Below are 43,225 nucleotides of genomic sequence, written 5' to 3'. Positions count from 1 at the left end.
TGCGCGCGATTGCGGAGAGCAAGACCGTATTGGTGGCATGTCCGGCGACGATCGCCTATTTGGATCTGAGCAAACGGGCACCGGTGCGCGCGTTGCTCGATCGTGGAGGCATCGTCGCGCTGGCGAGCGATTTCAATCCCGGAACCTCGCCCTGTTTCAATCTGCAAACCGTCGCGTATTTCGGGCGCAAGCTCTTCGGACTGACCGCCGCCGAAGCGCTCTATGCGGTAACGCGCGCCGCCGCTCGTTCGCTGCGCGTAGATGCAGGTTCTTTGCGAGTCGGAGGGCAGGCCGACTTCGTCGCGCTGCAACTCGACGCGCCGGATGAATTCGGTTGGCTGCACGGCGGAAATCTCGCCGCATGCGTCGTGCGCGGCGGACGGGTGGCCGCGTGAACGAACTCGTGCGCTGCGCGCGGGCGCTGGTCGGCGGGGCCTTGCGCGAAGACTACGCATTCGTGGTTCGGGACGGGTCGATCGCGGCGGCGGGAGATTTCGGTGAGGTGCGCTCGTGGGCGGGCGACCTTCCCGCGCGGTCGTATCCGGCCAATCGCTTAGTGGTTCCGGGATTCGTCAACGGCCATAGCCACGCATATCAGATTCTTCTGCGCGGCTGGGCGGACGATTGGACGTTCGCGAAGTGGCGCAGCGAAGCGCTCTATCGCGTCGTGCCGCACCTCACGCCCGACGACGTGCACTGGATTTTCGTGGTGGCGTTCTCCGAAATGCTCGCGGCCGGCATTACCACGGTGGCGGAATTTTTCTACCTCAACGGCGCAGGCAACGCTCACGCCGAGGCGGCGTTGCTGGCCGCCCAGGAGACCGGTATCCGCATCGTGTTCGCCCGCACGTGGATGGACGCGGAGTACGCTCCGCCGCAGTTTCGCGAGAGCATCGATCTGGCCGCGGAACGAACGCTCGATTTGCAGGAGCGCTATCCGTGGGCGAACGTGTGCGTGGCGCCTCATTCGCTGCACGCCGCCTCGCCCGGCATGATTCGAGCCGCCGCCGCTTTCGCGCGGTCGCAGAACTGCACGATGCACGTACACGTCGCCGAAGCATCGTACGAAGGCGAGCAGACGATGCAGGCGCATGGCGTCACCCCGATCGGGTTGCTCGATCGTCTCGATGCGCTCGACGAGCGGACGATTGCGATCCACGCGATCTACATCAGCGAAGACGAACGGCGACTGCTCGGGGAGCGCGGCGCGGCCGTGATTCATAACCCGATGACCAATCAGTATTTGGGTGACGGTATCTGCGACGTCACGGCGCTGCGCTCGTACGGCGTACGCGTCGGGTTGGGGACGGATGCCGACGTCAAGCCTTCGCTCATCGATGAGATGCGCGCGGCATCGTATCTACAGAAGATTCTGCGCACCGACGGGAGCGCACTCGGCGCCGTGGACGCCTACGCGATGGGTACGCGCGAAGGTGCCGCAGCGCTGGGCGTAACCTGCGGTGACCTCATTGCCGGATGTGCGGCCGATTACGTGGTGCTCAACGCGAATGCCATCGATCCGTGGACGCCGCCGGTGAATGCGCTGGTCTATCGCGCGCAGGATGCGTGGGTGCAAGCCGCGTTCGTCGGCGGGGTCCGGGTTTTTACCGGCGAACCTTCACCGCTGTCCGTGCGGGCTCGAGCCGAACTCACGCGCATCGCGCAAAGGGTGCTTCCGTAAAATTCCGCACGATCGAATTGGAGCGACCGATGAAACTGCGTCCCATAGCGAGCGCGTTGCTCGCGAGCCTGTTGTTAGCCGGTTTGGCGGCCTGCGGAGGCGGCAAGACGTCGCAGACCACGCAGGCTGCCGGGCCGATGTCCGCAGCCACGACCGAAGCTCAGCGCGAGGTTGCCGCCCTTCCCCAGAGCGCCGCAATGCCCGTACCCGCGACGCTCGGTTGCGGAGCGGTTAAGCCGGTCTGGGTCAATCTCCGGAGCAAGGCGTACCACGAGCCGGGCGATCCGTACTACGGCCGCACGAAGAACGGCAAGTACCTCTGCCCGGCCCAGGCCCAGGCGCAGGGTTATCACGCGGCCGGCTCGATGCATCAGCGCAAGCGCCGCGCGAAGAACCAATCGAACGGCATGAACGGCATGAACGGCATGAACGGAAGCGCACCCGAGCAGAGCCCGGACGGCAATAACTAGGCCGCTACGGCGCGAGCGCCGGGCGCAGGCGACGCATGAACGCGGCGAGCCGAGCGCTCTGCTCGTCCGTGCTCGGCGCGCCCGTATAGAGGACGACGACCACTTCCAGGCCGGAAGCCGTGGTGAGAATCCCGCCGTCGTGACAGACCGAGTCGGTCTCGCCGGTCTTGTGCTCGAAGCGATCGCCCGCCGACAGGCCGGCGCTGAGCTTGTCGTTCCATATTTGGGCGCCTAGGGCGCTTCGGAGCCGGGCCGAGCCGGGAACCTCGGCGCGTGAGATCGCGCTCAGCAGGCGCGCAGCATCGGCCGCAGGGTGCGTATTGAGATCGAGGCCGTTCCAGAGTGGATCGTGGATGAGCGGGTCGCTTCCCGAGAGCTTGCGTCGGAACGACGTGTGGGGGAGGCGTAGCCGCTCTCGAGCGATGCTGGTGGCCCGGTCGCGCCCGACTACGTCGAAGAGGGTGTTCGTGGCGACGTTGTCCGAGTAGGCAATGGCCCGGTGAATCAGCTCGTCCAAGGTCGCGAAATAGCCGGGATCCAGGGGAGAGGGCGCATCGTTCGCCGTCATGTTCCCAGGCTGGATCCGGATATGCTGGTCTAGGTGCAGGCGGCCGGCTTCCACCTCGCACAGGATGGCCGCCGCCAGGGGGAGCTTGATCATGCTGGCCGGATAGAGCGGGCGTTCGGCATCGATGCGCCGCGACTCGTCGCCGGTTTGAAGGACCAGCGCGAGGTCGTCGAGCTGCGAGGCCGCCGCCCAGGAGCGGAGCATCTCTGCGGAAGGGAGCATCGTCGGCATCGGCACGAGGCTCGGTTTACCCGCATCCCCGGTGCTATCCCTGGCTGCAAGTGGGTACTTGCACGCACAAAAAGGGTGTGGTATGCTCTGCGTGCAAGTACCTACTTGCATATAAAAATGATGCTATTTCATACAATGAGGCCAATGGAACTTCGTCCCATCGCCTACCACCCGCAAGCGCTTCCCGAGATGGAGGCCGCCATCGTCGCATCCTTCGAGGATGGGCTGCCCCAGGCCGTACTCGATCTCGACGTACTCGACACCCTCGATAGTGAAGGCGTGCGCGGGCTGATCGTGCTCTTGCGCCGCGCTCGCACCCTCGGCATCGAGCTCGCGCTCCATGCTACCAAACCGGAAATCCGCCGAACGCTCGGCGTGATGGCGCTCGACCGCCTCTTTCCCATGACGACGAAGGAGGCGGTAGCATGATGCGCGGCTTCTTTGCGGCTGTTGTCTTCGCAAGCCTAACGCTGGCGAGCGTATCGGTACGTGCCGGAACGCCGGAACCCCTAACCGCGACGACGATCATCGAACGGATGCTCTCGCTCAACCCATCGTTGGAGTCGTACCGGGCGCGCGTGCACGTGGACATTCGCATGCAGAATTTCCCGTTCTTGGCTCCCAAGCTCGACGGAACGTCCTATTTCAAACGCCCGGATAATTACGAAGTCGTTTTCGACCGCGTCCCGAGCTATGCGAAGGGCTTCTCCAAGCTGTTCAACGACGTCGGCGATCCGGCGGCTTGGCAGAAGGATCAATACGTCACCTACTCGGGCACGACCGTGCTCGGCGGACGGCCCATGCTGGTGCTGACGATGACCAAGAAAATTCACAGCTCGATTCTCGATCACACCACCGCATTCGTCGATCCCTCGAATTACGAACTGGTGCGTATGGAGTGGCACTACACCAGCGGCGGCGTCATCGCCATGTCGCAAGCCTATCGTAAGGAAGGCGGTTACGATGTGATCTCGGCACAACACGCAACGATCGACATCCCGCACGTTCGTGCCGTAGCCGACTCGTATTTCGCCACGTACCGCACCAATATCGCGGTCAGCGGCGCGGTGTTCGCGCAGCCATGATCGACGAACACGGCATCGATTCGGGCAAGACCGCACCGGAGGAGACGCGCGAGCGGATTCTCGCCGCGGCGCGCGAGGTTATGGCGCGCAAGGGTAAACGAGGCGCGACCACGCGCGAAATCGCCGAGACGGCGGGCGTGAACGAAGCCACGCTCTTCCGGCATTTCGGGAACAAGGAAGCGTTGATCGTCGCTACCGCCCAACACTACTGTGGCGCGCTCGAACTGCGCGGCGTACTCTCGCAGCTTCCCGGCGATCTCGAGGGCGATCTCTTTGCCATCGGCAGCCTCATGCTCGAACGCATGACCCGGCTGCGCGATATGATCCGCTGGTCGCTGGTTGAGGACGATTACGAACAGAGCATCTTTTCCAAAGCGACGTGGCGGCCGCAAGAAGCGATTCACACGCTGTTAAACGAGTATATGCAGGGCCGCGTCGCATCCGGCGATCTGGTCGGCAACCCCGGCGAATTGGCGCTACTTTATATGGGAATGATCTTCGCGCACGTGATGTCGCGGAAAAAATTTCCGGAGATGGCGTTGTATGCCGATCCGGATCGAGCCATCAAGTATTTCATCGATGTATTTCTCAACGGCGTAAGGAGCAAGTAAACGCACATGGACACGCGCGAGGCAAATCAAGAGCATACCAGTTCGCCCACGCAAGCCAACGGCAGGGGTGTGGCTTCCAGCGATTCCACGGAGCGCACCGGACCGCGCAAACGCGTCATCTTCGGGATCGTCGGGGGCATCCTGGGCATCCTGCTCATCATATGGGGCGTCAAATGGTTCATGTACGCGCGCTTGCACGAGGGCACCGACGACGCTCGCGTGGATAGCGATGCGTACGCCGTTACCAGCAAAATTAACGAGAAAATCGACGCGATCAACGTCGATACCAACGATAGCGTCAAGAAGGGGCAAGTTCTGATCGTTCTCGACAATCAGATCGAGCAGGCCCAACTCGAGCAAGCGCAAGCGAACTACGATCTCGCGACGGCCAATCAGCGCACGAACACGACGCAGGGCCAGGGTGGCGTCGCCCAAGCGCAAGGCAACGTCGCCAGCGCCCAAGCGCAGGTCCCCGTCGTGCAGGCCGGCGTCGCGCAGGCCGAGGCGCAACTCCGTGCCTCGCAGTCTCAGTTGCCCGCAGCGCAGGCCGCCTACGCGCAAGCCCTCGCTAATTACAATCGCACCAAATCGTTGGTGGCAACCGGCGATATGGCCAGGGCGCAACTCGATGCCGCGACCTCGCAAGAGGCCGCAGCGGCGGCGCAATTACGGAGCGCCCGCGACAACATCAGCGTCGCGCAGGCAAATCTCAACGCCGCACAGCAACGCGTCGGCGCAACCGTCGCGCAAGTCGGCGCAGCCCAGGGCGGTGCCACGACCGCGCAAGGCAAGCTGCTCCAAGCCTCCGACCCGAGCCAGGTCGAAGCCGCGAAGGCGCAACTCGATATTGCCAAGCGCAATCTCGGCTACACGCGGATCGTTTCTCCGATCGACGGTTTTGTCGGCGAGAAGAGTGCCGACGTCGGCCAGACGGTTAGCGCCGGCATGACCTTGATGACGCTGATCCCCGCGAATAAGATTTTCGTCACGGCGAATTTCAAAGAAACGCAGATGGGTGACATGCGCGTCGGACAGCCTGCCGATATTACGGTCGACGCTTATAAGGGAACGACGTTCCACGGCCACGTGCTTTCGATCAATCCGGCCTCGCAAAATACCTACGCGCTCGTACCCGCACAGAATGCGACCGGCAACTTCGTGAAGGTTACGCAACGCATCCCCGTGCGCATTTCGATCGACGATCCGAAGGCGAGCATGCCGTTGCGGCCCGGCATGAGCGTCGAAGCCAACGTGAAAGTTCGCTCGTAGCGATACCGTCAGGATATCGTAATGATGGAACAACGAAGCGTGGTCGAGTTCGGCTGGCGCAGGATCATTGTGAGCCTCGCCGTGATCTCGGCGACGCTCTTGGAGATTATCGACACCACGATCGTCAACGTCGCCTTGCCGAACATTCAAGGCAATTACGGGGTCGCGGTCGATCAGGGCGCTTGGGTGGTAACCGGGTACATCATCGCCAACGTTATCGTTATTCCGCTCACGCCATGGCTGGCGGCGCGTTTTGGCCGGCGGCAGTATTTCTTCGCATCGATCGTCATCTTTACCATCGCCTCGCTCATGTGCGGACTCTCCGGAACGTTCGAGCAGTTGGTGTTTTGGCGCATCGTGCAAGGACTCGGCGGCGGCGGGCTGATTTCGACGGCTCAGGCGATCTTGCGCGACACCTACACCATCAAGGAACAAGGTAAGGCGCAGGGCATCTTCGCGATGGGCGTTATCGTCGGGCCGGCGTTGGGGCCGGTTCTAGGCGGATGGATTACGGATAATCTCACCTGGCGGTGGGCGTTTTACATCAATATTCCGGTTGGCATCGCGGCCGCGTTACTGGTCTGGTTCTACCTGCGCAATCCGCTCAAGCCGACGTATCGGAGACTCGATTGGATCGGTTTGGGATTGCTGGCGGCGGGCTTGGGCTCGATGCAGTACGTGTTGGATCAAGGGCAGACCTACGATTGGTTGAGCGATCCGAACATCCGGCTCTTCACCGCGCTCGCGGCCATCGCGCTGGTCGGATTCGTCGTGTGGACCCTGCGCTCGAAAATCCCGGTGGTGGATCTGCGCGTGCTGCGTCTGCGACAGGTGGCGGCGGGCAGCATCCTGGGCGGAGTGCTCGGCGTGAGCCTCTACGGCTCGATCTTGGTCTTACCGCAATATCTGCAAGGATCGCTGGGGTTTACGGCAACGCTCTCCGGCCTGACGATTCTCGTACGCGCGGCGGCGGTGATGATTTTTACGCCGATCACCGCCGCACTCGCGGGGCGGGGCGTGATCGATCCACGCATCTCCACGGCCATCGGCTTCGTGCTGTTGGCGGTCTCGAATTGGATGCTCGCGAACGTGACGACGCCGCAATCGGACTTCGGCACGTTCATCGCATCGCTGGTCATCAGCGGTATAGGCCTCTCGCAGATCTTCGTCCCGCTTTCGATCGCGGTCATCGGCGGCGTTCCGGATAAAGACGTAGCCGCAACCTCGGCGTTCTTCAACCTTTCGCGTCAAGTCGGCGGCAGCATCGCTACGGCGGTGCTGGTGACGCTCCTGGTACGCGGCGTCTCGGTCCATCAAACGGAACTGGCTGCTTCGATCAATCTCGCCAGCCCCGCGACGGCATCGTATCTTGCGGCAAACGGGGGTGCTCACTCGACCTCCGCGCTCGCCAATCTCGAAGGCATGATCGCCGGTCAAGCGCAGGTGCAATCGTACGCCGACACCTCGCGCATTACCGCGATCATCACCATCCTTCTCGCTCCACTCGTCTTGCTACTCAATAAGCCGCGATTGGGCGGTTCCATTCCGGCTGAATAGGAGTTACTGTGAACACTCGAATCGTATCGCTGGTCGTCGCATCCGCTGCCACTATGGCCGCGAGCATGCCGTTCGGTGCGGCGGCCGCGCAGGGCACGCACCCGCCGCTACCGGCGCGCGCGGCAGTCCCGACGCCGCAGCCGACGGCCGTGTTCCCGCGTATTCCGAGCGTGGCTCGCGGCTATCGCCCCCCTGCAGCGCAACCGAGCGCGGCGAACATCGTCGGCGTGGCCCAAGAACCGTTCGTCGGTTTGACGCTCTCCGATGCGATCGGAATGGCGTTGCTCAAGAATCCGGATCTCTCGATTGCCGCCTCGAACACGCGGATCGCGTCCTACCAGATTCAGGCTGCCAAAGGCGCCTTCGACGTCCACTTCTTGCTCGAACCGTCCGTCAAGCACTCCACCTCGGCCGCGACCAATGCGTTTTTCGCCGGCGGAAACGATTTTCAGCCGATCGTGCAAAACGTGCAAACGGTCGAAGGCGGTTTGAAAGGCCAGATGCCGAGCGGCCAACAGTATAGCGTGAGCCTTTCGCAATCGAAAGTGAACGACAACACCTATATCAACGCGTTCAATCCATACTATCCGACATCGTTGAACGTCTCGCTGACGCAGCCGTTGCTCAAGAACGCCGGGATCAATCCGGCGAAGCGAGCGCTCCTGCTATCGGTGGTCAATGCCGACGTATCGGAATCGCAGACCCTCGCCGACGCCTCGACCACCATCGCGAACGTCGAGAACGAATACTGGAGTTTGGTCGCAGCGTGGCGTACGGTTGCGATCGACGAACAGGCGCTTCATCAGGCTGTCGCCCAACAAGCGAGCAACGTACGATTGGCCAAGCAAGGCCAAGCCGCTCCGATCGACGCGGTCGAGTCGTCGACGCAAGTTTCGACCTACCAAGACCGGGTATTCGAAGATCTCCAGCAGGTCTCAACCGTGCAGAACACCCTCAAGGGGCTGCTCGTCGACGATCCGGCGAATCCGATCTGGCGGGCCAATCTCGTGCCGACGTCGCCCGTGCTGCAAACGCCGCAGATCCCGAGCTTCGATGCGCTCCTGGCTTCAGCACTCAAGAATCGCCCGGAAGTTCGACAGATCGCCGACGCGCAGCGCCAAGCCGACATCAATCTGCGCTATGCAAAGAATCAAGCTCTCCCGCAAGCAGACCTGCAAATGAACTATCAGTCGAACGGCTATGCCGGTAACGCGCTTTCGCCGCTCGGTGGCACCTTCGGAACCGCGACGCCCCCGCCGTATATGGTCGGATCCGCCGCGCAATCGTATAGCAATCTCTGGAGCGGGAAATTCCCGACGTACTCCGTGGGCGTTGTGATCGATCTCCCCATCGGCAATACGACGGCCCGCGCGAATCTGGCGGCTGCGCGCGAACAAGAACTCCAAGCGCAACTGCAAGGCCGCGGCATCCAGCAGCGGGTCGTCTTCGAGGTCCGCAACGCATACCAAGCGTATCAAACGGCGGTCGCGCGTTTGAATGCCGCAACCCAAGCGCGCACGACCGCGGCCGAAGTCTACGCGAGCGAGCAACGCAAATTCCGAAACGGAGCGTCCACGACGTTCCTTGTGTTGCAGCGGCAAATCGAACTCGTGCAAGCACAAGGTCGCGAACTCGCGGCGCAGACCGCCCTCAATAAAGCCGTCGTCGAACTGCAGCGAGTCGATGGATCGATCCTGGGCGCGAACGATGTACATCTCTCCACGCTCGGAGGAGGGGCTCCAAAATGAACGTTCCATCACCGCGGCGGACGATGCGCATCTCGCCGGAGACGTATCTGAAATTGCAGCAACGAAGTGCGACGCTCTACGCGCGCGAACTCGAACGCTGGAACGATCGCCGGGCCCGGGGGTAGCGCGTCGCGGGAGCGGGCTAGCGGGCTGAGGACTCGTTTAACGCGACGGCCTCGCGGATGAGCGCTTCGAACGGTCGGCTAACCCTTGGGCGGCTGTCGTAATCCCACGATCGTGCCGTTGGGATCCTTCACGCTGGCGACCAGCATTCCGTAGCCGACGTCCGTGATCTCTTGCACGACCGTGCCGCCCGCCTCCACGAGCGCTTTTACGCTTGCCGCGATGTCGCTCTCCGTCCAGTAGGCGAGCGCACCCGGTTCGCGTTTGCCTCCGTTCGGAACGAGTCCGATTTCCATGTCTCCGCTCTTGTATCCGACGTACCCGGGTCCATCGACATAGGGGTCGGCACCGATGAGCTCGCAAAAGAATCGCTTGGCTTTTTCCAGTTCGGCAACGGTATAGACGATAAGGGAGACGTCCTTCAAGATTGTATACTCCTTCCAACTCTATGACGGATCGAGCGCGGTGAAACGTGACGGCTGCCCCAAGGGAGACGATTCATGAAGGACGTGGAGCGGCTCGCGGAGCGCTTTGAGGCGGCTCGGCCGCGCTTGCGGCGGATCGCGCTGCGAATGCTGGGATCGGCCGTAGAATCCGACGACGCGCTGCAGGAAAGCTGGCTGCGCATAAGCCGCGCGGACGTTACGCGCGTTGCGAATCTCGACGGCTGGCTCACGACCGTTGTTGCGCGCGTCTGCCTCGACGCGCTGAAACGTCGCGTCGGCCGGCGCGAGCAATTGATGCCGGATGATCCGCGTCGCGACATCGCCGCAATCGCTCCCGGCGAACGGCCTGAGGAAGAAGCGATGCTCGCCGATTCGATCGGCTTGGCCCTGCTGATCCTGCTCGATGCGCTGCCGCCGGCAGAACGCGTTGCATTGGTGTTGCACGACATGTTCGACGTGCCATACGACGACGTCGCCGCGATCGTGGGAAGGACGCCGGAAGCGGCGCGGCAACTCGCAAGCCGCGCGCGCCGCCGCGTACGCGGCGCATCCGCCGGCCGTGATGCCGCGACGCAGCGGCACGACGAACTCGTGCGCGCGTTTCTCCAAGCCTCGCGCTCGGGAAATTTCTCCGCACTGCTCGCGCTACTCGATCCCGGAGCGACGCTTAGGGCGGATGCGGCGGTGATGGCGATGGGCGGAGCGGCGTATTGGCAGAACGATCGTTTAGAGGCTGGTATCGAAGGCGCGGATGCCGTTGCACGGACGTTCTCCGCACGCGCGCGTGCCGCGCAGCCCGTACTAATCGACGGCGAACCGGGAGCGGTTTGGATGCATGCGGGGGAGCTGCGCGTGGCGTTCCGCTTCAAGATAACGGGCGATCGAATCGCTGCGATCGATCTCATCGCAGATCGCGCCGCGCTCGCGCAATCGGTCATCGAGCGTTAGGGAGTCCGTGCGGCGGCGGCTGCGTCGGCGAGCCAGATGAGCCGGCCGTCCGTTGGGGCGATGATTTGCGCGGGATACGTCGACGGATCGTCGGCACCGTTGCGAACGGCGGCGAGTGCGGCGCTCTTTGCGGAGCCTTCCACCGCGAACGTGACGCAACGAGCCGCATTCAGCACGCTCGGCGTCAGCGTGATCCGCCACATCTGGACCGAGGCCGAATAGACCGCGCGTACGAGCCGGTCGGAATCGGTCGTCGGATCGGTGCCGGGGAAGAGCGATGCGGTGTGGCCGTCGGCCCCCATGCCCAAGAGCACGAGATCGAAGCGCGGCCGATCGCCGAGAACGCGCTTGAGATCGGCCGCATACGAAGCGGCGGCTTGTTCGGGCGGATCCTCGCCGCGTATGCGATAGACGTTGCGCTCCGGAATGTTTACAGCATTCAGAAACGCTTCGCGGGCCATGCGGTAGTTGGACTGCGCGTCTTCGGGCGGCACGCAGCGTTCGTCGCCGAAGAAGGCGAGGACGTCTTCCCACGGCAGCGCCGAACGATAGGGTTCGGCTGCGAGCCGCTCGTACGCCGCGCGCGGCGTCGTTCCGCCGGCCAACGATATCGCGAAGCGTCCGCGTTGCGCGATCGCCGAATGTGCGGACTCTGCGACGAGTTCCGCCAGCGCGTCCGCGACCGCGGTCGCATCGGGCAGGACGCGTAATTCGCCCGGGGACCTCACGAGCGCGCCGCTCCGTAGGTGAGCAATTCGGTTGCGACGGCGAGCGTGTCGCGAAAGACGCGGTCGCCCTCGCCTTCTAAGATCGCGCGTTCGACGAGCGAGGCGATATCGACGCCGCCGAGCGGCCCGCACCGATGGCGCTGCGTCTTGCCGATGCTACTTTCAAGAATGATGGCATCCGGATCGTCGTGGCCGACTTCGGCGACAAAACGGCCGTTTTTCGAACGCAGCGTCACGCGCTGCATGCGCCGGGCGGCGCCGGAGCGTTCGATGGATAGCGCAACGTGCCCACCGCGTTCGGACGAGAAGGTGCGAGGACCCGCGATGCTCCATCCGAGGCGGCTTGCAAGCCAGCACGCGAAATAGTAGCTCTCGGCGTCGGAGCCGCAGGCGATATCGATTTCTTCTAGCCGCGCGAGTTCTGCGGCTTGGCCGGGATCGTCGAAGAATCCGGCGATGCATTCTTGCCACGGGGCTAGCCGAAGGTACGCGAGATCGGCGATCGTGACGTTCGGTTGACGTTCTACGAATAAGCCGAGATCGCGCAGTGCGGCCGCGTCCGTCTCGATCATCGACGTGCTGCAGATGGTGGTTCGAGCCAGGCGCGCGAGCGGCTCGAAGCGTTGATCGGAGGCGGTCTGCCTGCCTCCCCACATCAGCAGCATCGGCGCTTCCGGCAGCGATCCCGTTTCGAGCATCGACACGAGATGATCGGGCGTAGTGCCGGCGACGCCGAGTTCCAGCCAGTCGCCGTGCGCGCTCGCCCGACCGATGTGATAGGTTCCCTCCGAGATCGTTGCGTCAAGAAGGATGACGCGGGATGGGTGCTTGTCGGCCACCGCTCGGACGCGCTCGCGCGCCCACGTCGCCACGGTCGCGTCGTCTACGAATACGGCAAGCGTCATCGTCGCGGTATTCGGCTCACCGCTGCTGCTTCGCGCCGCCCGCAACTCTTCGAGGACTGCAGGAAGATCGAGCGCGCTCAAAGCGCGCGCCACTCCGGAAAGAGCTTCGCGGCCGATTCGGGCCCCTGGCCACCGGCGGGGTAGTTCGGAAACGTGAAGTCTTTGGTGTGCTCCCAAACGTCGAGGATGGGCGTAACGATCTCCCAGGCGCGTTCGACGGCATCCCATCGCGTAAAGAGCGTCTGGTCGCCGCGAATCGCATCGCCGATGAGCCGTTCGTATGCGGGCGGAGATTGCACGCCGAAGCCGGACCCGTAATTGAAGTCCATGAACACGCTGCGAATGTGGCTCTTGGGGCCCGGAACTTTGGCTTCGAAGCGCATCGTGACGCCCTCTTCGGGCTGGATCTTGATGACGAGTACGTTCGGTTCGATCGTATCGGTGGATTCGCCGTAGAGGCGGTGCGGAATCGGCTTGAACGTTACCGCGATCTCGGAGACCTTACGCGCGAGCCGTTTACCGGAACGCAGATAGAACGGCACGCCGGCCCATCGCCAGCTATCGACGTGCAACCGTACGGCCGCAAAGGTTTCGGTATTCGATTCCGGGTCGACGTCTTGCTCGGAACGGTAGGCGATGACCGGTTTTCCGTTGATGTTTCCGGCCCCGTACTGGCCGCGCGCGGACATCGACGCTACGTCCTCGTGCGTCGGCGGGGCGATGGCGGAGAGTACCTTGAATTTTTCGTTACGGATCGCATCGGCATCCGAACTTGCGGGCGGCTCCATCGCGACCAAGGCCAACAGATTCATGACGTGGTTTTGAATCATGTCGCGAAGCGCGCCCGCGTTATCGTAGTAGCCCCCGCGCAATTCGACGCCGAGCTGTTCGGCGGCGGTAATCTGTACCGATTGCACGTAATTCCGATTCCATACCGGCTCGAAAATCGTATTGGCGAACCGCAGTGCCATGATGTCTTGCACCGGTTCTTTGCCGAGGTAGTGATCGATGCGATAGACGCTGCGCTCGTCAAAAGCACGCTCCACCGTCTGTTGTAGCGCCCGTGCCGAGAGCAGATCGGTACCGAACGGCTTCTCCACGACGATCCGCGTCCAGCCCTTGACGTGCGTGCGCGGGTCGATACCGGCAGCCTTAATGTGCGTGATAATTTCCGGAAAGACCGACGGCGGCGTGGACAGATAGAAGAGCCGATTGTGCGCGGTCCCGAGTTGGGCGTCATTTTCGTCGAGACGTTTTTTGAGTGCTTCGTAGCACTTCACGTCGTCGAAATCGGCGCTCATGTAGCTGATGCGGCGCTCGAAATCGTCCCAGATCGCCCCTTTTGGTTTTTGATCCGCGGGAGCGAACTCGTCGAGCTGTTGTTTGCAGTATTCGCGAAAGCTCTCGTCGGTGTAATTGCTGCGCGAATATCCCACTAAAGCGAAATCGTTGGAGAGCGTGCCGTTGAGGCGCAAGGCGTATACTGCCGGCAGCAGCATGCGTTTGAACAGGTCGCCGCTGGCGCCGAAGAAGACGATCGAGCAAGGATCGGTGACGCGGTCGCGGTGTAACCCGTCGCGCAGCGGGTTGCCGTCGTGCTGCGGATCGACGGTAACCGTCGCGGTCGCTTTAGCCATGCGTCTCGCTCTTGACGGCATGCCCGCCGAATTGATTGCGTAGCGCGGCGATGACTTTCGCGCTGAACGATTCGTCCTGTCGCGAAGCGAAACGAGCCATGAGCGACATGGTGATGATCGGCGCCGGGACGTTTTCATCGATGGCGGCCTGCACCGTCCAGCGGCCCTCGCCGGTGTCGTCGACATATCCGCGAATGTTCGCTAGACCCGGATCGTCTTTGAAGGCGAGTACGGCGAGTTCGAGGAGCCACGATCGCACGACGCTCCCGTAACACCACACGTTCGCGACCTGCTCGAGGTCGAAATCGAACGGCGACTTTTCGAGAATCTCGAATCCTTCGCCGTACGCTTGCAACATGCCGTACTCGACCCCGTTGTGGACCATTTTAGAGAAGTGGCCGGCCCCCGCCCGCCCGACGTGTGCGTAGCCGTTGGCGGGCGCAAGCGTGGTGAAGATCGGTTCGCAGGATTTGACGGCCGGATCGTCGCCACCGACCATCAAGCAGTAGCCTTCCTTCAAACCCCATACGCCGCCGCTCGTGCCGGCATCGACGAGGCTCACGCCCTTTGCCTTACAGCGTTCGTATGCGAGAAGACCCTCTTTGTAGTTGGTATTGCCGCCGTCGACGATGATGTCGCCCGGCCCGAGCAGCGCAGCCAGCGCATCGATGGTTTCGTCGGTCGGGGCACCGGAGGGGACCATCACCCACACGACCTTCGGCGAGCCCTTCAGCGCGCCGACGAGTTCCGCCAAGCTCTGCGCACCGGTGGCTCCGCCCGCTACGGACTGCGCCACGGCTTGTGCGCTGCGGTCGTAGACGGCGACCGAGTGGCCGCCCTCGAGAAGGCGTGTCGTCATATTCGCGCCCATTTTTCCGAGCCCGACCATTCCTAGTTGCATCGATGTTCCTTACGCTGTAGCCGTGAGTGCTGAATCGACCGAGGCGATCAGGGCGCGCAATGCGTCCTCGATGTTGCCTTTGAGATGGACGCGCATGCCGCGGCGATGGCGCTTATCGAGGGACTGCCAGTCGCCCAATGCCTGCGCGGCGAGCAGCGTGCGGAAACCGACGTTCATGCCCGGAATCATCGGATCGTTGGGCTCGTCGGCCGTGATCTGCAACATCACCGCCGTATCGGGGCCGCCTTTGTGCAGTTGGCCGGTCGAATGTAGGAACCGAGGCCCGAAGCCGACCGTGGTTGCGACGCGACGGGCGTCGCGAATCTTCAAGCGCAGCTCGTCAAGCAGCGTTTCGTGTCGCTCGTTACGCGCAACGTACGCACAGATCGCCTCGTAGTCTCCAGCCCGCAGGGAAGAGAGCACCGCGGAGAGCGTTGCGGTTGCTCCCGCGGTCGTGATGCCCTTGCTCCCGGAGAGCAGGGTGATGTCGAAGGCCGGAGCTTCCACATCCGTCGTCGGCTCGTCGATGGATCCGGTTTGCAAGTATTGCGCGAGCAACGCCTTCGTATTGTCTTTGGATTCTTGGACGTTAGGTTGATCGAAAGCGTTGATGCGTAAAATCGATCCGGCTGCGGCGACGGCGATCTCCCACAAATAGAATTGCTCGCCCAAATCGTACTCGTCGTTGAGGGCTAAGCGAATCACCGGATGCCCGGCGGATTCGAGTTCGGTCAGGGCTTCGGCTGTTCCAGGATGCGGGTCGGGCAGATTGGCGCCCACATAGACGAACAGGCGATCCGAACCGTAAACGTCGGGGCGGCCGAGTTCCTCGCCGGCGATCGGGATGATGCCCTTGCCGAGTTTGCCGGTCGATTCCGCGATCAACTGTTCGGCCCACGCGCCGAACGCGGCGACGTCGGGATGCGTCACGATCGTGAGCTTGTCGCGTCCGTTTACCGCTAAGCCGCCGATCGCCGCGCCGAAGCGCACGCCCGGTGCCATCTTCGGATCGACGATGGGTTCGTTCGCGTGCATCGCCCCGAGCCCGCGATCGAGCAAGAGTTTGATGTCGTATCCGGCCAGCGCCGATGGAACGATGCCGACGAACGAAAGCGCCGAATAGCGTCCGCCGATATTCGGGTCGTTTTCGAAACACGCCGCGAAGTTGTTGGCTTTGGCCTCGTCGACCGTGACGGTGCCGGGGTCGGTGATTGCCACGAAGTGGCTGCCGGCGTTTGCCGCGCCCACGGCCTTGACGACCTTATCGTGAAAGTATGCGTAGAAAGCGTTGGGCTCGGTGGTCGTCCCGCTTTTGCTCGCGATGACGAACAGCGTTTGCGCGACGTCGATGCGCTCTTCGAGTTCTGCGATTTGCTGCGGATCCGTCGAATCCAACACGAACATGCGCGGATATCCGTCGAAATCGCCGAGCGTATCGTGCAACACGTCGGGCGCGAGCGAACTGCCGCCCATTCCCATGACCACGACGCTGTCGAACGCTTGTTTGATATCGTCCGAAAGCGAGCGAAGGTTGGGCACGGACTCCATCAGGCGTTGCGCGATGTCGAGCCATCCGAGCGAGTGTTTGACGATCTCGCCCGCGGCGGCATCGTCCGTCCATGGCGAGGGATCCTTGGCCCACAATTTTTTGAGAAAACCGCCGTTCGCGAGCTGCGTGAGGGCCGCTTCGTAATGAGCTTGCGTATCCCCCAGATGCATCGCGATGCGCTCGCCGCCGCTGGCAAGCTGATTTTGCTTGTAGGTGATCGCTCCCAGCAATGCCGCGAAGGAGTCGGAAAATGACGCAACGCCCTCGATCTGGAGCTGATGGGTCACTTCGAAGAGCGATATGCCGGCGTCTTGCAGCGCTTTGAGCGTTGCTCGCGCGCCATCCAGATCGTTTTCGATCGTATTCGGAACGATCGTGCCATGATCGAGGAGCGCGGCCAGCGTGTTGGGCGGCATGGTGTTGACGGTGTCGGGGCCGATCACCGTATCGACGTACATCAAATCCGAGTAGCTCGGGTTCTTGGTAGAGGTGCTCGCCCAGAGCGGCCTCTGTGGGTGAGCACCGGCTGCGGCCGCTTTCGCGAACGTCTCACCCTGGAAGAGTTCTTTGAATTTCTGATACGTGAGCTTGAGGTTGGCAATGCCCGTCTTGCCGAGCAGCGCGCCGTATCCGGTTTCGCCTTTGGCGATTTTTGCATCCAGCAGTCTATCGACGGCCGTATCGATGCGGCTGACGAAGACCGAATTGACCGAACGGATCGTATCGACCGGCTTGCCCTCCCGAATGCGGCGCTCGAGGCCCTTGATGTAGGCTCGGGCCGTCTTTTCGTACATTTCGATCGAGAAGATCAACGTGACGTTGATGTTGAGGCCTTCGTAAATGCAGGTCTCGATGGCCTCGACGCCTTCGTTGGTTCCGGGGATTTTCACCATGAGATTCGGCCGATCGACGCGATTCCACAACTGCTTGGCCATCGCGATCGTACCCTGTGTATCGTGCGCCAGTAGCGGTGAGACTTCGAGGCTTACGAAGCCGTCGTTCCCTTTTGACGAGGAGTATACGCCGCCGAATGCATCGCACGCGCTCTGGATGTCCTGGACGGCGAGATCCCAAAAAAGCGCGTCCGGATCTTTCTCGCGGTCGATGAGCGAACGCAATTGCGCATCGTAGTCGTCACCCGTGCCGATCGCTTTCTCGAAGATCGTCGGATTGCTGGTCATGCCGCGCAAGCCGCGCTCGATGAGGTGCGCGAGTTCGCCGGATGCGAACATGCTGCGCCGTAGATTGTCGAGCCACACGCTCTGCCCGGCATCGAGTAATTGTTCGAGTTGATTCTTCACGGGATTCTCCTAGTACCTCAGTTACGTGTGAGTTGCGAAAGCGAACGAGTCGAGCGCGACCTCGGTAATATGCTCGGCGGTTAACCCGAGCGTGCGGGCGATGTCGGCTGCGGGAGCGGAGCGCCCGTACTGATCGATGCCGATCGAAACTCCTCGCTGTCCCACGTATGCCGACCAACCGAAGGTTGACGCAGCTTCGATCGAGATGCGGGCGGTGACGGCCGGCGGAAGCACGTCGTCGCGATAGGATTGTGGCTGCTCGTCGAAGAGCGACCAACACGGCATCGAGACGACCCGGGTACGCACGCCTTTTCGTTCGAGCAGCCCTTTGGCCGCAATCGCCAACTCGACTTCGGAACCGGTTGCAAGAAGTAGGAGATCGGGCGTTCCGTCTGCGTCTGCGATCACATAAGCTCCGCGGTCCACGCGCGCGTTTCGCTCGCCCAGGAATGTGAGTTTTTGGCGCGTGAGCACGAGGGCCCACGGGCAGCCGCTCTGCGGATCGATAGCGAGTCTCCATGCTTCCATCGTTTCGAGTGCGTCCGCAGGGCGCACGACGCGCACGTTCGGCATGGCGCGGAGCATGGCGAGTTGTTCGATCGGCTGATGGGTGGGCCCGTCCTCGCCGAGAAAGACCGAGTCGTGGGTGAACACGTAGATCGCATGAAGCCGGCTCAGCGCGCTCAAGCGCAGACTCGGCTTGAGATAGTCGACGAAATTGAAGAACGTCGCGGCAAACGGCATCAAACCGCCGTGCAGGGCGATGCCGTTCGTCGCGGCCGCCATCACGTGCTCGCGTACGCCGTAATGGATATTGCGGCCGAGATAATCGTCGGGCTGAAAATCGCCTTGACCGTTGAGATACGTCTTGGTCGACGGGTCGAGATCGGCGGAACCGCCGACCAACTCCGGTAACGCGGACGCGATGGCGTTCATCACGATACCGCCGGCATCGCGGCTTGCGATACTGCCGTTCTCTTTGGTAAACGTCGGCCAGGGAAGGTTCGCCGGAAGCTTGCCCTCCAGCGCGCGCTCGAGCGGCGCGGCCAGATCCGGGTGCGCCGCTTTCCATTCCGCAAACGTCGCGTTCCATTGGGCTTGCAGGCCGGCGCCTTTGCTCCCGCATTCGCGATAGAACGCCAAGGCCTCGTCGGGAACGTAGAAGGCGGGTTCGAGCGGCCAGCCGAGTTCGGTTTTCGTTTTGGCGACATTCTCCGCGCCGAGCGGCTCGCCGTGGGCCTTGGATGTATCTTGCTGCGGCGATCCGTACCCGATATGGGTGCGCACGGCGATCAGCGACGGCCGGTCCGTAACGTTTTTAGCGATGGCGATTGCGCGATCGATCGCATCGGCATCGTTGCAATGGGCGGCATCGACGGTTTGCGTATGCCAGCCCGACGCGTCGAATCGCGCGATCGCGTCTTCGGTATACGTCACGTCGGTCGGTCCGGCGAGCGAGACGCGGTTGTCGTCGTAAAGCACGATCAATTTCCCGAGTTTGAGGTGCCCCGCAAGGGAGAGCGCTTCTTGGCTGATCCCTTCCATCAAATCGCCGTCGCCGCAGAGTGCGTAGGTGAAGTGGTCGCAGATCCGTGCATCGTCGCGATTATTCACCGCACCGAGATGCGCTTGGGCGATCGCAAGGCCCACCGCATTCCCGATACCCTGCCCGAGCGGACCGGTGGTGGCCTCGACGCCCGGCGTGTGCCCGACTTCGGGATGGCCTGGAGTCTTACTGCCGAGTTGGCGGAAATGCTTGAGATCGTCGAGCGAGAGATCATAGCCGGTCAGGTAGAGCATCGCGTAGAGGAGCATCGAACCGTGGCCCGCCGAGAGAATAAAGCGGTCGCGATCGAACCAGTGCGGATCCTGCGGGTTGAAGCGTAGATGCCGCGTCCAGAGCGTATAGGCGATCGCGGCCGCGCCGAGCGGCAACCCGGGGTGACCGGAGTTTGCTTTCTGTATCGCATCGACCGCGAGAAAGCGAATGGCGTTGATGCGTTGCTCATCGAGCGACGAATTCGGCACGGAACCTCCTTCAAAAGATACAGGGCGCGGATGCGAGCCTCTGCCGCAAAACGTGGGATGGGGCGTATTCGCGGCTGGCTTCCTATCTCTTACCCTGATCTACGCCGAAAGATCGCTGCTCGGATCGCGTTAGCCGTTCGGAAGGATGACCGCCCGCCCTTCGAACGTACCCGCTTCCATCTGCGCGTATGCTTCGTGCGCGCGCTCGAGCGGAAAGCGACTGACGTGCGCGTGGATGTAGCCCCGCCGCGCCAAGGCGATCACCTCGCGAAGCTCGGCGATCGAGCCGTAGAGCGGCATCGAGACGCGTGCCCCCCACGATACTTTACCCTGCGAGACCGGCAGGGTTCCGCCCCCGAGCCCGACGATGGTGCAATCGCCGTTGGGCCGTACCAGCTTGCGAGCGAGATCGACGGTCGCCTGAACGCCGACGAAATCGAGCACGACGTCAGCTTGGCCGCGCAAGAGTTCCAGCACGGTCGCGAGCGCGTCCTCGTTGGAAACAACGATGTCGTCGGCGCCGAGAGAGCGCGCCAGCGCCAAGCGTTCGAGCGAGATGTCGACCGCGATAATGCGGACGCTGGTCATCGCTCGCAGGATCTGGACCGCCATGTGGCCGAGCCCGCCGACGCCGATGACCACCGCGGTCGCATCCGGCGCAAGCAGAAGGAGCGAACGTTGGATCGCGTGATAGGGGGTGAGGCCCGCGTCCGATAGGGGCGCGGCATCGCGCGGCTCCAGATCGCCCAACGGCACGAGGTAGCGGGCCGCCGGAACGATCATGTACTCGGCCATTCCGCCGTCCTCTCCCAGGCCGCATCCGCGCATGTCGCGCTGGTTGAGGCAATAATTCTCGGCCGATACCGCGCAAGCGGCGCACCGCCCGCAAGCCCAAGCAGCGTACACGGCATAGGCTTCGCCTTCGCTCACACCTTTCACGCCGGCGCCGATTGCGGCGACCCATCCGGTGTTCTCATGCCCCAGGGTAAACGGCGGCGCCCACGGCGACTTTCCAGCGGCCACGCCAGCGACGACGTGGAGATCGGAGTGGCAGGCCCCGGCTCCCGCGATCTTGAGCAGCACCTCTCCGTTGCCCGGCTCCGGAGTTGGAACGTCTTCGATTCGCGGGCCGTCCGCGAGCAGCCGATACGCCTTCATCCTACAAACTACGACGGGACCGCCTGGGAACCATGCGCCGCCGCGGCAATCGGCCGCGTTAAGATGAAGAGCGAGACGGTGCGCCGTAACGATAGCCTCGTTATGGATTTTGAGCAATTGCGCGGGCAGATCGAAGCGTTGGCTGCGGGGAACGGCGATCCGCGTGGCCGCGAAGGGCGTGCCATCGACGATGCGATCGAAGCGCTCGACGAAGGCCTGCTTCGCGCGTGCGAGCCCGACGCCGACGGCGTATGGCAGACGAACGTCTGGGTGAAGCAAGCAATCTTGCTCTATTTTGCGCGGTGCGAATCGCATTGGATCGGCGACCGCGACCGCGACGGGCTCGTCTATTTCGATAAGTTGCCGGTCAAGAAAAATTACAAAAAGCTCGGCGTGCGTTGCGTTCCACCCGGCGTCGCACGGTACGGAAGTTTCCTCGGGAACGGCACGATTTTGATGCCGGGCTACGTGAACATCGGTGCGTACGTCGACGAAGGCAGCATGATCGACACGTGGGCAACCGTTGGATCGTGCGCGCAGATCGGCAAGGGCGTGCACCTTTCGGGCGGCGTCGGCATCGGCGGCGTGCTCGAACCGCCGCAGGCCTCACCGGTCATCATCGAAGACGGCGCCTTCGTCGGCTCGCGCTGCATCGTCGTTGAAGGCGTGCATGTCGAGCGCGAAGCGGTACTCGGTGCCGGCGTCGTGCTTACCGCGAGCACGCCGATCGTCGACGTGCGTGCGACGGAAGCGGTAACCTCGAAAGGCCGCATCCCGGCGCGCGCCGTCGTGATCCCGGGAACGCTGCCCAAACGCTTCCCCGCCGGCGAATACGGCGTTCCGTGTGCCCTGATCATCGGCACGCGTACGGAAGCGACCGACCGAAAGACGTCGCTGAACGCTGCGCTCCGCGAATACGAGGTAGCGGTCTAGTGTTCAATCCACGCGTCTTAGAGATTCCGGGTTCGCTCATCCGCAGCATCGCGGCCAAACGTCAACCGAGTTCGATCGACCTCGGCTTAGGAGAGCCCTCGCTCAGGCCCAACATGGCGCACTTCGAACACGCCATGGCGTACGTTCGCGAGCATGGCGTGAAGTACACGCAGAACGCTGGCGAGCACGCGCTGCGGGAAGCGATCGCCCGGCACTACCACTACCCGCAAATGCACCGCGTCGAAAATGTCTGCGTGACGACCGGCTCGCAAGAAGCGATGTTCGTGACGATCAAGACCTTGCTCGATCCGTCGTGCGATGAACTGCTCATCGTCGAGCCGGCCTTTCCGGCCTACGCAAAGATGGCCGCTCTCGAAGGCATCACCGCGCGCGGCGTGGCTATGGACGAAGCGCACGATTTCGCGTTCGACGCCGAACGTATCATCGCGGCGATCGGCGAACGCACGCGCGCCATCGTGATCTGCTCCCCGAATAATCCCAGCGGCCGCGTGATCTCACGCGACCAAGCCGACATCCTGGTGCGAGCGCTCGAACGGCGCTCGGGCGATCCTATCTGGATCATCCACGACGAAATCTATCGCGAGCAAACCTATATCGAAAACGAAGCCTACCTTGCAGACAGCTATCCCTATACGATCGTTACGAATTCGCTGAGCAAGAGTAATGCGCTCACCGGGTTGCGCCTGGGATGGATCCTCGCTCCCCACGAGTTTATCGAACAGGCGATCAAGGCGCATGCATGGGTGACGTCGTGCACGGATACATTCGCCCAACAGGTCGGCTTGCACGTCTTCACGACGCTCGGCGGCGTGGGAGAGCACGTGGAGTGGTATCGGCGCCAGCAAGCGGCGGTCGTCAACGCACTGCGCAAGAGCGAGTTGCGCTTCATCGAACCCGAGGGGAGTTTCTACGCGTGCGTACGCTTACCCGACGGCGTGCCGTCGCTGGATGCCGCGATCGCATTGGTGGAAGAGTACGACGTCGTTGCCATCCCGGGCATCGCATTCGGAGCGATGTTCGATGCATGGCTGCGCCTGAGTTGGGTCGCGCCGATCGAGCGCGTCACCGAAGGCATCGACCGCATCGCCGAATACTGCCGCAGCAACGCACTCGTTTCGTAATTTCGCGGTGCGTCCAAAGGCCGTCGCGCGGGGTCCTGCAAAACGACTGATCGAGCGCAAACGACCGTCCTATTATGGTTTTCGGCATATTCGCTGATGCAAGGCCGATTCGGGATGCGTGGAGTACTCCAAATACACATCTTACGGGTGGTGTGGGGCAATTTTGTTTAAGTTGCTAAGCGGAGTCGCCCGGCGATCGACCGAGCCTGCCTCGGAAAAAGAAGTTAGAGCAAACACTTAGGCGCCCGCCGGCGTCTTTTACAGTATGAAGGATGGCGAAGGGCTCTTGGGTTTGGTGAGGGCGGCCTCGAACGGGCATGAAGAGGCCTACGACGGGCTTGTTCGCTCCCTGTGGCCGAACGCATACCGAATTGCCCTGTCGATCCTCGGCGAGAGCTGCGCTGCAGAAGACGCCGCGCAAGATGCCTGCGCTGCGATCTGCGCAAAGCTTCAGAACCTTTCCGACGTGCGCTCTTTCGCCGGTTGGTCCTACCGGATCATCGTGTCGCACGCACGCGATCACGCTCGCGCAGATCTCGTTTACGGCGACGAGAGACGCTCGGCTACGAAACGGCGAGCGGCGTCTCGACGCGCGACGACCCTAGCGCTCGGCTTGACCTCGAAGCCGCGATCGGCATGCTGCCCGAGTCCCTGCGGCTCGCGCTCGAACTCCACTATTTCGTCGGTTTGACAAGCAATGAGGTCGGCGTCGCACTTGGGATACCCGCAGCGAGCGTGCGCTTCCGCCTGATGATTGCCCGCCACCGCCTACGACCTCTTCTCGGCGACTCGACCGTGCCGCCAACGGCACAGGAGACTGTATCATGAATGAACCCAAGATCATTGAAATGGCGCTGCAGCGGCGATTTGCGCGCGCGGCAGTACCCGAATGCCCTCAGGGCCCGTGGGCCCCGACGACGGCCGCGCCCCTCCCGCCGCGTCCTCGGTCGCGTGGCTTCGCATACGCATGCGCAGTGCTCGTTATTCTGCTAAGTGCCGGCATCGCTACTCAGGCCGCCGGCGTGCTACGCGCCGGCTACGCGCATCTCTTCAACCAGGGTTCCTCGAAACCGTTACCACCACTCATTCATCGCGCCGATCGGCTTACCATCGCGCAGGCGCAGCAGCACATGCCATTTAGGGTCGTCGTGCCGGTTGGGCTGCCGACGCACACGATTTTTCAATATGCGCACGTGGTCAGCGAACAGCCGATTGCGCGCGTTGCGCTGGTCTACCAAACGCAAATCGCCGGACGGTATTACCGGATCCTCATCAAGGAGACGACTGCAATCAGCGGCCCTCCCGTCACTCACTTTGAGGCGATTAGTCAGGGAAAGGATGGGCGGACGCATCGTGAGACGTGGACGCTTGCGCTGCGCCGCTGGAAGCACGGGAACGTCATCATGGAGATGCTCCCACAGGGACTACCGGCCACGGTGACCGATCGGATCGTTCGCGAAAACACGCTTTGAGCTGACCGGCCCCGGCGCGCCGCCTACCCCAACTATTGTTGGGGTAGGGCTACTTGCACCCTGGACGAGATTACAACGCGCGTCCCAGTGCCGAGGATGCGGAATGCGAGTTTCGGCCCGAAAACGCGAGCAGGCCGGCGATCGTCCAGGACTGCGCGATTAATATTAGCACTCGCGCGACGGCCTTTGGCGCGTGCTAGCGGTCGACCTGATTCGCCGGAATGCCCGGGTTGACCGCGCAGTCGCGTGGCGCGTTGAACGAAGGATTGATGGGCAGCACGGGACGGAACGCCGAGTTCGACGGACGGAAATCGAAATAGGGTGCGAGATCCGGCGCGTTGGCGTCGAGTTGATTGAGCGGCTGCATGCCGTACAAGTCTTCGACGAATTTTAACACCGATGCGTACGTTGCCGTCGAATGGATCACCGTTCCGTTCGCGCGATTGTATGGGGAAATCACCAAGAACGGCTCGCGCATGCCGGGCGTTATGGTGCCGGGCATGGCGCTTGGCGGCGTCACGTGATCGTAGAAGCCGCCCCAATCGTCCCACACGACGAAGATAACGGTGTGCGGCCACAGCGTCGGATTCTCGCCGATCCAATCGATGACGGAGCTGACCCAGTCTTGCCCGCCGACGGGACTCTGCGACGTGCCGGGGTGATCGGAGAAGTAGATGCACGGAGGTTTGACCCACGTGAATTGCGGCAGGTCGTTACCCCGGATATCCGTTTCGAGATCCGTCCGCGCGATGCGGAAGGGAGAACCGGGAACGATTTTGGTGAGCGGATACCACGCGCGGAAGTTGATGAAGCCGTCGAAGACGCCCGTCGTCGAGTCGGTGCTGTAGTGCCGCCAACTAACGCCGCGCGCGTTCAAGCGGTCGGCGAACGTCACGCCGCTCCAGCAAATGCCGGTCTCACCCTCGAGTTGCCAATCGGTAAAGCCGGTAACGAGATCGAGAACCGGCGTCGCGACGCTGTCGACGGGCACCGTCGAGCCGCAGTTGGGTGGCGGGGCGCTCGCCGCTCCGGGAGAAGGCGATGGGCTGGGGACATCGTCGATCTGCTGCGCGAGGTCGTTCTGCGAATTAAGCGCCACGATATACTGATGCCCCGGAAACGAATTGGAACTCTGTACCGCAAAAAACTCGTCACCCAGTTCGTACGCCCGTGCGATGCCCCAGTATCCGAGCCTGTCGCTTTGCCGGATAATGGTGAGTGCGTCGCGATCCGGGCGAAACGGCGTATCCGGATTGCTTGCGGGCGCCGATGTGGGACACGGTGCGGGGCCGCCTGGTGGTGCCGTCGGCCAAGCGCCGTTGACCAGTGCTTCCCAGGTTGGTGCGTCGAAATTGTGGACTTGCAGGCAACGGAACGGGTCTTGGCCGTTATCCGGAACGGCGGTATCGAAACCGGCTTGGCGCAGATCGTTCACGATCGGTCCGGAGATCGTGCTGTCGGCCCCGGCAAAGGGCGTCGGGCCGCCCGGATAGCCGCCGAAGATATCGTCGAAGGTGCGATTCTCTTGCACGATTACGACCACGTGATCGACATAGCCGCGCGCGGCGACGCCTGCGGGAACGTTTACCGGAACGGCACCCGGAGGGCCGGGGCTAACCGCTCCGGCGCACGATGACGCGCAGATCAGCAGGCCCAAGCTGGCGATAACGACGGCTTTCCCCGGCACGATTACAGGCTCTGCGACTCCCACACGCCGGGCGGTCCTGCGTAGACTTGAATCAATCGATTGGGATCGAGGTACGTTCTCGCAACGCGTTGCACGTCGGCTGCCGTGATCTGCGCAAAGCGTTCGTTCAACGTGCGGTAATAGTCCAGCGGTAAGTCGTTGGTGGCGATATCCATCAGTTGCTCGACTTGTCCGTCGGCCGATGCTTCGGAGAGCAGTGCGCCGCTTACCAATCGCCCCTTGGCCTCGGTGAGTTCCGTTTGGGTTACGGGCTGCGTCTGCAGCAGCCGCAGTTGCTCGCGAATGAAGCGGACCGCTTCGACCACATGATCGGGTGGTGCGCTCAACTCGATGCGGAAATCGCCGCGATCCGCATCGGTGGAGAGCGAACTGCCTACGCTGTAGACGAGCCCGCGTTTCTGGCGCAGTCCCTGCCAGAGTCGCGATTCAAACGCACCGTTTGCGCCGAGTATCTGATTGAGCACCAGGAACGTATCGTAGTCCTTACTCGTACGCGAGAGTGCGGCTTGGCCCAAGCGCACGTAGACCTGATTTGTGTCGGTCCCCACGTAGTCGTGTCCGGCTTGCGCGGGCGGCAGCGGTTTGCTGTGTACGTTCGGCGTGGGGCCTTGCGCGTGCCAGCCGGCGAACGCCGCGCCGAGCACCGCTCGAACTCGCTCCGGAGTAATGTCTCCGACCACCGCAATCGTGGTGAGGTCCGGGCGCCAGTACGTTTTGGTGAATGAAAGGAGATCGTCGCGCGTGATGGAGTTGACGGATGCGGGCGTCGCTTCGCGCAGGCTCGGATCGTCGGGTGCTTCCAGAAGCCGCGCGTACGAGCGATCGATCATCACCCCGGAGATCGACGCTTCGCTTTGCAGGCTGTTCGCGAGTTGTTCGCGCTCGAGCGAGAACCAGGGCTCCGCAAAGGTCGGGTGCTCCTCGCCATCGGCGATGACGCGCGCGATCGTATCGAAATCGCCGGCCAGCCCACGAGCGCTGAAGCTCTGGCCGGTGGTCACGAATGCGCCCAAGTCGTCGGTGGTTTTGTGGCGCAATGCAAAGGGGTAGGCTTGGCTCCCGTAATCGGCTACCGCCGATGCGAGGCGAATGATCCCGACCTTTCCAGCCGGCGCAAACGCGGGCGATGCGGCTATTTCGCCGCTGAGCGTGAACGTCTGGCGGTCGGCTTTTTGCTGCACGATGACATGGATGCCGTTGGGCAGCGTGAACGCCGTGGGCATCAGATGGCTTTGCGCGGTCGTAGGTTTGCGCACGGCGGCGCGCACCCAGGCGGGTTCGATGATCGGCCCGTTGGGAACGCGTTTTGAGAAATCGTCGGTCGCCGCCGAAGTACTCTTTTGCGAACCCGAGGGCTGGCCGGTGTTGGAAAGGAGATGGCCTACGACGGTGGGGGTACTCAAGTACTTCTTTGCCGCGGCGAGAATCGTCGCGGGCGTGAGCGCCGCGAGGCGCTCGTCCTCATCGTGGATTTTTTCGCCTACGATGCCATAGGTATATCCGGCTAAATCGCCCATGCCGTCGACGGAGTCGGCCGAAAAGAGACGCTCGGCGATGGTGAGGCGCTGCGCGGCTTTGACGATATCCGGACTAAACCCGTCGCGCAACTGCGCGTCCATCGTATTCTGAAATATGCGCTGCGCTTCGTCACCGTGGTGCCCTGGGTTGAGAACGATGAAGACGTCGAGCAGGCCGCCCTTGAGCTGCGTGTCGGAGTTGGCTTGCACGGCGAGGGCGACGTTCGTCTGGACGAGCGCCTGGTAGAACGGGCCGCGCTGATTTTCGATCAGCGTCGCCAGAGTGCTGATCGCCGGCTCGCCGGGCTCGGTGTCCCCGGGTACGGCGTATGCGAGATCGAGAACTTCGAACGGGAATGGGAGCGTCGATTGCACCACCGCCCCGTGGCTTGGCACCGGCCGCGCGTCTTCGTGTTTCGGCAGCGCGCGGGAAGGAATCGCTCCGAAATATTGGCGAGCTTTAGCGAAAACGGCTTCGTGTTTGACGTCGCCCGCTACGACGAGCGTGGCGTTATTCGGCGCGTACCACTCGTGATAATAGGTTGCAATGTCGCTCGCGGTGGCCCGTTCCACGTCGGCTTTGTGCCCGATCGGCACGCGCCCGGCCGGCTGGTTAGGGAATGCGGCGGCGCGTACGCGCTTGAGCAAATCGAAAAACGGCGAACCGGAATCGCCTTCGAGTTCGTTGAGCACCGCCCCGCGCTCGATGCGCCAATCGGATTCTCGCAGGAGCAGGTGCTGCATGCGGTCGGACTCGATGTAGAGGGCGACGTCGAGCTTGTCGGCCGGCATTTCGAAGTAAAACTGTGTGTAATCGTAATTGGTCTCGCCGTTCATCTGCGCGCCCATGCGCGTGACGATATCGTCGAGACCGCCCGACGAAATGTGGCTCGTTCCCCGAAACATCATGTGTTCGAGCGCGTGGGCGAGGCCGGTTTTCCCCGGCGTTTCCTCGAGCGAGCCGAAGCGATACCAGACCCCCGTTTGCACCACCGGAGCGATCGGATCTTCGACGACCACCACCTTGAGCCCATTGGCGAGCGTCGTTTGGAAAATGCCGGCGTCGCCGGGGCCGCCGGTCGCGGCGGACGCAGCGCCCTGGAGCGTGAGGATGCAGAGTGCGGCGAGGAGGACGAAAATGCGTTTCACGAGTTGCTGATACTCTCCGGTTTCGGCGGGGATACGCCGAGGTAGTAATGTGCGGCCGCGGCCGCGGCCTCTCGGGGCATGAGTCCGATCAATTCGCTCCGTACGACGCGCGTACCGTGGGCGCGTGCGAGTCCTCGAACCAGTTCGACGATGCGGTGGAGCGGCGTGGCGTGGTAATCGGTGACGTTGAGCGATATTTGGACCAAGTCGTCCCGCAGCCGGAGGCCCAGCGCCCGCAGCGTGCGCAGGCCGCCGTCTCGTTCGCGCAGCTGCTTCGCGATCGCGCGCGCGATGCTCAGATCGCCGCCGGCCAATTCGATATTGAACGCGATCAGGATCGGGCGCGCTCCGATGGCGATCGCTCCCGCGCTCGGGTGGGCTGCGATATCGCCGCGATCGGGAAGCCAAGCCGGGTCGGCAAAGCGCGCTTCGAGGCCTTCGAATTCGCCGCGCCGCACGCTTGCCAGTAACGTGCGCTCCGGCGAGCGCGCGGCACGCGCATAGAAGAAGCTGGGAATACGATAACGCTCCCAGATTCGGGTTCCGGCCGCGTGCGCGAGCGAGACCGCCTCTTCCATCGATCCGCCTTGCAGCGGAACGAACGGCAACACGTCGAGCGCGCCGATGCGCGGGTGCACGCCGCGATGTTCGCGCAGATCGATGCGCTCCGCCGCTACGCCCGCCAACGCGACCGCCGCCTCGAGTACCGCCGGTGCGGATCCGGCGATCGTGAGAACGCTGCGATGATGCACGGGGTCGCTCGTGCGGTGCAACACCCGCGCTCCCGCGTGTTCGACGGCGTGAATCGCCGCGTCGATCGTTGCGGCATCGCGCCCTTCGGAGAGATTTGGAACGATCTCGTACGTGGCCAAGACGGTGGGCTATCCGAGCGCGCTGCGAATAGCGCCGGAGACATCGCGAGCGTTCGCGGGCGAGAAGACCGTCGTGTACCCGAGTTTGCGAGCCTCGGCTTCGCGGCGGTCCGCAGCGTTCACGGCGCGGACTTCTCCGGATAAGCCGAGTTCGCCGAACGCCACCGCATCGGCCGGGAGCGGAATGTTGCGAAACGAGGACGCGATCGCTAAAGCGATGCCCAGGTCTGCCGCCGGCTCGCTTACGCGCAATCCGCCTGCCACCGATGCGTAGACGTCGTGCGTGCCGAGATGCAGGCCGACGCGCCGTTCCAGAACGGCGAGAATCATCGCGAGCCGCTGTTGATCGAGATTGTTGGCCAGGCGCCGAGGCGTCCCGTAACTGGCTTCGCCGACCAATGCTTGCACCTCGATTAGCACCGGCCGCGAGCCGACGATCGATGCAACGACGCACGAACCGCTCGGGCGGGCGTCTCGTCCGGCAAGAAAGAGTTCCGACGGGTTGGCAACCTCCTGCAATCCGCTATCGTGCATCGAGAGCACGCAGATCTCGTCGATCGAGCCGAAGCGGTTCTTGTAGGCGCGCAGGATCCGATACTCTCCGGTCGATTCGCCTTCGAAGTACAGGACGGTGTCGACCAAGTGCTCGAGCAGGCGCGGGCCGGCGATCGCGCCGTCTTTGGTGACGTGTCCGACGATAAAACTCGCACATCCGGTGCGCTTCGAAAACTCCATGAGCGCCTGCGTGCAGTCGCGAACCTGGGTGATGCTGCCCGCATAGGCCTCCGACTCCGGCAACCAGACGGTCTGAATCGAGTCGACGATGACCGCGATCGGGTCGATACGTTCGAGTTGGTCGAGGACCGACCGCAGATTGGTCTCGGCATGCACCAGCAAACGGTCGGCTCCGGCGGCTTCGCCTTGGGCTACGCCGAGTCGCTGGGCTCGGAGCTTGACCTGGCCGGCGGATTCTTCGCCGCAGACGTAAACGACGGTCCCCGCCTGCGCGAGCCGCCCGGCGATCTGCAGGAGCAGGGTGGACTTTCCGGCGCCCGGCGGCCCACCTACCAGGGTCAGGCTTCCGGGGACGATTCCGCCGCCGACGACTGCATCGAACTCCGGCATACCGGTATGAATGCGGGCGATTTTCCCACCGTCGATTCGGTGAAGCGGAATGGGGCCAACCGCTGCTTGCCGCGGTGCGGCAGCCGCGCGGCCCGCTCGCGGCGCCGCGACCGAAAAGGCTCGTTCGTCGAAGGAGTTCCAAGCTTCGCACTGCGGGCAACGCCCGAGCCAGCGCGGCGCTTCGAAACCGCAGGCATTGCAAAAATATACCGCGCGCGTTTTGGCCACACCGACGCTAGTTAGGCGTCGAGGGTTTAGGCGCCTCGATTCTGCATGCGGTGCCTCCAATAATCTGGAGGCGGCGCATTTTATCGCATCGGGATGCTACGATAGGTGCCTCGCTTCGCGCCCTAGGGTCGATGCGTGAGAAAAGGCGTATGCATGTCTACCTTCGACTACGGCTTGGCGTATCTGCGCGGCGAGTTTGACCTCGCCGATCAGGATCGGCTCGATGCGGCTCTGACCACGATTGCGGGGGCGCGGACGGCCATCCTCGACCTGCGCTACATGACGTACATGGATTCAACCGTGTTGCGCTGCTTCACGCGCTTTCACAGCGACCGCGCGCGGACGAGCGACGCCGCGCCGCGCCTGTTGTTCGAGCCGACGCAGGCGATTGCCCGGATATTGCACATCACCGGCCTGGACACGATCTTTCCGCCGGCGCAGCCCGACGAATTGCTGGATCGGCCGGTCGGGCCGCCTGCTGGCTTGGACGCCGAGTCCGCATCCTCGGCGATTGCGATCTACCGGGAGGAAGGGCCCGAAGGCGGACGCTGGGTGTTTTTCTAGCGCCGATGCGACCGCCGCGGGACGGTTGCGCCGCGTGGCGGGGCAGCGAGCTTCCCTAAGCGAAAGCGCGGCGGCGATGAGCATCCCGGCCCACCTCCAGATCGCGATCGACGGCCCCGCCGCATCGGGCAAGACCACGGTCGCGCGTCGCCTTGCATCCCAGCTTCGCATCCTCTATCTCGACACGGGTGCGATGTATCGCGCGCTCGCGTATTTAGCGCTGCAGACGCGCAATGAAGCGGACAACGAGGGGGCGTTGTTGCGGCTGCTCGAGCAACACGAGATTCGCGTAAGCTCCGACGCAGCCGCGCCGTTAGGATTTCGCATTTTCGCGGGCGATCGCGAACTCGGCGAGGCGGTCTTGCAGTCGAACGAAGTGACGGCTATCGTTTCGACGATCGCCGCGCATCCGAAGATCCGCGAAGCGATGGTCCACGCGCAGCGGCGCATCGCGCAAGAAGGTCCGGTCGTGATGGCGGGGCGAGACATCGGAACGGTGGTACTGCCGCTCGCGCAGGTGAAAATTTTCTTGACCGCGTCGGTCGGCGCGCGTGTCGAGCGACGCCGCGTGCAGTTGGAGGCAGCGGGCGTGGACGTCAACGAGCACCGGTTGGCCGAGGAGATCGAGGAACGCGATCGGCTCGATCGTAGTCGCGCGGTTTCGCCGCTAGTCCCGGCGCCCGACGCGCACATCGTCGATTCGAGTGCGATTGGGATCGAGCGCGTCCTCGAAGAGATTGCCGCAATCGTCGAGCGGTCGCGGTGAGTCTGTACTGGGGCGCGAGCCATACGATTCGGGCCATCAGTCGGATCCTCTGGCGAGCGCAGGCGACCGGCGTCGAGCACGTTCCGCTCGACGGCCCGCTGATCGTCGCATGCAATCACGTTTCGTACCTAGACCCGCCCGTGATGGGCTCGTTCTGCCCGCGCCAGATCCATTTCATGGCGAAGAAGCAACTCTTCGATATTCCCGTGTTGGGAGCCGCGATCCGCGCGGTAGGAGCCTATCCGGTCGACCGCGAGGGGACCCCGACCGCCGCGATCAAGCGCTCGGTGGAGGTGCTGCGGACGGGTGGCTGCATCGGCATCTTTCCGGAGGGCACGCGCAATCTGGAGGGCGACGTCGAGGCCCGTCAGGGCGTTGCCTTGCTCGCGTCGCTCGGCAAAGCGCCCGTCGTACCGGCCTGCATCGTCGGTAGCAATCACGCGCGGTCGCTCGGTAAGATCAAAGTCGCTTTTGGAACGCCTTTACGGCTGCCATCGGACCGGAAAGCAACTCGTGATGATTTGGCGAAGTTCACAGACGACGTCATGAGCGCCATTCGCGCGCTCGCGGAGAACATCGGTGGAAATTCGTAAGGCCAAAGTTCAAGGATTCTGTTTCGGCGTTGCCATCACGGTCAAGAAGGCCGAAGAGGCGATCGGGTCGCGCAACGACGTGACGACGCTCGGCCACGTGGTGCACAACCCGCAAATGGTCGACTCGCTCGGGCGTCGCGGCTTGAAAAATGCGAATTCGGTCGACGAAGTGGAGGGCGGCGCGCTCTTCGTGCGCGCTCACGGATTGCCGGTCGAGGTCTTCGAAAAAGCGCAAGCCAAAGGCCTGGACGTGATCGACGCGACCTGCCCGATGGTCACCAAGATTCACGTGCAAGCCGAGAAACTCAAAGCGGACGGCTGCAAAATCATCGTCGTCGGCGACCCGAATCACCCCGAAGTCAAAGGGACCTTGAGCCACGTTCCCGGCGCTTGGTGCATCGAGACGGTCGAAGACGTCGCCACCCTTCCTCGCGGAAGCCGGGTGGGCGTGGTCGTCCAGTCGACGTACTCTCGCGCGCGCTTTACGGAGATCGTCAAAGCGCTCACCGAGAAATACTACGAAGTGCGGGCAGTCAATACGATTTGTACCGATACGAATAATCGGCAGAGCGAGGCTTCGCGTCTCGCGCAGGAAGTGGACGTGATGATCGTGGTCGGCGGCAAAACCTCCGCGAACACCAAGCATCTTGCCGAACTCTCCGAATCGCACGGCGCCCGGTCGTTCCACATCGAAGGCCCCTCGGAATTGCAGCCGCAGTGGTTCGACGGGGTGAAAGTCGCAGGCCTGATGTCGGGCGCTTCAACGCCGGGATGGCTGGTGGACGAAGTGCAGGCGCGCATGGAGGAACTCAGCCGTCAACCCGCCTGACGCGCTCGATCGGTTCGAGCGACATCTCGAAGCCTGCGTGACCGAGTATCGGGGATCGGACGTGATCTCCGATATGCTTTTGTACCACTTCGGCTACGGTTCGTATGGCCCGGCGCGGCGCGGCAAACGCCTGCGCCCGCAGATGGTATTGCGCGTGGCCCTCGCCCTGGGCGCCAAGCTCGAAGCGGCGCTCGATGCCGCGAGCGCGGTGGAGATTCTGCACAACTATTCGCTGGTTCACGACGACATCGAAGATCGCGATGAGTTGCGCCACGGGCGGCGGACGCTATGGGCTCGCGACGGGATCGCGCAGGCGATCAATACCGGCGATGCGATGTGCGCCCTGAGTTTTCTCACCCTCGCCCGTGCGGCCAGGCTTCACGAGGCGGGGCGCGTGCTCGCGATGATCGAGCATTTGCATGGAGCGCACGGCATCATGTGCGACGGCCAATCGCTCGATTTACGGTTCGAATCGGCGACCCACGTCGACATCGGCGAATACCATCGCATGATCGCTTGCAAGACCGCGGCGTTATTCGAGGCTTCCTGCGCGCTCGGCGCGCACACGGCCGGCGCGCAACCGGATGCGATCGCCGCCTATCGGCGGCTCGGGCATGCCTACGGCATCGCCTTTCAGATTCAGGACGACATCCAGGGAATATGGGGATCGGCCGATGCGACCGGCAAGACCGCCGGCAACGACATCGCGCGGCGCAAATGGACGTTCCCCGTCGTCTGGGCGCTGGCCCAGCCCGCATCGCCGGCTCGTGACGCCATTGCATCCGCCTACGCGGCCGGCCGCGCGCTGGACGCCTCCGAGGTCGAACGCGTCGTCGGCGCGCTCGACGATCTGGGGGCCAGAGAGGCCGCGCGGCGGGCGGTCGCAGAACCTATGGCGGTCGTGGAGCGCCACCCGGAGCAAGGCCTGCGCGCGTATCTGTTGGGGACGCTCGTCCCCGCGTAAGAGTAGGAGGGCCCCATCCAGGTGAAAGCCACGGCGAACGTTCGCATGTCCGTCCCAGAGCGGGCGCTTCCGAGGCCGGCGATGGCGATCTTGCTGCTCGCGGGCCTTGCGATCCGACTGATCTACATCCAAAATCAGGGATTTCGAAACGATGTCGTCACGTTTGAAGCGTGGGCGATTTCGCTCGTCGATCACGGATATGCCGCGTTTTACTCCAAGACCAGCTTTGCCGATTATCCGCCGGGTTATTTTTACGTGCTCGGGATCGTCGGATCGATTTGGAACGCGCTCTTCCGCGCGCACGACGGGGGCTATGCGGTGCTGGCCGCGATGGTCAAGTTGCCCGCGATCCTGGCGGATCTTGGGGTGGGTTGGCTCGTCTACGCAATAGGCTGCCGATTTGCGCCGCAGAGATGGGCCTTTGCAGCCGCCGCGATCTACGTTCTCAATCCGGTGACGATCTTTATCTCCGCGCTGTGGGGGCAGATCGATTCGCTGGCCGGCGGGCTGGCGCTCTTGGCCGCGTATTTTCTGCTCAAGAGTGAGGACGGCGAATCGAATCGCCCGTCGCTCTGGATCGTGGGCGCATGGCTGGTCTTCGCCTATTCGCTATTGATCAAGCCCCAGTCGGCGGTCCTGATCCCGATCTTTATCGCGTTCGCGTTTGTGAATCCGGCGCGCCGAAAGGCGCGCGTCACAGCGACCGCCATCGGCATCGGCGCTGCGTTCGTGTTGACGTACGCGCTCAGCGTGCCGTTCCATTCCGGAAACCCGATAGCGGTCTTTAGCTGGCTGCTCCATCAATACGAATTCGGTTCGAGCGTCTATTCCTATAACTCGGTCAACGCGTTCAATTTGTGGGCGATCAAGGGCACGTTTTGGGTCCCGGACAGCCGGTTGATTCTCGGATTGCCCCAGGTTATTTGGGGAACCGGATTGGTGCTCGCGGCGCTGGGACTGATCGTGTGGCGCTACATCTACGATCGCACTCCTCAGGCGATGCTGGAGTCCTGTGCGATCTCGCTGCTCGCGTTCTTTATCCTGGCGACGCGCATGCACGAGCGTTATATGTTTGACGGCTTGCTCTTTGCGATCGCTTGCATCCCGCTTGCGAGGCGCTACCTATGGGGGGTCGTCCTGCTCTCCGTCGTGCTTTACGCGAACCTCAAATACTCGTTGGACTACCTCACCGTGATGAACGCGCATACGCCGGGCATCGACCCCCACAACGTGTGGGGAGCGATCACGTCGGTGTACTCGTTGCTTGCGGTTGGGACGTTTTTCGTGCTGGGCTATCTCTTTCTCGGTGGCCCCGCGCGCGAGGGTATGGGGATGCCGCACGGGCAAAGCGCCGCGTACGGAAGAATGTGGCCGTCTTGGTTGAGGCCCGCTGACTGGTTCGATCCCAGTGAGGGATTGCGGGCGATGCGCGCTCCGCTCGATTACATCGTGATGGGTGCGATCGGCGTGGGAACGTTCATCCTGTCGTTCGTAAACTACGCGTACCCGAGCGGAAAGATTTTCGACGAAATTTACTTTGCTCGGGCGGCCGAAGAGTACTTGCAGAACCTGCGTATCTACGAAAATACGCACCCGCCGTTTTCCAAGTTACTGGTGACGCTTTCGGTGATGCTCTTCGGCGGTATGCCGCACGGCCACGGGCTCGGCGGCTGGACCGGGCTGAACGCGATCATCGGGCACATGCCCAACGGCGATAACTCCTACGGCTGGCGTTTTCTGGACGTCGTCTTCGGAGCGTTGGTCGTCATGCTGCTCTACGCGTTCGCCAAACGGATCACGGGGTCCACGGTTTTCGCGGCAATCGCAGCGGTGCTGCTAAGCCTGGACGGCATGCACTTCGTGCAATCGCGTATTGCGACGCCGGAAGGCTTCGTCGTATTTTTCTCGTTGCTCGCCGTCTACGCATTCTATCGGTTCTGGATCGCCTCGCAGACAAACGAGCGCGTCCACGTCGAGGTACCGCCATACGCCTTTGCGCTAGGCGCGATCGCTTCGCTCGTTTTCGGCGGGCTCTTTCTCGGAGCGTGGAAGCTCCTGGTTCCACCGCCGAACGTCGCGTCACCCGATTTTGCGACTTCGATCATCACGATTTGCTACGTGAGCTTGGGCGCGTACTTGCTGGTCCGTTACGTCGTATTCCCGCGGCTTTTCAGTGACGGAAAAATCGAGTCGACGTTCGGTGAGGGCTCGTATGCGTTGGGCGACGAGCGAACGCTGACGATGTACGCGGCCGACGGCGGCGTGCTGGATACCGCGACGAAGAGCGCGCAGCGCGGAGAACGCTCGCAGGTACGAAACGGCGAGCTCGCTTACGGGTCCGGCGACCTTTCCATTGAGTACCATCGCGACGGCAGCGTCGGGTATCGCTCGCCGTTCGGAGAAGCGACCTACGCGAAAAATCGTTCGACGTCGGCGGTGGGAAGCGAGAGCGGCCGTTCGGCCAGGCTCTGGCTGGTGCTATTCACCATCGCGCTCGGCCTGCTCGTGAGCGCAAAATGGTACGGCGTCATGGGCTTTGGGGTCAGCTTCTTGGTGTTGATCGGCATTTGGCTGCAACGCACCGTATTTAAGGGGCGTCCGACGCTCTGGGGTAACCCGCGCGGATTTCGTCTCGACGGCGCGCTGATCGCGATTCTCTTCGTCAGCGCGAGCGTCTACGCGCTGGTCTGGACGCCGGATCTCATGCGTCACGCGCCCGGCGACATCCAAAATTTCAACGACGTCGTCTACCGTCAGTACTCGATGTTCGAGTATCACGACACGCTCAAAGCGACTCATCCCTACTCCTCGAAGTGGTGGGAGTGGCCGTTGGATTACGTGCCGATCGCCTACTACTATCAGGACCATCGCGTGAACCAGCAGGACCCGAAGGCCTGTTGCGTGACCGAGATTACCTCGATGCCCAACCCGCTCAATATGTGGTTCGGGCTACTCTGCGTACCGCTGGTCGGGTATCTGGCATGGCGAGAGCGCAATAAGGGGTACGCGCTGATCGTCGTCACCTACCTCTTACAGTGGCTGCCGTGGATGAAATCTCCGCGCATCACGTTCGCCTATCATTTTTATGTCGACATACCGCTGATCTGTCTCTGTAACGCGATCGTTTTACAGCGCGTATGGCAGTATGGCGCCAGCCGGGGCAAAAACGGCCGATTGTGGGGCGGTATCGCGGTCGGCGGCTACGTCGCGCTGATCGCCGGGGCATTCGTCTTTTTCTACCCCATCCTCGCGGCCTCGCCGATCACCTGGAACGCCTGGCACGCGCGGATGTGGTTCAGCAAGTGGATCGTCGGGCCCGGGTAGCGAAGAGGGTACAACCATGTCTGGACATTCGAAGTGGCACAACATCAAGCTGCGCAAGGGCAAAGTCGATGCGCAGCGTGGCGCCCGTTTTACCAAACTGAGCAAAGAAATCATTCTCGCGGCAAAATCCGGGTCGCCCGACCCGGAGGCCAACTACCGCCTTAAAATGGCGGTCGAAAAGGCCAAAGAGAACAATATGCCGGCCGATAACATCAAGCGCGCGATCGCGCGCGGGGCGGGCGGTAGCGGCGAGAAAGAGATCGAGGAACTTCGCTACGAGGGATATGGCCCGGACGGCTTGGCCGTCGTCGTCGACGCCGCCACCGACAATCGCAATCGGACCGCGGGCGAATTGCGTTTTCTCTTTATGAAGAACGGCGGAACTCTGGGTGAAACCGGGAGCGTCGGCTGGATGTTCGACGCCGTTGGCATTATCGAAGTCGACGCGCGCGGACGCTCCGAAGATCGCCTCACCGAAGATGCGCTGGTCGAGGGAGTGATCGATCTCGAATACGGCGAGCCGATCGCCTCGATCTACGCGGAATCCGCGTCGCTAACGTCCACGCGCGATGCATTGCGCGAGCGCGGCTTTAAAATCTCGGCGGCGTATTTAGGCATGCGCGCGAAGCAGCGCGTGAGCCCGCAGGGCCCCGAGCTCGAGGCGGCGCTGGCATTTCTGGATGCGATTGAAGACAACGACGACGTCCAGCGGGTGTTCAGCAATCTCGATGTCAGCGACGCTGCGATGGAGGCACTCGCCTGAGCCTGCAACGGCGGGATTGGCGCGCGACGCTGCACGAGTACGTGCCGCGCGACTGGGTGTTCCCCATCGTTCTCGCCTGCTTTGTCGGCGTGCTCGTGTGGTTCGGTCACGCCATCGCCGACTTCTTGTTGCCGCCGGCTAACACCGTTACCGTGCCGTCGTTTGTGGGCCAAACGCAGGGCGATGCAGATGCCGAGGCGCGCCGGCTCAAGCTCGGAGCGCGCGTCATCGATCGCGCGATCAGCGATCGCTATCCCAAGGGCGTCATCATCAATCAACGTCCGGACGCCGGTACGCAAGTGCGTCCGGGGCGTCAGATGTCGTTCGTCGTCAGCGACGGCGTCTTTTCTCGTTTAATGCCGGATCTGCGTTATCAGTCGATGCGTGAGGTCTCCCTCGACCTTTCGCGCTCGCGCGTGCAACTCGGCAAAGTGACCTACGAAAAGAACGACGTGATTCCGCAGGGGCACGTGATTTCACAGGACCCCGCGCCGCTCACCAACGTCATCGAAGGCGATACGGTCAATCTCGTCGTGAGCAAGGGCGGCGCGAGCAGTCTGCCCGTCCCGAATTTCGTGGGGATGTCGATCGAGCAAGCGCGAGCGCTTGCCGGGAAGAACGGCATCAAGCTTGGGCAGATCGTTTGGACGCCGCTCGGCGTGCACGGGCCCGCGCATGGAAAGGTTGCGCGGCAAACGCCTGCGGCGGGAAGCAAGATCGGCTCGTTCCAACCGGTTTCGCTGCAGGTGAGCGCGGGCCCGAACGAATCCGGGTACATCATCCGTCAGGTGCACGTGCTCGCGTCGGTTCCGGTACCGGAAAACTTGGCGCCGGGCGCATCGGTAAACGTCCGATTGATGGTGCGCGATGCGACGGGGTCGTACGACGCCTATCGGGCATACGCGCAGCCCGGGCAGAAGCTCGACTTCACGGTTACCGCCGTCGGCACGTCGGTCGTCGATTTGTTCGTCGACGGCGCGCTGGTGGGCGAGACGCGGCTCGGCAACGAGCCTGCGGTGATCTACCATCAAAAACCGCATCCTACGCCGTCGCCCGGAGGACCCTGATGCTACGCATAGCGCCATCGCTACTGTCGGCCGATTTTGCCGACATCCGCGCGCAGATCCAGGCCGTCCAGTCCGCCGGCGCGGATCAACTGCACCTGGACGTGATGGACGGCCGATTCGTTCCCAACCTTACCTGGGGTCCAAAAATCATCGGTGACTTGCGCAAGCTCTCGCCGCTGCCGTTCGACTGTCACCTCATGATCGTCGAGCCGGAACGGTACGTCGACGCGTTTCGCAAAGCCGGCGCCGACATCATCACTTTTCATTACGAAGCGACCGACCACGCCCAGCGACTGCTCGCACATCTGCGTTCGATCGGTGCGAAGGCCGGCATCTCGCTCTGTCCGCAGACGCCCGTCGCCATGCTCGAGGATATCATCGAAGATTGCGACCTGGTGTTGATCATGAGCGTCAATCCGGGCTTCGGCGGCCAGAGCTTCATCCCGCGATCGTACGAGAAAATTCGCCAAGCTCGCGCGCTGATCGACGCGCGCAATCCGGGCTGCATGCTGGAAGTAGACGGCGGCATCGGTGCCTCCAATTTGCGCGACGTCGTCGCGGCCGGAGCCGATACGTTCGTGATCGGTTCGAGCATTTTCGATACGCCCGATCCCGGCGCGGCGCTCGAGGCGATGCGGACGATTCTTGCGCAGGCCTGAGCCCGGCGTGAGCGGCCTGCGCGGCCTGCGCGAAGACGACCTGGTTGCCGCGATCGAATCGATCGTCGCATCGAATGCGGACGCGCGGCTACTGGTCGGCATCGGGGATGACGCAGCGGTGTGGCAGCCGTCGCGCTCGCATCGCAGCGTTATCACAAGTGACGCGTGCATCGAAGGCGTGCACTTTACGCGGGCAACGATGACGTTGGAGGATGCCGGCTGGCGCTCGATGGCGGCAAACGCGAGCGACCTTGCGGCAATGGGAGCGCGCCCGGTGCTCGCGACGGTTTCGCTAGGGGTCAGTCCTCAGAGCACGCGAGACGATATCCTGGCTCTGTACCGCGGCATGGCGGACTGCGCGCGCGCAAGCGGCATGGCGATCGCCGGCGGCGACCTCGTACGGACGCCGATGCTGACGATCGCGATCACGGCGGTCGGCGAGGTGCGCGCGAGCAATCTGAAGCTACGCTCCGGCGGATATGCCGGCGACGTCCTCGCCGTAACCGGCGAGCTCGGCGCAAGCTCGGCCGGTTTGCAGGTCGCGCTAGGATCGGTAACGCTGCCGCACGATGTGGCGCAGGCCGCATTGCTCGCGCACCGTCACCCGCTACCGCGACTGCGCGAGGGCGCCTGGCTTGCGGCCAGCCGTCACGTGCACGCGATGATGGACTGCTCGGACGGACTCTCGACCGACCTCGATCGCCTCTGTGCGGCCAGCCGCGTGGGCGCTATCGTGGACGCGGTGCCGGTCGCGCCGTCCGCGCTCGCGCTTGCGACGATGCAGGGCGAAGACCCGATCGATGCCGCCGTGCGTGGCGGGGAAGATTTCGAACTGCTCGTGGCGATCGCACCGCGGGCATTCCCACATTTGGCCATGCGGTTCGCGGCACATTTCGGGCGACCGCTCCGCCGCATCGGTACGCTGACCAAGGCAATGGGGCTGGTGGTGCTGAAGGGCGCAGAGCACGTACCACTCGTTCGCTCCGGTTGGGATCACTTCGAAGCATGAATGACGACGTTCCAAATTATCCGCTAGTCGGCAGCATTCAAAATAGCGTTGCGATGGGCTTTTTAGGCAATCAAGCAGTTTTTGCGGTTGCCAACGCCTTGGGCGCGCGCGTCGTTCACGCGCAGTCGATGTTCGCAAGCGCGCGCGGAGGCATTGCGGGCCGCACCAGCGCGATCGCCGACCCGCAGCAATTTCGTCGAGACGTCGCATTCGTCGTAAGCCAGCGCCCGGGCGTGATCGTGATCGGCTATCTTCCCAAGCCGATGCACGTCGATATCGTCGCAGCCGAGCTGCGCGAATACAAAGGCGTGGTCTTGCTGGACCCGGTGATCGGCGATTATCAGAAAGGGCTCTACGTCAGCGAAGAGACCGCTCGTTCGATCCGTGAATTGCTGTTGCCGATCTCACAGATCGTCACGCCGAATCGCTTCGAGGCCGAGGTACTCCTCGGAACGGGCGATCGCGCGATGTCCGAGCACGCCTACCTCAACGGCATTTTCGATCTCGGTCCGCAAGCCGTCATCATCACCTCATTCGAGCGCGATGCCGAACGCCATCGGATGAAGACGCTCTTCACCAACGGTTATAGCTATTACCGTATTTGGGGCCCATACTTTCCGGTCTATCAGGCCCACGGCGCGGGCGACGTGTTTGCGGCCGGCATCGGCGCGTTCTGTGCGCTCGGCGGCTCGCCGTTTGCGGCTACGCTCTTGACCACCGCGCTCTGTTCGCGAGCCGTCGCCAACACGACGCCGTACGGCGGCTCGACGGTCGATCCGATCGGCGCGCTCGCGAAGTGGAATCCGCTGGGTTACCAGGTCGACGACGACCGAACCATGCGCTTCTGCGAGCGCTCGAACGTGGAGAGCGAAGCGCTCAAGGCCACCGCCGAGGATGGTCCGCGGTTGAAGTTCGCGCCGCCAAAACATAAGATCATTTACGGCTAGCCCCATGAGCTCCGCATCGTTCGATGTACTCCTAGGAAGCGACGAGCGCAAACCGCATCTTCGGCTCGAAGTGGTGGATTACGAGCATCCGGATGTCGCCGAGCCGGACGGCCTCGATCTGCTCGCCTGCCGCGTCCATGCGAGCGCGCCGCCCGTGCATGCGACCTTCGGCTATTCCATTCGCGTGGGCGAGCTGGCCGAGTTGCGCGCATACCTGGCCGAGATCAATTCAGGCAACGGGCCGCCCGGGGCGTTTTCGATTGCGGGCGGATTGCTGGAGCTCTCCTTTGCACCGAGCCGCCGCGGCCCCGTTCTTTGCGCGGTGCTCCTCAAGAGCATCGGCACATCGCACGTCCGCCTCGAATTTTTGATTACGCTCGAGCCGGAGTCGCTCTCGCGTGCCCTCGCGGATCTTTCGCATTTAGATCGGCTGCGGACGTAGGGCGTTCGTCGTCCGTGCGGTGACGGAACGCTGCAGTAGTCCCCTCTGTGGAGAAACGTTCGTCGACGCGCATCCTCATATGATGTGAAGTGGAGGGCGTAGAACGCCCCCCACACGGTGTCGGCACGCTGTGCGCATCCTTGGGCCCGAAAGCCCGCCACGCAGATCAGCGGCCGCACCAACTTTGACGAGCCGATCGAACGGTATC

General features: G+C 62.9%; 40 protein-coding genes. 26 read left to right on the top strand and 14 right to left on the bottom strand.

Annotation, left to right across the window (positions count from 1 at the left end; all coding sequences use genetic code 11):
• From VMW12_06155 to VMW12_06145, 3 genes are all read left to right on the top strand, one after another.
• A partial coding sequence (locus VMW12_06155) for an amidohydrolase family protein (protein ID HUZ49312.1) occupies positions 1-395 on the top strand: 395 nt, incomplete at its 5' end.
• Positions 362-1,681, top strand: coding sequence for an amidohydrolase family protein (locus VMW12_06150; GenBank protein ID HUZ49311.1), 1,320 nt, complete (start codon positions 362-364; stop codon positions 1,679-1,681). The genes VMW12_06155 and VMW12_06150, both read left to right, overlap by 34 nt.
• A 29-nt stretch (positions 1,682-1,710) precedes the next feature.
• A complete protein-coding gene (locus VMW12_06145; GenBank protein HUZ49310.1) occupies positions 1,711-2,151 on the top strand; it encodes a hypothetical protein in 441 nt (146 codons plus the stop codon).
• Between the two features lie 4 nt (positions 2,152-2,155).
• Here VMW12_06145 and VMW12_06140 read toward each other — a convergent pair whose 3' ends face one another.
• Complete coding sequence (locus tag VMW12_06140; GenBank protein HUZ49309.1) at positions 2,156-2,950, bottom strand: serine hydrolase; 795 nt, start codon at positions 2,948-2,950, stop codon at positions 2,156-2,158.
• A 144-nt stretch (positions 2,951-3,094) separates the two neighbouring features.
• On the opposite strand from VMW12_06140, the gene VMW12_06135 reads away from it, so the two are divergent.
• The 7 genes from VMW12_06135 to VMW12_06105 are packed head-to-tail and all read left to right on the top strand — an operon-like array spanning position 3,095 to position 9,345.
• Complete coding sequence (locus VMW12_06135; GenBank protein HUZ49308.1) at positions 3,095-3,379, top strand: STAS domain-containing protein; 285 nt, start codon at positions 3,095-3,097, stop codon at positions 3,377-3,379.
• On the top strand, positions 3,376-4,035 hold the full coding sequence (locus VMW12_06130; protein HUZ49307.1) for a hypothetical protein: 660 nt from the start codon (positions 3,376-3,378) through the stop codon (positions 4,033-4,035). Before VMW12_06135 ends, VMW12_06130 begins: the two co-directional genes overlap by 4 nt.
• Positions 4,032-4,646 (top strand): helix-turn-helix domain-containing protein, encoded by a 615-nt coding sequence (locus tag VMW12_06125; GenBank protein HUZ49306.1) that lies wholly within the window; start codon positions 4,032-4,034, stop codon positions 4,644-4,646. Before VMW12_06130 ends, VMW12_06125 begins: the two co-directional genes overlap by 4 nt.
• A 6-nt stretch (positions 4,647-4,652) precedes the next feature.
• On the top strand, positions 4,653-5,915 hold the full coding sequence (locus VMW12_06120; GenBank protein ID HUZ49305.1) for an HlyD family secretion protein: 1,263 nt from the start codon (positions 4,653-4,655) through the stop codon (positions 5,913-5,915).
• A gap of 21 nt (positions 5,916-5,936) precedes the next feature.
• The gene (locus tag VMW12_06115) at positions 5,937-7,472 is read left to right on the top strand and encodes a DHA2 family efflux MFS transporter permease subunit (GenBank protein ID HUZ49304.1); all 1,536 of its coding nucleotides are present in this window, start codon (positions 5,937-5,939) and stop codon (positions 7,470-7,472) included.
• An 8-nt stretch (positions 7,473-7,480) separates the two neighbouring features.
• On the top strand, positions 7,481-9,220 hold the full coding sequence (locus VMW12_06110; protein HUZ49303.1) for a TolC family protein: 1,740 nt from the start codon (positions 7,481-7,483) through the stop codon (positions 9,218-9,220).
• Complete coding sequence (locus VMW12_06105) at positions 9,217-9,345, top strand: hypothetical protein (protein HUZ49302.1); 129 nt, start codon at positions 9,217-9,219, stop codon at positions 9,343-9,345. Before VMW12_06110 ends, VMW12_06105 begins: the two co-directional genes overlap by 4 nt.
• A 78-nt stretch (positions 9,346-9,423) precedes the next feature.
• On the opposite strand, the gene VMW12_06100 is transcribed toward VMW12_06105, so the two are convergent.
• Positions 9,424-9,768: a VOC family protein gene (locus VMW12_06100; GenBank protein HUZ49301.1), complete on the bottom strand. Its 345-nt coding sequence runs from the start codon at positions 9,766-9,768 to the stop codon at positions 9,424-9,426.
• A gap of 75 nt (positions 9,769-9,843) precedes the next feature.
• Here VMW12_06100 and VMW12_06095 point away from each other — a divergent pair, with 75 nt between their 5' ends.
• On the top strand, positions 9,844-10,737 hold the full coding sequence (locus tag VMW12_06095) for a sigma-70 family RNA polymerase sigma factor (protein ID HUZ49300.1): 894 nt from the start codon (positions 9,844-9,846) through the stop codon (positions 10,735-10,737).
• On the opposite strand, the gene pgl is transcribed toward VMW12_06095, so the two are convergent.
• From pgl to VMW12_06060, 7 genes are all read right to left on the bottom strand, one after another.
• A complete protein-coding gene (gene pgl, locus VMW12_06090) occupies positions 10,734-11,465 on the bottom strand; it encodes a 6-phosphogluconolactonase (GenBank protein HUZ49299.1) in 732 nt (243 codons plus the stop codon). The two genes, VMW12_06095 and pgl, sit on opposite strands and share 4 nt — an antisense overlap.
• On the bottom strand, positions 11,462-12,451 hold the full coding sequence (locus VMW12_06085) for an OpcA/G6PD domain-containing protein (protein ID HUZ49298.1): 990 nt from the start codon (positions 12,449-12,451) through the stop codon (positions 11,462-11,464). Before VMW12_06085 ends, pgl begins: the two co-directional genes overlap by 4 nt.
• The gene (gene zwf, locus VMW12_06080) at positions 12,448-14,007 is read right to left on the bottom strand and encodes a glucose-6-phosphate dehydrogenase (protein HUZ49297.1); all 1,560 of its coding nucleotides are present in this window, start codon (positions 14,005-14,007) and stop codon (positions 12,448-12,450) included. The genes VMW12_06085 and zwf overlap by 4 nt, the downstream gene beginning before the upstream one ends.
• Positions 14,000-14,908, bottom strand: coding sequence for a decarboxylating 6-phosphogluconate dehydrogenase (gene gnd, locus VMW12_06075; GenBank protein ID HUZ49296.1), 909 nt, complete (start codon positions 14,906-14,908; stop codon positions 14,000-14,002). The genes zwf and gnd overlap by 8 nt, the downstream gene beginning before the upstream one ends.
• Positions 14,909-14,917: 9 nt before the next feature.
• Complete coding sequence (locus VMW12_06070; GenBank protein ID HUZ49295.1) at positions 14,918-17,758, bottom strand: bifunctional transaldolase/phosoglucose isomerase; 2,841 nt, start codon at positions 17,756-17,758, stop codon at positions 14,918-14,920.
• Between the two features lie 21 nt (positions 17,759-17,779).
• Positions 17,780-19,786 (bottom strand): transketolase, encoded by a 2,007-nt coding sequence (tkt, locus tag VMW12_06065; GenBank protein HUZ49294.1) that lies wholly within the window; start codon positions 19,784-19,786, stop codon positions 17,780-17,782.
• Between the two features lie 129 nt (positions 19,787-19,915).
• The gene (locus tag VMW12_06060) at positions 19,916-20,944 is read right to left on the bottom strand and encodes an NAD(P)-dependent alcohol dehydrogenase (GenBank protein ID HUZ49293.1); all 1,029 of its coding nucleotides are present in this window, start codon (positions 20,942-20,944) and stop codon (positions 19,916-19,918) included.
• 78 nt (positions 20,945-21,022) lie between these two features.
• Here VMW12_06060 and VMW12_06055 point away from each other — a divergent pair, with 78 nt between their 5' ends.
• Both VMW12_06055 and VMW12_06050 read left to right on the top strand, forming a co-directional pair.
• On the top strand, positions 21,023-21,877 hold the full coding sequence (locus VMW12_06055; GenBank protein ID HUZ49292.1) for a 2,3,4,5-tetrahydropyridine-2,6-dicarboxylate N-succinyltransferase: 855 nt from the start codon (positions 21,023-21,025) through the stop codon (positions 21,875-21,877).
• Complete coding sequence (locus tag VMW12_06050; protein HUZ49291.1) at positions 21,877-23,019, top strand: pyridoxal phosphate-dependent aminotransferase; 1,143 nt, start codon at positions 21,877-21,879, stop codon at positions 23,017-23,019. The genes VMW12_06055 and VMW12_06050 overlap by 1 nt, the downstream gene beginning before the upstream one ends.
• Before the next feature lie 540 nt (positions 23,020-23,559).
• Here VMW12_06050 and VMW12_06045 read toward each other — a convergent pair.
• A complete protein-coding gene (locus tag VMW12_06045) occupies positions 23,560-23,784 on the bottom strand; it encodes a hypothetical protein (protein ID HUZ49290.1) in 225 nt (74 codons plus the stop codon).
• Between the two features lie 59 nt (positions 23,785-23,843).
• Here VMW12_06045 and VMW12_06040 point away from each other — a divergent pair, with 59 nt between their 5' ends.
• Positions 23,844-24,491 (top strand): hypothetical protein, encoded by a 648-nt coding sequence (locus VMW12_06040; GenBank protein ID HUZ49289.1) that lies wholly within the window; start codon positions 23,844-23,846, stop codon positions 24,489-24,491.
• Positions 24,492-24,687: 196 nt separating this feature from the next.
• Here VMW12_06040 and VMW12_06035 read toward each other — a convergent pair whose 3' ends face one another.
• The 4 genes from VMW12_06035 to radA are packed head-to-tail and all read right to left on the bottom strand — an operon-like array spanning position 24,688 to position 31,090.
• Positions 24,688-26,178: an alkaline phosphatase family protein gene (locus VMW12_06035; GenBank protein HUZ49288.1), complete on the bottom strand. Its 1,491-nt coding sequence runs from the start codon at positions 26,176-26,178 to the stop codon at positions 24,688-24,690.
• Positions 26,179-26,180: 2 nt separating this feature from the next.
• The gene (locus tag VMW12_06030) at positions 26,181-28,865 is read right to left on the bottom strand and encodes a pitrilysin family protein (GenBank protein HUZ49287.1); all 2,685 of its coding nucleotides are present in this window, start codon (positions 28,863-28,865) and stop codon (positions 26,181-26,183) included.
• Entirely contained in the window at positions 28,862-29,737 is an 876-nt protein-coding gene (ftcD, locus tag VMW12_06025; protein HUZ49286.1) for a glutamate formimidoyltransferase, read from the bottom strand. Before ftcD ends, VMW12_06030 begins: the two co-directional genes overlap by 4 nt.
• Before the next feature lie 9 nt (positions 29,738-29,746).
• Positions 29,747-31,090, bottom strand: coding sequence for a DNA repair protein RadA (radA, locus tag VMW12_06020; protein ID HUZ49285.1), 1,344 nt, complete (start codon positions 31,088-31,090; stop codon positions 29,747-29,749).
• A 153-nt stretch (positions 31,091-31,243) separates the two neighbouring features.
• Between radA and VMW12_06015 the strand changes: the two genes are divergently transcribed.
• The 12 genes from VMW12_06015 to VMW12_05960 all read left to right on the top strand — a co-directional run bounded on the left by VMW12_06015 (position 31,244) and on the right by VMW12_05960 (position 43,017).
• Positions 31,244-31,654 carry an STAS domain-containing protein gene (locus VMW12_06015; protein HUZ49284.1) on the top strand — a complete coding sequence of 137 codons (411 nt, stop codon included), beginning with the start codon at positions 31,244-31,246 and terminating at the stop codon, positions 31,652-31,654.
• A gap of 76 nt (positions 31,655-31,730) precedes the next feature.
• Complete coding sequence (gene cmk / locus VMW12_06010) at positions 31,731-32,420, top strand: (d)CMP kinase (GenBank protein HUZ49283.1); 690 nt, start codon at positions 31,731-31,733, stop codon at positions 32,418-32,420.
• On the top strand, positions 32,417-33,013 hold the full coding sequence (locus VMW12_06005; GenBank protein HUZ49282.1) for a lysophospholipid acyltransferase family protein: 597 nt from the start codon (positions 32,417-32,419) through the stop codon (positions 33,011-33,013). The genes cmk and VMW12_06005 overlap by 4 nt, the downstream gene beginning before the upstream one ends.
• Positions 33,000-33,842, top strand: a complete 843-nt coding sequence (ispH, locus tag VMW12_06000) for a 4-hydroxy-3-methylbut-2-enyl diphosphate reductase (protein ID HUZ49281.1) — start codon at positions 33,000-33,002, stop codon at positions 33,840-33,842. The genes VMW12_06005 and ispH overlap by 14 nt, the downstream gene beginning before the upstream one ends.
• Before the next feature lie 37 nt (positions 33,843-33,879).
• A complete protein-coding gene (locus tag VMW12_05995; protein ID HUZ49280.1) occupies positions 33,880-34,806 on the top strand; it encodes a polyprenyl synthetase family protein in 927 nt (308 codons plus the stop codon).
• 45 nt (positions 34,807-34,851) lie between these two features.
• On the top strand, positions 34,852-38,130 hold the full coding sequence (locus tag VMW12_05990) for a phospholipid carrier-dependent glycosyltransferase (GenBank protein ID HUZ49279.1): 3,279 nt from the start codon (positions 34,852-34,854) through the stop codon (positions 38,128-38,130).
• A 16-nt stretch (positions 38,131-38,146) separates the two neighbouring features.
• On the top strand, positions 38,147-38,893 hold the full coding sequence (locus tag VMW12_05985; GenBank protein ID HUZ49278.1) for a YebC/PmpR family DNA-binding transcriptional regulator: 747 nt from the start codon (positions 38,147-38,149) through the stop codon (positions 38,891-38,893).
• A gap of 41 nt (positions 38,894-38,934) precedes the next feature.
• Positions 38,935-39,960 (top strand): PASTA domain-containing protein, encoded by a 1,026-nt coding sequence (locus VMW12_05980; GenBank protein HUZ49277.1) that lies wholly within the window; start codon positions 38,935-38,937, stop codon positions 39,958-39,960.
• Positions 39,960-40,619 (top strand): ribulose-phosphate 3-epimerase, encoded by a 660-nt coding sequence (rpe, locus tag VMW12_05975; protein HUZ49276.1) that lies wholly within the window; start codon positions 39,960-39,962, stop codon positions 40,617-40,619. The genes VMW12_05980 and rpe overlap by 1 nt, the downstream gene beginning before the upstream one ends.
• A gap of 7 nt (positions 40,620-40,626) precedes the next feature.
• The gene (thiL, locus tag VMW12_05970; protein ID HUZ49275.1) at positions 40,627-41,628 is read left to right on the top strand and encodes a thiamine-phosphate kinase; all 1,002 of its coding nucleotides are present in this window, start codon (positions 40,627-40,629) and stop codon (positions 41,626-41,628) included.
• On the top strand, positions 41,625-42,575 hold the full coding sequence (locus VMW12_05965; GenBank protein ID HUZ49274.1) for a bifunctional hydroxymethylpyrimidine kinase/phosphomethylpyrimidine kinase: 951 nt from the start codon (positions 41,625-41,627) through the stop codon (positions 42,573-42,575). The genes thiL and VMW12_05965 overlap by 4 nt, the downstream gene beginning before the upstream one ends.
• Before the next feature lie 4 nt (positions 42,576-42,579).
• Positions 42,580-43,017, top strand: coding sequence for a hypothetical protein (locus tag VMW12_05960; protein HUZ49273.1), 438 nt, complete (start codon positions 42,580-42,582; stop codon positions 43,015-43,017).
• Positions 43,018-43,225 lie beyond the last annotated feature (208 nt).

It is taken from the genome of Candidatus Dormiibacterota bacterium, assembly GCA_035532835.1.
GTDB lineage: Bacteria > Vulcanimicrobiota > Vulcanimicrobiia > Vulcanimicrobiales > Vulcanimicrobiaceae > DAHUXY01.
Note: the sequence above shows the minus strand (reverse complement) of the source record. Positions and strands in the feature narration are given on the sequence as shown.

What these genes read in the sequence shown, in the direction of transcription:
- VMW12_06150 (HUZ49311.1), top strand. Translation starts at nt 362, where the DNA reads ATGCGTCGTGCGCGGCGGACGGGTGGCCGCGTGAACGAACTCGTGCGC.
- VMW12_06145 (HUZ49310.1), top strand. Translation starts at nt 1,711, where the DNA reads ATGAAACTGCGTCCCATAGCGAGCGCGTTGCTCGCGAGCCTGTTGTTA.
- VMW12_06140 (HUZ49309.1), bottom strand. Translation starts at nt 2,950, where the DNA reads ATGCCGACGATGCTCCCTTCCGCAGAGATGCTCCGCTCCTGGGCGGCG.
- VMW12_06135 (HUZ49308.1), top strand. Translation starts at nt 3,095, where the DNA reads ATGGAACTTCGTCCCATCGCCTACCACCCGCAAGCGCTTCCCGAGATG.
- VMW12_06130 (HUZ49307.1), top strand. Translation starts at nt 3,376, where the DNA reads ATGATGCGCGGCTTCTTTGCGGCTGTTGTCTTCGCAAGCCTAACGCTG.
- VMW12_06125 (HUZ49306.1), top strand. Translation starts at nt 4,032, where the DNA reads ATGATCGACGAACACGGCATCGATTCGGGCAAGACCGCACCGGAGGAG.
- VMW12_06120 (HUZ49305.1), top strand. Translation starts at nt 4,653, where the DNA reads ATGGACACGCGCGAGGCAAATCAAGAGCATACCAGTTCGCCCACGCAA.
- VMW12_06115 (HUZ49304.1), top strand. Translation starts at nt 5,937, where the DNA reads ATGATGGAACAACGAAGCGTGGTCGAGTTCGGCTGGCGCAGGATCATT.
- VMW12_06105 (HUZ49302.1), top strand. Translation starts at nt 9,217, where the DNA reads ATGAACGTTCCATCACCGCGGCGGACGATGCGCATCTCGCCGGAGACG.
- VMW12_06095 (HUZ49300.1), top strand. Translation starts at nt 9,844, where the DNA reads ATGAAGGACGTGGAGCGGCTCGCGGAGCGCTTTGAGGCGGCTCGGCCG.
- zwf (HUZ49297.1), bottom strand. Translation starts at nt 14,007, where the DNA reads ATGGCTAAAGCGACCGCGACGGTTACCGTCGATCCGCAGCACGACGGC.
- gnd (HUZ49296.1), bottom strand. Translation starts at nt 14,908, where the DNA reads ATGCAACTAGGAATGGTCGGGCTCGGAAAAATGGGCGCGAATATGACG.
- VMW12_06060 (HUZ49293.1), bottom strand. Translation starts at nt 20,944, where the DNA reads ATGAAGGCGTATCGGCTGCTCGCGGACGGCCCGCGAATCGAAGACGTT.
- VMW12_06040 (HUZ49289.1), top strand. Translation starts at nt 23,844, where the DNA reads ATGAATGAACCCAAGATCATTGAAATGGCGCTGCAGCGGCGATTTGCG.
- VMW12_06015 (HUZ49284.1), top strand. Translation starts at nt 31,244, where the DNA reads ATGTCTACCTTCGACTACGGCTTGGCGTATCTGCGCGGCGAGTTTGAC.
- cmk (HUZ49283.1), top strand. Translation starts at nt 31,731, where the DNA reads ATGAGCATCCCGGCCCACCTCCAGATCGCGATCGACGGCCCCGCCGCA.
- VMW12_05990 (HUZ49279.1), top strand. Translation starts at nt 34,852, where the DNA reads ATGTCCGTCCCAGAGCGGGCGCTTCCGAGGCCGGCGATGGCGATCTTG.
- VMW12_05985 (HUZ49278.1), top strand. Translation starts at nt 38,147, where the DNA reads ATGTCTGGACATTCGAAGTGGCACAACATCAAGCTGCGCAAGGGCAAA.
- rpe (HUZ49276.1), top strand. Translation starts at nt 39,960, where the DNA reads ATGCTACGCATAGCGCCATCGCTACTGTCGGCCGATTTTGCCGACATC.
- VMW12_05965 (HUZ49274.1), top strand. Translation starts at nt 41,625, where the DNA reads ATGAATGACGACGTTCCAAATTATCCGCTAGTCGGCAGCATTCAAAAT.
- VMW12_05960 (HUZ49273.1), top strand. Translation starts at nt 42,580, where the DNA reads ATGAGCTCCGCATCGTTCGATGTACTCCTAGGAAGCGACGAGCGCAAA.